The sequence below is a fragment of the Hydrogenophaga sp. genome (assembly GCF_030373245.1).
GTDB lineage: Bacteria > Pseudomonadota > Gammaproteobacteria > Burkholderiales > Burkholderiaceae_C > Hydrogenophaga.
The window spans coordinates 899,200-954,965 of record NZ_JAUCZF010000001.1 but is presented as its reverse complement, the minus strand read 5'-3'; the positions used below and the strand labels follow the sequence as shown (position 1 = coordinate 954,965).

General features: G+C 65.1%; 52 protein-coding genes (1 of these 52 running past the window's edge). 23 read left to right on the top strand and 29 right to left on the bottom strand.

The genetic code is table 11. The annotated features are described in order from the left end of the window. Positions 1-115 precede the first annotated feature (115 nt). Together QUV25_RS04535 and QUV25_RS04530 are read right to left on the bottom strand one after the other, a co-directional pair. Entirely contained in the window at positions 116-1,252 is a 1,137-nt protein-coding gene (locus QUV25_RS04535; RefSeq protein ID WP_300861637.1) for a PilT/PilU family type 4a pilus ATPase, read from the bottom strand. Between the two features lie 150 nt (positions 1,253-1,402). Next, positions 1,403-2,446, bottom strand: a complete 1,044-nt coding sequence (locus tag QUV25_RS04530) for a type IV pilus twitching motility protein PilT (RefSeq protein ID WP_300861635.1) — start codon at positions 2,444-2,446, stop codon at positions 1,403-1,405. A 39-nt stretch (positions 2,447-2,485) separates the two neighbouring features. Between QUV25_RS04530 and QUV25_RS04525 the strand changes: the two genes are divergently transcribed. Continuing rightward, positions 2,486-3,193 carry a YggS family pyridoxal phosphate-dependent enzyme gene (locus tag QUV25_RS04525; protein ID WP_300861633.1) on the top strand — a complete coding sequence of 236 codons (708 nt, stop codon included), beginning with the start codon at positions 2,486-2,488 and terminating at the stop codon, positions 3,191-3,193. Between the two features lie 4 nt (positions 3,194-3,197). On the opposite strand, the gene QUV25_RS04520 is transcribed toward QUV25_RS04525, so the two are convergent. Both QUV25_RS04520 and QUV25_RS04515 read right to left on the bottom strand, forming a co-directional pair. Then, the gene (locus QUV25_RS04520) at positions 3,198-3,758 is read right to left on the bottom strand and encodes a DUF3617 domain-containing protein (protein WP_300861631.1); all 561 of its coding nucleotides are present in this window, start codon (positions 3,756-3,758) and stop codon (positions 3,198-3,200) included. A gap of 101 nt (positions 3,759-3,859) precedes the next feature. After that, positions 3,860-4,333 carry an Lrp/AsnC ligand binding domain-containing protein gene (locus QUV25_RS04515; protein ID WP_300861629.1) on the bottom strand — a complete coding sequence of 158 codons (474 nt, stop codon included), beginning with the start codon at positions 4,331-4,333 and terminating at the stop codon, positions 3,860-3,862. Positions 4,334-4,435: 102 nt separating this feature from the next. Here QUV25_RS04515 and QUV25_RS04510 point away from each other — a divergent pair, with 102 nt between their 5' ends. Beyond that, positions 4,436-7,405, top strand: coding sequence for an L-glutamate gamma-semialdehyde dehydrogenase (locus tag QUV25_RS04510; protein WP_300861627.1), 2,970 nt, complete (start codon positions 4,436-4,438; stop codon positions 7,403-7,405). A 126-nt stretch (positions 7,406-7,531) separates the two neighbouring features. On the opposite strand, the gene QUV25_RS04505 is transcribed toward QUV25_RS04510, so the two are convergent. Continuing rightward, a complete protein-coding gene (locus QUV25_RS04505; protein WP_300861625.1) occupies positions 7,532-10,516 on the bottom strand; it encodes an EAL domain-containing protein in 2,985 nt (994 codons plus the stop codon). Positions 10,517-10,830: 314 nt separating this feature from the next. Between QUV25_RS04505 and QUV25_RS04500 the strand changes: the two genes are divergently transcribed. Next, a complete protein-coding gene (locus tag QUV25_RS04500) occupies positions 10,831-11,079 on the top strand; it encodes an RNA-binding protein (protein WP_300861623.1) in 249 nt (82 codons plus the stop codon). Between the two features lie 85 nt (positions 11,080-11,164). Next, a complete protein-coding gene (locus QUV25_RS04495) occupies positions 11,165-13,006 on the top strand; it encodes a carboxyl transferase domain-containing protein (RefSeq protein WP_366945637.1) in 1,842 nt (613 codons plus the stop codon). A gap of 42 nt (positions 13,007-13,048) precedes the next feature. On the opposite strand, the gene QUV25_RS04490 is transcribed toward QUV25_RS04495, so the two are convergent. Genes QUV25_RS04490 through QUV25_RS04480 form a run of 3 tightly spaced genes read right to left on the bottom strand, consistent with a single transcriptional unit; the run spans position 13,049 to position 18,927 of the window. Further along, positions 13,049-13,534 carry a response regulator gene (locus tag QUV25_RS04490; protein WP_300861619.1) on the bottom strand — a complete coding sequence of 162 codons (486 nt, stop codon included), beginning with the start codon at positions 13,532-13,534 and terminating at the stop codon, positions 13,049-13,051. After that, positions 13,534-17,373, bottom strand: a complete 3,840-nt coding sequence (locus tag QUV25_RS04485) for a PAS domain S-box protein (RefSeq protein WP_300861617.1) — start codon at positions 17,371-17,373, stop codon at positions 13,534-13,536. The genes QUV25_RS04490 and QUV25_RS04485 overlap by 1 nt, the downstream gene beginning before the upstream one ends. Positions 17,374-17,424: 51 nt before the next feature. Continuing rightward, the gene (locus QUV25_RS04480) at positions 17,425-18,927 is read right to left on the bottom strand and encodes an FAD-linked oxidase C-terminal domain-containing protein (protein WP_300861616.1); all 1,503 of its coding nucleotides are present in this window, start codon (positions 18,925-18,927) and stop codon (positions 17,425-17,427) included. A gap of 221 nt (positions 18,928-19,148) precedes the next feature. Between QUV25_RS04480 and QUV25_RS04475 the strand changes: the two genes are divergently transcribed. Next, positions 19,149-19,571: an Hsp20/alpha crystallin family protein gene (locus tag QUV25_RS04475; protein WP_300861615.1), complete on the top strand. Its 423-nt coding sequence runs from the start codon at positions 19,149-19,151 to the stop codon at positions 19,569-19,571. Positions 19,572-19,637: 66 nt separating this feature from the next. On the opposite strand, the gene QUV25_RS04470 is transcribed toward QUV25_RS04475, so the two are convergent. Both QUV25_RS04470 and purU read right to left on the bottom strand, forming a co-directional pair. Further along, complete coding sequence (locus QUV25_RS04470) at positions 19,638-20,507, bottom strand: LysR substrate-binding domain-containing protein (protein WP_300861613.1); 870 nt, start codon at positions 20,505-20,507, stop codon at positions 19,638-19,640. A gap of 127 nt (positions 20,508-20,634) precedes the next feature. Then, the gene (purU, locus tag QUV25_RS04465; RefSeq protein ID WP_300861612.1) at positions 20,635-21,483 is read right to left on the bottom strand and encodes a formyltetrahydrofolate deformylase; all 849 of its coding nucleotides are present in this window, start codon (positions 21,481-21,483) and stop codon (positions 20,635-20,637) included. 107 nt (positions 21,484-21,590) lie between these two features. Between purU and QUV25_RS04460 the strand changes: the two genes are divergently transcribed. Continuing rightward, the gene (locus tag QUV25_RS04460; protein WP_300861611.1) at positions 21,591-22,931 is read left to right on the top strand and encodes an aminotransferase class III-fold pyridoxal phosphate-dependent enzyme; all 1,341 of its coding nucleotides are present in this window, start codon (positions 21,591-21,593) and stop codon (positions 22,929-22,931) included. A 24-nt stretch (positions 22,932-22,955) separates the two neighbouring features. Here the strand turns inward: QUV25_RS04460 and QUV25_RS04455 are convergent, their stop codons facing one another. Beyond that, on the bottom strand, positions 22,956-23,741 hold the full coding sequence (locus tag QUV25_RS04455) for a ChaN family lipoprotein (protein ID WP_300861609.1): 786 nt from the start codon (positions 23,739-23,741) through the stop codon (positions 22,956-22,958). Positions 23,742-23,826: 85 nt separating this feature from the next. Here QUV25_RS04455 and QUV25_RS04450 point away from each other — a divergent pair, with 85 nt between their 5' ends. Further along, positions 23,827-24,930: an AbrB family transcriptional regulator gene (locus QUV25_RS04450; RefSeq protein ID WP_300862034.1), complete on the top strand. Its 1,104-nt coding sequence runs from the start codon at positions 23,827-23,829 to the stop codon at positions 24,928-24,930. Positions 24,931-25,069: 139 nt separating this feature from the next. On the opposite strand, the gene QUV25_RS04445 is transcribed toward QUV25_RS04450, so the two are convergent. From QUV25_RS04445 to QUV25_RS04435, 3 genes are all read right to left on the bottom strand, one after another. Further along, on the bottom strand, positions 25,070-25,354 hold the full coding sequence (locus QUV25_RS04445) for a DUF3567 domain-containing protein (RefSeq protein WP_300861608.1): 285 nt from the start codon (positions 25,352-25,354) through the stop codon (positions 25,070-25,072). 160 nt (positions 25,355-25,514) lie between these two features. Beyond that, positions 25,515-26,618, bottom strand: coding sequence for a DUF3108 domain-containing protein (locus QUV25_RS04440; RefSeq protein ID WP_300861606.1), 1,104 nt, complete (start codon positions 26,616-26,618; stop codon positions 25,515-25,517). 164 nt (positions 26,619-26,782) lie between these two features. Beyond that, positions 26,783-27,673, bottom strand: a complete 891-nt coding sequence (locus QUV25_RS04435) for an IclR family transcriptional regulator (RefSeq protein ID WP_300861604.1) — start codon at positions 27,671-27,673, stop codon at positions 26,783-26,785. 241 nt (positions 27,674-27,914) lie between these two features. On the opposite strand from QUV25_RS04435, the gene QUV25_RS04430 reads away from it, so the two are divergent. Then, positions 27,915-28,928, top strand: a complete 1,014-nt coding sequence (locus QUV25_RS04430; protein ID WP_300861603.1) for a fumarylacetoacetate hydrolase family protein — start codon at positions 27,915-27,917, stop codon at positions 28,926-28,928. Positions 28,929-28,941: 13 nt separating this feature from the next. On the opposite strand, the gene QUV25_RS04425 is transcribed toward QUV25_RS04430, so the two are convergent. The 4 genes from QUV25_RS04425 to QUV25_RS04410 all read right to left on the bottom strand — a co-directional run bounded on the left by QUV25_RS04425 (position 28,942) and on the right by QUV25_RS04410 (position 31,689). After that, positions 28,942-30,099, bottom strand: a complete 1,158-nt coding sequence (locus QUV25_RS04425; RefSeq protein WP_300861601.1) for an ABC transporter substrate-binding protein — start codon at positions 30,097-30,099, stop codon at positions 28,942-28,944. A 234-nt stretch (positions 30,100-30,333) separates the two neighbouring features. After that, positions 30,334-30,777 carry a VOC family protein gene (locus tag QUV25_RS04420; protein WP_300861600.1) on the bottom strand — a complete coding sequence of 148 codons (444 nt, stop codon included), beginning with the start codon at positions 30,775-30,777 and terminating at the stop codon, positions 30,334-30,336. A 48-nt stretch (positions 30,778-30,825) separates the two neighbouring features. After that, a complete protein-coding gene (locus tag QUV25_RS04415) occupies positions 30,826-31,275 on the bottom strand; it encodes a hypothetical protein (protein WP_300861598.1) in 450 nt (149 codons plus the stop codon). A gap of 27 nt (positions 31,276-31,302) precedes the next feature. Next, a complete protein-coding gene (locus QUV25_RS04410; protein ID WP_300861597.1) occupies positions 31,303-31,689 on the bottom strand; it encodes a TraR/DksA family transcriptional regulator in 387 nt (128 codons plus the stop codon). Between the two features lie 135 nt (positions 31,690-31,824). Here QUV25_RS04410 and QUV25_RS04405 point away from each other — a divergent pair, with 135 nt between their 5' ends. The 3 genes from QUV25_RS04405 to QUV25_RS04395 are packed head-to-tail and all read left to right on the top strand — an operon-like array spanning position 31,825 to position 35,208. Next, positions 31,825-32,664 carry an enoyl-CoA hydratase/isomerase family protein gene (locus tag QUV25_RS04405; protein ID WP_300861595.1) on the top strand — a complete coding sequence of 280 codons (840 nt, stop codon included), beginning with the start codon at positions 31,825-31,827 and terminating at the stop codon, positions 32,662-32,664. A 48-nt stretch (positions 32,665-32,712) separates the two neighbouring features. Continuing rightward, a complete protein-coding gene (locus tag QUV25_RS04400) occupies positions 32,713-33,852 on the top strand; it encodes a PhaM family polyhydroxyalkanoate granule multifunctional regulatory protein (protein WP_300861594.1) in 1,140 nt (379 codons plus the stop codon). A 42-nt stretch (positions 33,853-33,894) separates the two neighbouring features. Beyond that, positions 33,895-35,208: an FIST N-terminal domain-containing protein gene (locus QUV25_RS04395; RefSeq protein ID WP_300861592.1), complete on the top strand. Its 1,314-nt coding sequence runs from the start codon at positions 33,895-33,897 to the stop codon at positions 35,206-35,208. Between the two features lie 24 nt (positions 35,209-35,232). On the opposite strand, the gene QUV25_RS04390 is transcribed toward QUV25_RS04395, so the two are convergent. Both QUV25_RS04390 and QUV25_RS04385 read right to left on the bottom strand, forming a co-directional pair. Further along, positions 35,233-35,982, bottom strand: a complete 750-nt coding sequence (locus QUV25_RS04390) for a ProQ/FinO family protein (protein ID WP_300861590.1) — start codon at positions 35,980-35,982, stop codon at positions 35,233-35,235. A gap of 178 nt (positions 35,983-36,160) precedes the next feature. Next, positions 36,161-36,892 carry a helix-turn-helix transcriptional regulator gene (locus tag QUV25_RS04385; RefSeq protein ID WP_300861588.1) on the bottom strand — a complete coding sequence of 244 codons (732 nt, stop codon included), beginning with the start codon at positions 36,890-36,892 and terminating at the stop codon, positions 36,161-36,163. Positions 36,893-37,068: 176 nt separating this feature from the next. Here QUV25_RS04385 and QUV25_RS04380 point away from each other — a divergent pair, with 176 nt between their 5' ends. Continuing rightward, positions 37,069-39,033: an MFS transporter gene (locus tag QUV25_RS04380; RefSeq protein ID WP_300861587.1), complete on the top strand. Its 1,965-nt coding sequence runs from the start codon at positions 37,069-37,071 to the stop codon at positions 39,031-39,033. Between the two features lie 18 nt (positions 39,034-39,051). Here QUV25_RS04380 and QUV25_RS04375 read toward each other — a convergent pair whose 3' ends face one another. Further along, entirely contained in the window at positions 39,052-40,113 is a 1,062-nt protein-coding gene (locus tag QUV25_RS04375) for an NAD(P)-dependent alcohol dehydrogenase (RefSeq protein ID WP_300861586.1), read from the bottom strand. A 180-nt stretch (positions 40,114-40,293) separates the two neighbouring features. On the opposite strand from QUV25_RS04375, the gene QUV25_RS04370 reads away from it, so the two are divergent. From QUV25_RS04370 to QUV25_RS04345, 6 genes are all read left to right on the top strand, one after another. Continuing rightward, complete coding sequence (locus QUV25_RS04370; protein ID WP_300861584.1) at positions 40,294-41,592, top strand: FAD-binding oxidoreductase; 1,299 nt, start codon at positions 40,294-40,296, stop codon at positions 41,590-41,592. A gap of 284 nt (positions 41,593-41,876) precedes the next feature. Continuing rightward, a complete protein-coding gene (locus QUV25_RS04365) occupies positions 41,877-42,653 on the top strand; it encodes an alpha/beta hydrolase (RefSeq protein WP_300861583.1) in 777 nt (258 codons plus the stop codon). 344 nt (positions 42,654-42,997) lie between these two features. Continuing rightward, positions 42,998-43,519, top strand: a complete 522-nt coding sequence (locus QUV25_RS04360; protein WP_300862031.1) for a YiaA/YiaB family inner membrane protein — start codon at positions 42,998-43,000, stop codon at positions 43,517-43,519. A 32-nt stretch (positions 43,520-43,551) separates the two neighbouring features. Beyond that, on the top strand, positions 43,552-44,007 hold the full coding sequence (locus tag QUV25_RS04355) for a hypothetical protein (protein WP_300861581.1): 456 nt from the start codon (positions 43,552-43,554) through the stop codon (positions 44,005-44,007). A 131-nt stretch (positions 44,008-44,138) separates the two neighbouring features. After that, positions 44,139-44,942 carry a DUF2145 domain-containing protein gene (locus QUV25_RS04350; protein ID WP_300861580.1) on the top strand — a complete coding sequence of 268 codons (804 nt, stop codon included), beginning with the start codon at positions 44,139-44,141 and terminating at the stop codon, positions 44,940-44,942. 36 nt (positions 44,943-44,978) lie between these two features. Next, the gene (locus QUV25_RS04345; protein ID WP_300861578.1) at positions 44,979-46,067 is read left to right on the top strand and encodes a serine endopeptidase; all 1,089 of its coding nucleotides are present in this window, start codon (positions 44,979-44,981) and stop codon (positions 46,065-46,067) included. Between the two features lie 6 nt (positions 46,068-46,073). Here QUV25_RS04345 and QUV25_RS04340 read toward each other — a convergent pair whose 3' ends face one another. Continuing rightward, on the bottom strand, positions 46,074-47,261 hold the full coding sequence (locus tag QUV25_RS04340) for an MFS transporter (RefSeq protein ID WP_300861576.1): 1,188 nt from the start codon (positions 47,259-47,261) through the stop codon (positions 46,074-46,076). A gap of 187 nt (positions 47,262-47,448) precedes the next feature. On the opposite strand from QUV25_RS04340, the gene QUV25_RS04335 reads away from it, so the two are divergent. Next, positions 47,449-47,922: a hypothetical protein gene (locus tag QUV25_RS04335; RefSeq protein WP_300861575.1), complete on the top strand. Its 474-nt coding sequence runs from the start codon at positions 47,449-47,451 to the stop codon at positions 47,920-47,922. Between the two features lie 92 nt (positions 47,923-48,014). Here QUV25_RS04335 and QUV25_RS04330 read toward each other — a convergent pair whose 3' ends face one another. The 4 genes from QUV25_RS04330 to QUV25_RS04315 form a co-directional block, all read right to left on the bottom strand. After that, a complete protein-coding gene (locus QUV25_RS04330; RefSeq protein ID WP_300861573.1) occupies positions 48,015-48,812 on the bottom strand; it encodes a distant relative of cell wall-associated hydrolase in 798 nt (265 codons plus the stop codon). Between the two features lie 23 nt (positions 48,813-48,835). Further along, the gene (tgt, locus tag QUV25_RS04325) at positions 48,836-50,002 is read right to left on the bottom strand and encodes a tRNA guanosine(34) transglycosylase Tgt (protein ID WP_300861572.1); all 1,167 of its coding nucleotides are present in this window, start codon (positions 50,000-50,002) and stop codon (positions 48,836-48,838) included. Positions 50,003-50,035: 33 nt separating this feature from the next. Then, positions 50,036-50,437 (bottom strand): c-type cytochrome, encoded by a 402-nt coding sequence (locus QUV25_RS04320; protein WP_300861570.1) that lies wholly within the window; start codon positions 50,435-50,437, stop codon positions 50,036-50,038. Positions 50,438-50,534: 97 nt separating this feature from the next. Further along, positions 50,535-50,699, bottom strand: a complete 165-nt coding sequence (locus QUV25_RS04315) for a hypothetical protein (protein WP_300861569.1) — start codon at positions 50,697-50,699, stop codon at positions 50,535-50,537. A gap of 322 nt (positions 50,700-51,021) precedes the next feature. Between QUV25_RS04315 and QUV25_RS04310 the strand changes: the two genes are divergently transcribed. Genes QUV25_RS04310 through QUV25_RS04300 form a run of 3 tightly spaced genes read left to right on the top strand, consistent with a single transcriptional unit; the run spans position 51,022 to position 53,146 of the window. Continuing rightward, the gene (locus QUV25_RS04310; RefSeq protein ID WP_300861567.1) at positions 51,022-52,344 is read left to right on the top strand and encodes an aromatic ring-hydroxylating dioxygenase subunit alpha; all 1,323 of its coding nucleotides are present in this window, start codon (positions 51,022-51,024) and stop codon (positions 52,342-52,344) included. Next, positions 52,341-52,832 carry an aromatic-ring-hydroxylating dioxygenase subunit beta gene (locus QUV25_RS04305; protein WP_300861565.1) on the top strand — a complete coding sequence of 164 codons (492 nt, stop codon included), beginning with the start codon at positions 52,341-52,343 and terminating at the stop codon, positions 52,830-52,832. Before QUV25_RS04310 ends, QUV25_RS04305 begins: the two co-directional genes overlap by 4 nt. A gap of 2 nt (positions 52,833-52,834) precedes the next feature. Beyond that, positions 52,835-53,146: a non-heme iron oxygenase ferredoxin subunit gene (locus tag QUV25_RS04300; protein ID WP_300861563.1), complete on the top strand. Its 312-nt coding sequence runs from the start codon at positions 52,835-52,837 to the stop codon at positions 53,144-53,146. A 13-nt stretch (positions 53,147-53,159) separates the two neighbouring features. Here QUV25_RS04300 and QUV25_RS04295 read toward each other — a convergent pair whose 3' ends face one another. Beyond that, positions 53,160-53,540, bottom strand: a complete 381-nt coding sequence (locus QUV25_RS04295) for a PaaI family thioesterase (protein WP_300862029.1) — start codon at positions 53,538-53,540, stop codon at positions 53,160-53,162. A gap of 116 nt (positions 53,541-53,656) precedes the next feature. Here QUV25_RS04295 and QUV25_RS04290 point away from each other — a divergent pair, with 116 nt between their 5' ends. Then, positions 53,657-54,073: a MerR family DNA-binding transcriptional regulator gene (locus QUV25_RS04290; RefSeq protein ID WP_300861561.1), complete on the top strand. Its 417-nt coding sequence runs from the start codon at positions 53,657-53,659 to the stop codon at positions 54,071-54,073. Here QUV25_RS04290 and queA read toward each other — a convergent pair. Continuing rightward, positions 54,070-55,257 carry a tRNA preQ1(34) S-adenosylmethionine ribosyltransferase-isomerase QueA gene (queA, locus tag QUV25_RS04285; RefSeq protein WP_300861560.1) on the bottom strand — a complete coding sequence of 396 codons (1,188 nt, stop codon included), beginning with the start codon at positions 55,255-55,257 and terminating at the stop codon, positions 54,070-54,072. The genes QUV25_RS04290 and queA overlap by 4 nt on opposite strands. Positions 55,258-55,327: 70 nt before the next feature. After that, positions 55,328-55,766, bottom strand: the 3' portion of a protein-coding gene (locus QUV25_RS04280) for a flavin reductase family protein (protein WP_300861556.1). 182 nt of this gene lie beyond the right edge of the window; the window shows 439 of its 621 coding nt (coding positions 183-621); its start codon lies off the right edge, out of view; it ends in the stop codon at positions 55,328-55,330.

Sequence of the window (55,766 nt, the reverse complement as noted above, 5' to 3'; positions counted from 1 at the left end):
CGGGAGAGCGGGTTCGCTTTCCGGCGTGCGCGGCACCAGCCCTAAATGCCGCGGAACAGGCCTTGCAAGTCCGCAGGTTGCCCCCTTGGGGGTGACGAGTGAAGCTCCTCGGGGGCTACACGATCGTGAGGTGCTCGGTGCCCGCGGCCAGGTCCTGCGTCTTGGCGCGCTGGCTGTTGAGTTTGATCTGCAGGCGCAGATCGTTGAGCGAATCGGCATTGCGCAGCGCATCCTCGAGCGAAATGATGTGCTCCTCAAAGGCGTTGAACAGCGCCTGATCGAAGGTCTGCATGCCGATGTTGGTGCTCTTCTTCATGATTTCCTTGATCTCGGCCACATCGCCCTTGAAGATCAGATCGGAAATCAGCGGCGAGTTGAGCATGATCTCCACCGCCGCGAAGCGCCCTTTGTTGTCCTGCTTGGGGATCAGGCGTTGCGAGACCAGCGCACGCAGGTTGAGCGAGAGGTCCATCAGCAGCTGAGCCCTGCGTTCCTCTGGGAAGAAGTTGATGATGCGGTCCAGCGCCTGGTTGGCGCTGTTGGCGTGCAGTGTGGCCAGACACAGGTGACCGGTTTCAGAGAACTGGATCGCGTGCTCCATGGTCTCGCGGTCACGGATCTCGCCCATCAGGATCACGTCGGGCGCCTGTCGCAGCGTGTTCTTCAGGGCAGCGGCCCAGCTGTCGGTGTCCAGGCCCACTTCGCGCTGCGTGATCACGCAGTTTTTGTGCGGGTGCACAAACTCCACCGGGTCCTCGATTGTGATGATGTGGCCAAAGGTGTGCTCATTGCGCCAGTCGACCATGGCGGCCAATGAAGTGGACTTTCCCGAGCCGGTGGCGCCGACCAGGATGCACAGACCGCGCTTGGACAGGACCACGTCTTTGAGCACCTGAGGCAGACCCAGCTTGTCGATCGTGGGCAGCACGGCGGGAATGGTCCGCAGCACCATGCCGACCTTGCCTTGCTGGATGAAGGCGCTGACGCGAAAGCGGCCGATGTTGGGCGGGGAGATCGCGAAGTTGCACTCTTTGGTGCGCTCGAACTCGGCGGCCTGCTTGTCGCTCATGATGGAGCGCGCGAGCGACAGGGTGTGGATTCCGTTGAGCGGTTGCGGCGACACCTTGGTCACCTTGCCGTCGACCTTGATGGCGGGCGGGAAATCGGAGGTGAGGAACAGGTCACTGCCCGATCGGCTGATCATCAGCTTGAGCAGATCGTTGATGAACTTGGATGCCTGGTCGCGTTCCATGAAATCTCACTTTCTCAAATCAGTCGAATCATCCAGCAGCAGCTTCCCTTCTCAGAACACCGCATAACCGGCTTTGCCGGGCTGCAGGTGTTGCCCCTTTAGAGGGTGACAGGCCTGCGAGGCAGGCCTGTCGCGGGGGGGTGGGCACTCCTAGCCTGGGAAGTTCTCAGGAATCTTCGCCTTGCTGCGCGCCTCGGCCGGGCTGATCACATTGCGCTTGACCAGGTCGCTCAGGTTCTGGTCCAGGGTCTGCATGCCCACGCTGTTGCCGGTCTGGATGGCGGAATACATCTGCGCCACCTTGGCCTCGCGGATCAGGTTCCGGATCGCGCTGGTGCCGAGCATGATCTCGTGCGCCGCCACGCGACCGCTGCCATCCTTGTTCTTGCACAGCGTCTGCGAAATGACAGCCACCAGCGATTCCGACAACATGGCGCGAACCATGTCTTTTTCCTCAGCTGGGAACACGTCGATGATGCGGTCGATGGTCTTGGCCGCGCTGGAGGTGTGCAACGTACCAAATACCAGGTGACCCGTTTCGGCCGCCGTCATCGCCAGACGGATGGTTTCCAGATCGCGCATCTCGCCCACCAGGATCGCGTCAGGGTCTTCGCGCAACGCCGAGCGCAGGGCGTTGGCAAAACTCAGTGTGTGCGGACCCACCTCACGCTGGTTGACCAGGCATTTCTTGGACTCGTGCACGAACTCCACCGGGTCCTCCACGGTGAGGATGTGGCCGTATTCGGTCTCGTTGAGGTGGTTGACCATGCCGGCCAGCGTGGTCGACTTGCCCGAACCGGTCGGGCCGGTCACCAGAACCAGGCCGCGTGGACGCAAGGCAAGGTCACCGAAGATCTTGGGTGCGTTGAGTTGCTCCAGTGTGAGGATCTTGCTGGGAATGGTCCGGAACACCGCGCCGGCACCCCGGTTGTGGTTGAAGGCGTTGACGCGAAAGCGCGACAGGCCTTCGATCTCGAACGAGAAGTCGCACTCCAGAAATTCCTCGTACTGTTTGCGCTGGCTGTCGTTCATGATGTCGTACACCATGCCGTGGACCTGCTTGTGGTCCAGCGGTTCGACGTTGATGCGCCTCACGTCGCCATGCACCCGTATCATGGGTGGTAGCCCGGCGGAAAGGTGAAGATCCGAGGCCTTGTTCTTGGCGCTGAAGGCCAGCAATTGGGTGATGTCCATCCCGGGTCCCGTGGGCTGTTGTTGGTACGACGAGCGATTATGACGACCATTGAAGCCAATCTCCTAACCGTTCGCCAGCGGATTGACCACGCCTGTAAGGTCGCTGGCCGCGATGTGACGCAGGTCACGCTGCTGGCCGTTTCCAAAACCTTCGGTTCCGAAGCGGTGCGGGCTGCGGTGTCAGCGGGCCAGCCTGCGTTTGGGGAGAACTATGTGCAGGAGGGCGTGGAGAAGATCCTGGCGCTGCGAGAGCTCGCACCGGATGCGGCCTTGAGCTGGCATTGCATTGGCCCGTTGCAGAGCAACAAGACGCGGCTGGTGGCCGAACATTTCGACTGGGTACAATCGGTGGATCGGCTCAAGATCGCCCAGCGGCTGAGCGAGCAGCGCCCAGCGAATCTGCCACCTCTGCAGGTGTGCCTGCAGGTCAATGTGGATGGCGGGGCGAACAAGTCTGGGGTGGAACCCGCCGAATTGCCCGCGCTGGCTGAGGCGGTGGCGCAATTGCCTCGCCTGCGCCTGCGTGGCCTGATGTGCATTCCCGAGCCAGCCGAAGGGCTGGCGGCGCAGCGCGTGGCCTTCGATCGGGCACGTGAGCTGTTCGATGCGCTCAACCAATCGGGCTTGGCCCTTGACACCCTGTCGATGGGCATGAGCGATGACCTTGATGCGGCCATCGCCTCGGGCTCGACCCTGGTGCGGGTGGGCCGGGCAATCTTCGGCAGCCGTCCACCGGCTTCCAGCTGAAGCCTTACTTCTTCGACGGCATCGGCAAGGGCTTGATCTGGCCACAGTCGGCGCTCAGCCAGCGCCCCGAGCCTTTGATGGTGGTGCTCACCGGCTTGCCGTTCTGCGTGGATCGCACCAGCATGTTCATGTCGTAGGCCTTGTCGCTGCGCCACGTGTAGGTGCCTTCCCCGGAGGACGCCGGGTTGCTGCAGGTAAAGCTCATCGTCAGGGTGCTGCCCGTGCGATGGGTAACCCGGGTGGTGCAGTCACCTTCGGCCTGCACGGGCATCTCCTGCTTCGCGGCCATCTCGGGCGTGATGCAGACCTTCACCGTCATTGCGCCGCCCGGTCCAGCGCTCATGCCGACCCCCTGGCGCGCCATCATGTCCTCCATCATCTTGCGCTGCGCGGGCGACATGGCTGCCATCTGCTGCTGCATCTGCGCCATCGCCTGATCCACCTGCGGGTTGCCGCCCACCTTGCTCTGGATTTCCCAAAGCCCGGGCTGGGTGGACTGGGCCACAGCGGCCTGGGCTGCAAGCAGCATCATCGACGAACAGAGCAGATGGACGGTGGGGCGCATGGTGACGGGTCTCCTTGGCAGATCTGAAGACATTGTGCGGTCGCGCTGGAGAGCTGCCAACCCCTGTGCGGGGCATGTGCCCGGTGACCAGAGGCGCAGCCTCAGAGGGGCAAGCGCGTGCTGCACTTCACCTCGTCGATCACCGCATAGGTGCGGGTCTCGCGCACACCAGGCAATTGCCACAGCACGCTGCCGGCAAACTCACGGTACGCAACCATGTCGGCCATTCGGGTCTTGAGCAGGTAATCGAAGCCGCCAGCCACCATGTGGCATTCGAGGATTTCGTCGCGCACCTGCACCGCCGCTTTGAACTCCTCGAACATGTTGGTCGTGGTGCGGTCCAGGTAAACCTCCACAAACACGGTCATCCCGCGCCCCAGCTTGAGTGGGTTGAGTCGCGCTTCGTAGCCCAGGATGTAGCCCTCGCGCTGCAGCCGCTGGGTGCGCGCCAGAACGGCGGTGGGCGACAGGCCCACGGTGTCGGCGAGCTTGAGGTTGGACAGGCGGCCATCCATCTGCAAGGCCTGCAGGATACGAATGTCAATCCGGTCGATGTCATGGGTTGAGTGGGTCATATGCAGTGAATTGTGCGGCCAAATGTTCAAATTCAGCGAAAAATTCCGCCTAAGACGCCGCATCATGCGGCATCTGCACACCTCGCCGTTTTGGAGTTCACCATGTCCCTGCGCCAGACCGATCGTCTGCCTCACCCCTACCGTCCGGAGCCGGGCGTGGTCCAGCAGCGCCTTGCCGCGCTCGAAGGCGCGCTGGACTGGGCGGCCGCGGCCGGGGTGGCCTCACCCTGGGTGCGCGCCGTGCGCGAAAACCCGCCGCCGTTCTGGGCCATGGAAAGCCTGCTTAAGGAGTACCCGATCTCCAGCGCCGAAGGCCTGGCGCTGATGCGCCTGGCCGAAGCTTTGCTGCGTGTGCCTGATGCCGAAACCGCCATCGCGCTCACCGCTGACCAGCTGGGGCGTGCCGACTTTGAAGGTGTCGCCGATTCGGCGCTGGCGCGCCTGTCGTCTTCGGCGATTGCCATGTCCAAGAAGTTTTTGCCCGAATCCAGTGGTGAGTCCGGACTGATGACCAAGCTCGGCGCACGCACCGTGGTGGCGGCGACCCTGCGCGCGGTGCAGTTGCTGGGCCGGCAGTTTGTGCTGGGCCAGACGATTGAGGAGGGTATGAAGGAAGCGACGTCGGCGCGCAAGCGGCAGAGCCGGCTGAGTTTCAGCTTTGACATGCTGGGCGAAGGCGCTCGTACCGACGCCGACGCGCGCCGCTACCTCGCGAGCTACCAGAGCGCCATCGCCGCTATCGCGCGCACGGCCGATCCCAAGCGCTCACCGATGCAGAACGACGGCATCTCCATCAAGCTCAGCGCCCTGCATCCGCGCTATGAGGACCTGCAACACGCTCGCGTGATGGAAGAGCTGGTGCCGCGGGTCTGGAGTCTGTGCTCGGCCGCCGCCGCGGCCAACCTCAACCTCACGATCGACGCCGAAGAGGTGGACCGGCTGGAGCTTTCGCTCGACGTCTTCGAGGAAATCGCCCAGCTGGTGGCCCAACATTGCCCGCAGTGGATTGGCCTGGGCCTGGCGCTGCAGTCGTACCAGACCCGCGCCGTCGAGCTCATCGAGCACGTGGCCGAGCTGGCGCATCGCTATCAGCTGAGGTTCATGTGTCGCTTGGTCAAGGGCGCTTATTGGGACGCTGAAATCAAGCGGGCGCAGGAATTGGGCCTGGAGGGCTATCCGGTGTTCACGCACAAGCACCATACCGATGTGAGTTACCTCGCCTGCGCTCAGGCGCTGCTGGCGGCGCCTGATGCCATTTTTCCGCAGTTCGCCACGCACAACGCGGGCACGATTGCCGCCATTCTTCAGCTGTCCAGCGCGAAAAATGCGCCATTCGAGTTGCAGCGTCTGCATGGCATGGGCGAAGGTATCTTTCGCGAGGTACTCAAGAACCCGGGGGTGAGCTGCCGCGTGTATGCCCCGGTGGGCGCGCACCGCGATCTGCTTGCCTACCTGGTGCGCCGCCTGCTGGAGAACGGCGCAAACTCCTCGTTTGTGAACCAGCTGGCCGACGAATCGGTTGGCATGGACGAACTGCTGGTCTCGCCGTTGCGACTCGACACGCGCCAGGTGCTGCCGATGCCAGCCCAGCTGTTCGGCGCCGCGCGGCCCAACAGCATCGGCCTTGACCTGGCCGTGGTGGCGCACCGCGCGCCGCTGATCGCCGCGTTGGCCGGCGCGGGCGTGCCAACCGTACCCGAGGCCAGCGCCCAGGCTGTGCAAGCGGCTTGCGCGCGATCACAAATGGCGTTTGAGGCCTGGAACCACCGGGCGGTGGGTGAGCGAGCCCAGATCCTGCAAAAAGCCGCCGACGCCTTGCAGTCGCAGTTGCCGTACTTCTGTGCACTGCTGGTGAAAGAGGCGCACAAGACCTGGGGTGACGCGGTGTCCGAGGTGCGCGAGGCGGTCGACTTTCTGCGCTACTACGCGCTGGAGGCGCAGCGCCTACAGACACCCTCGGAGCTGCCTGGCCCCACTGGCGAGAGCAACACGCTGCGGCTCGAAGGGCGCGGCACCTGGGTCTGCATCAGCCCCTGGAATTTTCCGCTCGCGATTTTCTTGGGCCAGGTGAGTGCGGCCCTCGCCACGGGCAACACTGTGCTGGCCAAGCCCGCCGAGCAGACGCCAGGGGTAGCCTGGGCAGCGGTGCAGCTGCTGCACCAGTGCGGCGTACCGGCCGATGCGCTGCAGTTGTTGCATGGCTCAGGGGAAACCGTGGGCGCGGCCCTGGTGGCCCAGCCAGACATTGCCGGGGTGGTGTTCACCGGCTCGACCCAGGTGGCCAAGATCATCCAGCGTGCGCTGGCGGCCAAAGACGGCGCCATTGTCCCCCTGATTGCAGAGACTGGCGGCATCAATGCCATGCTGGTCGACAGCACTGCCTTGCCCGAACAGGTGGTCGACGCGGTGATGCAGAGCGCCTTCCGCAGCGCGGGCCAGCGCTGCTCGGCATTGCGTTTGCTGTGCGTGCACGAAGGCATTGCCGATGGCGTGATCGAGATGATCGAGGGCGCGGCCCAGGAGTTGCAAGCCGGCACGACGAGCGAATTTGCCACCGACCTCGGGCCGGTGATCGACGCCGAAGCATTCGCTGGAGTCAACGGGCATGTGCAGCGCCTGCACAGAGAAGCCAAGGCATTGTTGCCGCCGGCAAAAACCAACGATCTGCCCAACCTGATCCCGCCGCAGATGTTCGAGGTAGCGTCGATTTCCTCGGTGAAGCAGGAAATCTTTGGTCCAGTGCTGCAGGTCGTGCGCTGGGGCGGCGACCCGATGGCGGTGATGCAGCAGATCAACTCACTGGGCTACGGTCTGACACTCGGTATCCAGACCCGCATCGACAGCCGCGCACGGCAACTGGCAGCGGCCGCGCGCGTAGGGAACGTCTACGTGAATCGCAACATGATCGGCGCGGTGGTCGGCGTGCAGCCGTTTGGAGGCGAAGGTTTGTCCGGCACCGGCCCCAAAGCGGGCGGCCCACACTACCTGATGCGCTTTTGCTCCGAGCAGACCGTCAGCATCAACACCACCGCGGCCGGCGGCAACGTGGCGCTGTTCACGTCATTGGGTTGATGCGGGTCGGCGCGCCGCGAAAAGCAACCCGGCGCGCGTGACCCAAACGCAGAACGCCGCCGATCCGGCTTCGCCGGTCGACCAGCGTTGCCCCTTGAGGGGCGGAGCGAAGCGACGGGGGTGGGCCTACACCAACACCATCATGCCCGACGAAGGATTGCGCAGGTGCGCATCCAGCGTCTTGATGGGCAACGGCGGGGCGAACAAGTAACCCTGGAACTGGTCGCAACCCTGATAGGCAAGAAATTCCCGTTGCTCCATGGTTTCCACACCTTCGGCCACCACCTGCAGGCTCAGGCTCTGGGCCAGCGCGATGATGGCGCGTGAGATCGCCGCATCGTTGGGGTCGGTCAGCACGTCGGCCACAAAACCCTTGTCGATCTTGAGCTGGTCAAGCGGCAGGCGCTTGAGTACGGACAGCGACGAATAGCCGACGCCGAAGTCGTCCAGCGACAGGGTCACGCCAAGCGCCTTGAGCATGCCCATCTTCTCGATCGTCACCTCCATGCGATCGGCCAGCAGGCTTTCGGTGAGTTCGAGCTTGAGCCGATGCGGCGATACCCCGGTGTCACGGATGGCGGCCATCACCATGTCAACAAAGTCGGGGTGACGGAACTGGTGCACGCTTACGTTCACCGCCACGCTCAAGCCTGCAGTCTGGGGCCAGTCGGCCCAAGCCGCGAGCTGGGCACACGCGGTCTCCAGCACCCATTGGCCCAGCGGCAAGATCATTCCGGAGTCCTCGGCCACCGGAATGAACTCGGCTGGCAAGACCAGGCCTTGGGTGGGGTGCTGCCAGCGCACCAGCGCCTCCACGCCGATGATCACGCCCCGGCGGTCCACCTGGGGCTGGTAGTACAAGACAAACTGTTGCTCGCGCAAGGCCACGCGCAGATCAGAGCTGATGGCGGCGTCGGCGCCCATGCGCGACTGCAGCACGGGATCGAAGAAGCACACGTTGTTGCGTCCCAGTGATTTGGCCTGGTACATGGCGAGATCGGCCTGCTTGAGCAACTCGCCCACATCGTCGCGCTGGCCAATGAAGGCGGTCACGCCGATGCTGGGGGTGGCGTAGTGCTGGTGACCTGCGATCTGGAACGGCTCGCGCAGCATGGACAGCACCTTGTCTGCCAGGGTCTGCGCCTTGCGGGCCGCCGCTTCGGCGTCGGTGCTCAGGTCATCGACCATCACCACGAACTCGTCTCCACCGAGACGCGCCACCGTGTCGGTCTTGCGCACGCTTTGGGTCAGTCGGATGGCCACCAGTTTGAGCAGCTGGTCCCCGACGTGGTGGCCCAGCGTGTCGTTGATGATCTTGAAGTTGTCCAGGTCGATGAACATCAGCGCCCCGTGCTGCCCGGATCGGGCACTCTGAAACAGCGCTTTTTGAAGCCGCTCCATGAGCAGCTGGCGGTTGGGTAGATCGGTCAGTGGGTCGTAGAGCGCGAGGTGCCGGATCATGTCTTCGGCGGTCTTGCGCTGGGTGATGTCGCGGCCCACCGCCACCCAGTGCGTCACGGCCTGTGCGTCGGCTTGTACCGTCACCACTTCCAGCTCGACCCAGAACGAGGTCTGGTTCTTGCGCCGCACCTCGAGCTCGGCGCGCGCCTTTCGGGTTCGCTGCAGTGCCGCAGCCATCTCGCGCAACTTGCCAACGGCCGGGTCAAGCCCGAGCAGCAGCCTCGGCGTCTGCCCCATGACCTCGTCGCGTGCGTACCCAGTTTGCTCCTCGAAGGCGTTGTTGGCAAAAACGATGCGAGCCTCCTGATCGGTGGTGGCGCCGGTCTCGACGATGACCACGATGTCGTTGAGCTGAGCCACGCTGGTCTCCAGCAGCATGAGCTGCTCCTGCGAGCGGCGGCGATCGGTCACGTCGCGGAAATAGACGGCGAGACCCTCGGCAAACGGATAGGCCCGCACCTCCAGCCATTTGCCCAGCTGCGGGAAATGCTCTTCCAGCTCCACCCGCCGGTTGGTGGTCAGGGCACGCGTGAGCTGCTCGCGCAGCCGCTCAGCCTGCGGCCCCGCAAAGTCCTGCCAGACCGGTTGACCCAGCAAATCGGCGGTGGATTTTTGCAGCAGCCGCTCGCTTTCCTGATTCAAGTAAGTGAAACAGCATTGCCGGTCCAGAGTCACAAAGGCCTCCGTGATGCTGGCCAGCGTGGTGGTGAGTCGCATCGCCAGGCGCAGCGTCTCCTCCTGCGCCTGCTTCTGGGCCGAAATGTCCTGTACCGCGCCCTGGATGCGCACGACCTGTCCCCGGGCATCGGGCACCGCCTCGCCGACCGTGCGCACCCACTTGAATCCATGGGTCGGCAGCACGACCTGGATCTCTTCATCAAAGCCTTCGCCCAGGACGGCGCAACGCTCCAGCCGCTGACGGATGCCGCTGCGCCACTCGGGTGCGTAGCGCGACACCATGAGATCCAGATCGCAAGCGGTGTCGAGTTCGTGCAGCCCCAGGATGTTGGCGCACTCGGCCGAATAGTGCATGTGGTGGGTGACCACGTCGATGGACCAGCTGCCCACGCCCGCGGTGCGTTCCGTCAAGCTCAGGCGGCTCAGTGTCTCGGCAGCAGCGGTGTCGGCAAGGTGATGCCCCGGTGTGGTGCCCGTCGTCTGAATGGCGACGCTGCGCAGCAGACGGCGTTGATCGTTGATCAGGTCGGTCAGGATGTGCACCGCGGTTGTAGCCGTTTCGGGGACAGCAGCGGGGTCGGGCGCGATCCAGATCAGGGCCGCTGGCGCCAGATCGGCTGCATCAGCCAGTCCCATGGCGTGCACGTTGCCCGCATGGTCGCTTGGCGCGAACCCATGATGCCTATCGGCGGAGATCATCTGCACTTCACCAGATTTGGGTGCTGCATCTTCTGCCCAGTGGCGTGCCAGGGCCTGGGCCATAGTGCTCGCCTCTTCGTTCGACAGGCCACTCCAGCCCAGCGGCGTCCATGTGGTGCCGCGTTGCTCCATCACCAGCGCGCCGGGCGAGGCGGTCAGCTGGGCGGCCAAGGCTGCTGCACGACCCAGGGGATTGGCGTCATGTCCTGGCGCAGAAATTGCACCAGACAACGCCGTCTCGGCAGGCAATGAGGCGTCGGGTGACGGGTGCATGGGGGTGACTTCCAGTCAAGGGTTCAAGTCAGCATAACCAGTGGCCTTCCGGATCGGGCCTATTGCGGAGGTTCAGGTGTGACATTCCCCTCATCAGAGGGATGTGCGTCGCCAATTCGGACGCAATTTGTAACAAATATGTGTTTTTGTGTTGCATCTGTCCTACCATTGTAAGAAGGACAACACAATCTCCTTCCACAATCAAGCCAAGCCGGGTCAGACCGACGCATGGCGACACTCTCGGGAGTAGCAAAGAAGTGAGCGCATTGGCGGAATTGAGGCGACATGGCGATGTCGCCAGCCTGAAGTCTGCGTTGCACCAACTGTGCAGCGAGTTCGGTCGCATCACGCGGCTGGACATTCTCACGGCCATGCACGAAGGCACCAAACAGGCGATCTGCTTTTTGCGCATGGAGCGTCCAGAGCAGGAGCAGCAGCTGATGAAGACGCTGGGCGTGGGCCGTTTTGGCGGCGAGGTGGTGTTCGTGCTCAACCTCAACGCACCAGTGACCACCGAAGACACAGGTCCATCATCCCAATGGGCCGACTCCGACCTGTACTGATGCCCTGAAGCGAGCGGCACGCCCGCTGTCGCCCGCTTGACCCCAGCGCTTGCCGGCGCCGCCCCAGAATGGGGCCATGAAATCCTTGTTGTCGCCCATGCAAGCCCAGGTGGTGCAGTGGCTGGTGGCGCCCGGCGAATGGGTGCTCGAAGGCACGCCGCTGCTGCTCCTCGAAGCCATGAAGATGGAGCACGAAGTGCCAGCGCCCTTCAGTGGCCGTTTGCTTTCGCAGCGGGTTGAGGCCGGTGCGCTGGTGCAGGTGGGTGAGCCGTTGGCTGACCTGGAAAATGATGCCACCAGCCAACCGCCCGCTGCTCACAACCCCCTGTCCACGGGATCGGCAACATCCCCTTCGGGCCAAGTCCGTGCTGATCTGGCGCGCGTGCGCGCACGACACGCCTACACCCTGGATGAGGCCAGGCCCGAGGCGGTGGTCCAGCGTCATGCCCGCGGCCAGCGCATGGCCCGCGAGAATATCGCCGACCTGTGTGACGACGGCAGTTTCCTGGAGTACGGCGCGCTCGCGGTCGCGGCGCAGCGCAGCCGGCGCAGTGAGCAAGACCTGATCGAAAACACCCCGGCGGACGGCCTGGTGGCTGGCATCGGCTCCATCAATCGGAGTTGGTTTCCAGTGGCGCCCGGGGAGCGGGATCGGTCCCGAGCCGTGGTGATGGCTTACGACGCCACCGTGCTCGCAGGCACACAGGGTGCGCGCAACCATGCCAAGACCGACCGCCTGCTGGGTATTGCGCTGGCGCAGCAGCTGCCGGTGGTGCTGTTCGCCGAAGGCGGTGGCGGCCGACCCGGTGACACCGACATGCCGGTGGTTGCCGGTCTGCACATCGGCACCTTCGCCGCCTACGCGCGCCTGTCGGGGCGGGTTCCGCTGGTGGGCATCGTGAGCGGGCGCTGTTTTGCCGGCAACGCCGCTCTGCTCGGATGCAGCGATGTGGTGATCGCGACCCGCAACAGCCAGATCGGCATGGGCGGCCCCGCCATGGTGGAGGGTGGTGGTCTGGGCGTCTTCAAGCCAGAAGAGATTGGCCCCAGCGACAGCCAGCATGCCAGCGGCGTGATCGACGTGCTGGTCGATAACGAAGCGCAGGCAGTCGCGTTCGCACGCCGCTATCTGGCGATGTTTCAGGGCGCCTTGCGCGACTGGCTCGCGCCCGATGCCTTGTTCTTGCGCGATGTGGTGCCGGAAAACCGGCTCAGAGCCTATGACAGCCTGACCGCCGTGCGAGGCTTGGTGGATCAGGACAGTCTGTTGCTGCTGCGCCCCGGATTTGGTCTGGGTGTGCACACGGCACTGGGGCGCATCGAGGGCCGCCCGATCGGTCTGCTGGCCAACAACCCGCAGCACCTGGGTGGTGCGATCGACGCCGACGCGGCCGACAAGGCGGCGCGCTTCATGCAGCTGTGTGATGCGCATGGTTTGCCGCTCGTGAGCCTGGTGGACACGCCGGGCTTCATGGTCGGCCCCGACATCGAGGCAAAAGCCCAGGTGCGCCATGCGAGCCGGCTGTTTGTGGTGGCGGCTCACCTTCGCGTACCGATGTTTGCGGTGGTGCTTCGCAAGGGCTACGGTTTGGGCGCCATGGGGATGACCGCGGGCGGCTTTCACGCGCCCGCGTTCACGGTGGCCTGGCCCACCGCCGAGTTCGGCGCCATGGGACTGGAAGGCGCAGTGCGGCTTGGTTTTCGAAAGGAGCTGTCGGCCGTGCCCGAAGGCGCGGAGCGCGATGCCCTGTTTCAGCGGCTGGTCGCTGAGCAATACACCCGCGGTGCGGCCATCCCGATGGCCGAGGGGCTGGAGATTGATGCGGTGATCGATCCTGCCGAAACGCGCCAGTGGCTGGCCCGGGGGCTGGCTTCATGTAATCCGCTTGCGGCCGTTCGCGGGGACCGGTTCATCGATCCCTGGTGATCTGGCTCGCGCCGAGAACGAGCTGGAGGTGGGTCTTTGTGCTCAGTTCAGCTCGCCGAAGCCCGACACTCTGGTGGCTGCGCTGGGCGATTGCGGAGCGGTCTGGTTGATGTTCAGCCAGAACTCGCACACATGCTTCATCGCACTCAAAAACTGCGAGAACTCGGTTGGCTTGGCAATGTAGGCATTGGTACCCGCTTCGTAGGCGCGAAGCAGATCGCTGGGCTCTGTGGACGAGGTCAGTACCACCACCGGAATGTTGTGCAGCTGGTCTGAGCCTTTGATCTCCTTGAGCACGCCGATGCCATCCAGCAGAGGCATCTTGAGATCGAGCAGGATCAGGGTGGGATTGCCCCCGGCGCGGTTGGCAAAACCATCGCGGCGGTAGAGATAGTCCAGAGCCTGCATGCCATCGGACACATGGGTCACGCGGCCATCCAGACCGTGGCGAGCGAGCGCCAGACGGGTGAGCTCAGCGTCGTCGGGGTTGTCCTCAACCAGGAGAATGGTGTCTGCGTTCTTGTTCATCAGGTGAGCGCTCCATACCCCGATTCACGCACAAAATCGGAGGATTGGAAACTTTCAAAAGGTAGCGAAAAGTAGAAAACACTGCCCTCACCCGGTTGGCTTTCCGCCCAGATGCTGCCGCCGTGCCGTTCGACGATCCGACGCGCAAGCGCCAGACCAATCCCGGTTCCTTCAAACTCGGTTGCACGGTGCAGGCGCTGGAACACGCCAAACAACTTATGTGAGTATTTTGTATCAAAACCGACGCCGTTGTCACGCACGAAGAAGGTGTAGCCCACAGCAGGATCCACGCTCCAGCCGACCTCGATGCGAGCGCGCTCGCGCGGCCGGCTGTACTTGTAGGCATTGCCCAGCAGGTTGGCCCAGATCTCGCGCAGCAGCAGCGCATCGCCCTGAACGACTGGCAGATCGGATGCCACCACCCAGTCCACCACCCGGCCTTCGGTGTCGTGCGCCAGCTGCGCCACCACTGTGCCCACGAGCAGGTTGAAGTCCACCGGCGTGATGTTGACTGCCGCCCGACCGAGTCGCGAAAACGCCAGCAGGCCATCGATCAACTGGCTCATGTGCCGTGCCGAATTGCTGATGGTGCCTAGGTAGCGCGAGGTGACCTCGTCGCTGGCTTCACCCAAATGCTCCTGGAGCAGGCTGACGAAGCTGGAAATGTGGCGCAAAGGCGAGCGCAGATCGTGCGAGACCGAGTAAGAAAAAGATTCCAAATCTTTGTTGGCGGCCAGGAGCTGTTCGGTGCGCTCCGCAACCCTGTTTTCCAGCTCCTCGTTGATGTTTCGCATGAGGTCGTCCAGCCGCTTGGCGTCGCTCATGTCGCGGTTGATCTTGGCAAAACCGCGCAACTCACCGTCGTCATCGCGCAACGCAATCAGCAGGGAATGGGCCCAGTAGCTGGACCCGTCCTTGCGCTGATGCCATTTGTTGACTTCGTGCTGGCCGCGTGAAGCGGCCAGGCGCAGCAGCTTCTCGGCCTGATCGCGACCATCACCGGGGTGCTCGATCTCAAGCATTGCACCGTAGTGTCGCCCCAGCATTTCCGAGGGCGAAAAGCCGTCCATGCGCTGCGCGCTGTCGGTCCAGTCGGTAATGCGACCCTCGGCATCGAGGAAAAAAATCGAGTATTCGCGCAGGTTGTCGACCATGAGCCTGAAGCGTTGCTCGCTTTCGAGCAACTCGGCCGAGCGCTCCTGGATCCGCGCCTCAAGCTCGGTGTTGAGCTGGCTTACCCGTTCCTCAATGCGCTTGCGTTCGGTGATGTCAATGATCTGCACAAACACACCCTTGACCTCGCCCTCGTGCATATCCGGCAGATAGCTCGCACTGATGTACATGGCCTCGCCATTCACCGTTTTGCGCCAGGCTTCAAACTGCTGAACCTCACCCTGCAGAGCAGACTGCATCCGGGAGGCGATGTCTTGCCAAACCTCGGCGGGCACACAGTTGCGCAGATGCTGACCCACGATCTTGGCTGGGTTTATGCCGTAGATCCGCTGGTGCTCGGCATTGGCGAACCGGAACCTGAGCTCGGTGTCGAGGTAGGCGATCACGCCGGGCACATGGTCGGTGATGGCCTGGATGAAGCGCTGGTTGGTGCGAAGCGCCATTTCAGCCAACACCCGCTCGGTGATGTCCACCACCGTGGTGTTGCTGTGCAGATACCTGCCATCCGCGTCGCGCACCGCGGTCGAGGAGACCAGCGCGGGGAAGACGCTGCCGTCCCGGCGGCGCATCTCGTACTCGGCTGGCTCGACCACGCCATGGCTTATCAGTCGCTCCAGGCGGGCTTTCAGCATCTCTTCGTTCTTCGGCACCATGAGGTCTTGGTAAGTCAGTTTGCCGACCACTTCGTCCCGCGTGTAGCCCAGCCAGGCCAGTTCCGTGTCGTTGATGGCCACGTATACGCCACTGAGGTCAACGGAGTGGTAACCGCATGGTGCCTGGTTGTAGAGCAACTGAGCCTGCGCCAATGCCGATTCCAGTGCCTGGTTGGCCCGTGATACCTGGTCTTCCGAGGCTTTGCGACTGCTGATGTCCAGCATCTGAATGAAGATGCCTTGTACCGCGCCGTCCTGCCAATACGGGGTGTACTCGATGCTGGCATAAAACGACGGCCCGCCGGGGAACGCGCGCGCTCCTTCGAAGCGCTGCACTTCGCCGGCCAGTGCCGCCTTGAGGTGGGGCTGGGCACTGGCGTAGTTCTCCGGCCGGGCGATCTGGCTCAGGTGCAGACCGATCAGGCTTTGCGGGTCCTGGTTGAGCCAGCGCCCGTAGCTGGCGTTGGCGAAACGGCAGATCAGGCCGCTGTCAAAAAACGCCAGCTGCACGGGCACACTGTTGGTGATGGTCTGCAGGAAGCTGCGTTGCTCGGACAGCGCCGCTTCGGCGCGCTGGCGAGCGGTGATGTCCACCAGCGTGGCGTTGGTGTGGAGGAGGCGACCCTGCGCATCGAACGCGGCGGTGCTGCTGAGCAGTGCTACAAGGGTGCCGCCGTCACGCCGGCGCATGTGAACCTCAATCTGGTCGACTGCTTTGCCCTGCTTGAGTTGACTCAGACGCTGTTTCATCATTTCGACCTGGTCGGGCACGACCAAATCACGGAAACGCAATCGCCCGATGACCTCGTCGCGCTGGTAGCCTAGCCAGTCAAGTTCGGTCTGGTTGATGCGCACTAACAGGCCGTTCGCGTCCACCGAGTGGTAGCCGCAGGGCGCCTGGTTGTACAGGGCCTGAGCGTCTTCGAGCGTCTCTTGAATGCGCTGATTCGCCAGCGCCAACTCATGTGTTCGCTGCTCCACACGGGCTTCCAGGCCTTCGTTGAGCGACCGAATCTGTTCCTGTTGCTGGTGCCCCTCGCTGATGTCGCGTGACACCACCAGCAACATCACCGTCTGGCCGTCTGCCTTGCGGATCGGGGAGATGGCAGTGTCCCACCACTTGGGTGTGCCTTTGAAGGTCGGACCGAAGGCGACAAAGCGGGCCGTTTCGCCACAAGCCGCTTTCATGAGCGCCGCGCGCGCCTCCAGAGCGCCATCGTCGGGCCACCAGGTCGTCCAGTCGCTGTGACGCACGGTCTCGAAATCGTCAACTTCTACCAGCTGGCAACCCTTTGCCGTCATCTGCAGCACGCGCCCTTGCAGGTCGAGCACCTTGGTGCAATCCGGGCTGTTGGCGATGATCTGGCGGTTGAGCTCTTCTTTGAGCTTGGCGTCGGCCTCGAGTGCCCGCAATTCGCTGATGTCCTGCACGAATCCGATCTGACCGCTGAGCCGACCCACCGGGTCATGGATGGGCGTGTTCCGCACCAGCAAATGGGCCACCGACCCGTCGGCGCGCTGCAGACGGAACTCCAGGCTTTGTGACTCGTCAAGCAACACCGAGTCCGCCCAGCGCTGCTGAACCATCGCCTGGTCGTCGGGATGCACCGCCTTCAGCCAGCCGAAGTTCGCAAATTCGGATCGTGGCAAGCCCATGATGCGCTGCAGCTCGTTGTCCACATGCGTGAGCAGGCCTGCTGAATCGGTGTGAAACACACCGATCGGAAACACCTTACCCAGGGCGGCCAGCAGGCCGTCGTATTGCAATTTGGCGGTCTCGTGCTCGGCAGCACTCTTGACGAAATCGAACTCGATCGGCAGTCCGCCGAAACCTGCTTCCGCTTCGGCGTCCTGTGATCGTGTGAGCTGTCTGGCCAGCGCGCGGCGCAGATGCTCGTTCTCGGCGCGCAGGTCTTCCAGCTCCTTGCTCAAGGAAGGCTCGCGAGCGAAATCATCCACCTCGGGCGGGTGAACAGCACGCAAGCTGGCGCGAAGCGGGTGAGAAGCACTCATCGTGCCCCACTGTACCGCAGCCTCCCGAGAGATCCGCGTGAAATATGACCCTCAAAAGCGGGGCAGTTCCGGGTGTGCCAAACGGCCGCCGCGCACCAGCATCTTGCCGTACTCAGCACAACGTTGCAGGGTCGGGATCACCTTGCCCGGGTTCAGTAGCTCTTTGGTATCAAAGGCCCGCTTCACGCCAAACATCAGCGCGTTTTCCGAGGCTGAAAACTGCACGCACATGCTGTTGAGCTTTTCCACGCCTACGCCGTGCTCGCCGGTGACGGTACCCCCCATGGCCACGCTGGTCTCCAGGATGTCCGCACCAAACAGCTCACAGCGGTGCAGCTGGTCGGGGTCGTTGGCGTCGAACAGGATGAGCGGGTGCAGATTGCCGTCGCCGGCGTGGAACACGTTGGCGCAGCGCAGCTGGTACTTTTTTTCCATCTCGCTGATGGCGATCAGAATGTCGGCCAGTCGCTTGCGCGGAATGGTCGAGTCCATGCACATGTAGTCGGGACTGATGCGGCCCGATGCCGGGAATGCGTTCTTGCGCCCGCTCCAGAAGCGAAGGCGCTCGGCCTCGTCCTTGCTCACCGCGATCGCGGTGGCGCCGCAGCGTCGCAGCACTTCACTCATGCGGCCGATTTCTTCTTCGACTTCCTCTGGTGTACCGTCACTTTCGCAGAGCAGGATGGCAGCGGCATTCAGGTCGTAGCCGGCGTGAACGAAGTCCTCCACCGCGGCCGTCATGGGTTTGTCCATCATTTCCAGGCCGGCCGGGATGATGCCGGCGGCGATGACCGAAGCCACTGCATCGCCGGCTTTTTGAATGTCGTCGAAGCTGGCCATGATGCAGCGCGCGAGTTGCGGCTTGGGCACCAGCTTGACTGTGACCTCGGTTGTCACGGCCAGCATGCCTTCGCTGCCGATGATCAGCGACAGCAGGTCCAGGCCGGGGGTGTCGAGCGCCCCGCCGCCGAAGGTAACGGGCTCGCCCTCAATGGTGAAGCCGCGCACCTGCAGCACGTTGTGCACCGTCAGCCCGTATTTCAGGCAGTGCACACCACCGGAGTTCTCGGCTACGTTGCCGCCGATGGTGCAGGCGATCTGGCTGCTCGGGTCGGGCGCGTAGTACAGGCCGTGGGGCGCGGCAGCCTCGGAGATGGCCAGGTTGCGCACGCCGCCCTGCACCACCGCCGTGCGCGAACGCGGGTCGATCGACACGATGTGGTTGAACTTGGCCAGCGACAAGGTCACGCCCATGGCGTGAGGCATCGCTCCACCGGAGAGACCCGTGCCGGCGCCGCGGGCGACCACCGGAACCGACATCGCGTGACAGGTGCGCAGCACGGCCGCCACCTGGGCCTCCGTTTCCGGCAAGGCCACTACCAGCGGGCGCTCGCGGTAGGCGGTCAGTCCGTCGCATTCGTAAGGTACGGTGTCCTCCGATTGCCACAGCAGGGCGTGTGCTGGCAGCTCGGCTTGCAGGGCAGAGACCACCTCGGCCTGCCGCGTGACGCGGCTGAGCTGGGTGGTCTGGAGGGCGGAGGTGGGTGCGTTCATGGCGGGCGTCCGGACGGTCGGCAGAATCGATCTGGGCAAGGCATCAGACCGGCAAAACAGTGTAGGTCAATGGGCCCGGCGCTGCATGAAGAAACTTGCAGCAAGCTTTGAGCGCACCGACTTGCCACGACAAAGACCTCTTGAAATTCAGGGCCATCACCTCCAGTTTCTGAACAGGGCGCCACGCACGCCCGCTTTCACGTCATCCAAGGAGTATTGCCATGAACAGTCTGATTGCCCGTTCCGGTCTGTTTGACGACTTTTTCAAGGACGTCACCCCCGGTTTTTACGTCAAGCCCTTGCACGGCGACCCGCTGCCTGCGCAGATCAAGGTCGACGTGAAAGAAACGCCCACGGCCTTCAACGTGCTGGCGGAAGTGCCTGGGGTGCCGAAAGAAGACATCCAGGTGACCGTCGAAGGCAATGTGGTCACCGTGCGCGCCGAGATCAAGCAGGAGGATCGGCAGAGTGAAGGCGAAAAGTTGCTGCGCAGCGAGCGCTACTACGGCGCAGTCTCGCGCAGTTTCCAGATGCCGGTCGACATCGACGACGCCGCGGCCAAAGCCAAGTGCGAAAACGGCGTGTTGCAGCTCACGCTGCCCAAGAAGGCAGTCGTGGCTGGCCAGCGCCTGACCATCGAGTGAGCGTCGATATCCGTCGCCGCGGCTGGGTGCTGGCACCCGCGCCGCGGCGCAGCGGAGGATACGACCTCAGCCCAGGCTCTTCTTGAGCCAGTCCGAGAATGCGGTGCATTCCCAGCGCTCCATGGTGCCGGTGCGCCAGCACAGGTAGTGGGCATGAGGGCTGGGCACGTGGCGGTTGTACAGCGGCACCAGGCGTCCGCTCTCCAGCCAGGGCGCGGCCAGCTTCAGGCGCACCAGCGCCACACCCATGTCACACGCGGCGCCGTCGCTGAGCAGGCCCATGTCGTTGAACTGCGAGCCGTCGACGGGTTCGGGCCAGTCCAGATCGTGCGCGGCAAACCAGGTTCGCCAGGGCTCCAGCGGGCTGCGAAGCAGCGGCACGCCTTCGAGGTCTTCGGGCCCTTCGAAGGGCCCGTGCTCGCGCGCGAAACCGGGTGAGGCCATGGGTGTCACCTCGTCCTTCATCAGGCACAGGTGCTCCACATCGGCATAGCGCCCGGTGCCGAACCGGATCATGAGATCGGCGTCTTCGGCCACGACATCGAGCAGCGGAATGCTCACCTGCAGTGTGAGATCGATCTCGGGATAGGCCTCGTTGAACTGCTTCAGGCGGGGCAACAGAATGGTGCGGGCGAAGGTCGGCGGAGCCGCCACGCGCAGTTTTCGGCGCCCTGGTGCGGCATCGCTGCTGGGAAACCTTTGCAGTGTGGCCAAGCCTTCGCGCACATGAGCCAGATACTCGCTGCCATCGGTGGTGAGCGAAAAATCCGCCCGGCCGAACAATTTGGTGCCGAGGATCTGCTCCAGCTGTTTGATCCGGTGGCTGACAGCACTCGGCGTCACACACAGCTCTTCGCTGGTCTGCGTGACGCTGCGCAACCGCGCCAGCGCTTCAAAGGTCAGCAGGCACTGAATGGGAGGGATGCGGAGCGTCACATGGAGTCCTCAGTGGTAAAGAACGAGGCGATGTGTGACAGACACGCCGCACATGACCGTCCCGAAGCAAACGTGCGCCAGCCGTGGTGGACAAAAGCCTGCAGGGCCGCATCGGGTGGTGTTCTGGTCATTTGAATACAACTGTCTTGTGACCGTTGAGCAGCACGCGGTGTTCGCTGTGCCACTTCACAGCGCGTGCCAGCACCTGGCTCTCGGTGTCCCGACCCAGGGCGGTCAGGTCCTCCACGGCATCGGTGTGGTCCACGCGGGCCACGTCCTGCTCGATGATCGGGCCCTCGTCGAGGTCGGTCGTCACGTAGTGCGCGGTGGCACCGATCAGCTTGACACCACGATCATGCGCCTGGTGGTAGGGCTTGGCGCCCTTGAAACTGGGCAGGAAGCTGTGGTGGATGTTGATCGCCTTGCCCGCAAGCTCGCGGCACAGGCCATCGCTCAGGATCTGCATGTAGCGCGCCAGCACCACCAGCTCGGCGCCCTCGCTGCGAATCACTTCGAGCTGCCGTGCCTCGGCCTGCGCCTTGCTGGTTGCGGTGATCGGGATGTGGTGAAACGGCACGTTGTAGCCCGCCGCGAGCTGGTAGAAGTCGCGGTGGTTGCTGACGATGGCGCGGATGTCGAGCCGCAGCAGGCCGCTCTTCCAGCGGAACATCAGATCGTTCAGGCAGTGGCCGTCCTTGCTGACGAAGATCACGGTGGGCATCGACTGGGCCAGCGGGTGCAGGCTCCACTGCATGGCCAGGGGCTCGGCAAACAGCTGCAGGTGGAGGCGCAGATCTTCCGGTGTCAGCTGACTGCAGGTGAACTGCACTCGCAGAAAAAACAGGCCAGTGCCATGGTCGTTGAATTGGGCGGCTTCTTCGATGTTGCCACCGCGCTCCAGCAGAAAGCCCGAGACGGCGTGCACGATGCCCGGGCGATCCGGGCAACTCAAGGTAAGGACATAGCTGTTTTTCATGGCCTGAGCATTGTCGCAGGTGGGCTGGCGCGAGGCGGGCGCAGTGGCTCCTGCCCAAGATCCGACGAAGTGCCAAAATCGAGGGTCAGCCCTCCAGGAGACGCCGCATGGCCTACAACGACCTTCGCATGGACAACCAGTGGTTGCCCTTCACGCCCAACCGCAGCTTCAAAGACGACCCGCGCATCTTTGTCGCCGCCGACGGCATGCACTTCACCACCCACGACGGGCGCCAGGTGATCGATGGCATCTCCAGCCTGTGGTGCGTGGGCGCGGGCCACAACCGCAAGCCGATCAACGAAGCGATCAAGAAGCAGCTCGACACACTCGACTATGCGACCGCCTTCAATGTGAGCAACGACCAGGCGTTTCGCGCGGCCGAAAAGATTGCCGCCATGGCGCCGGGCGACCTGAACAAGGTGCTGTTCTGCAACTCTGGCTCGGAGGCGGCCGACACCTCGCTCAAGGTGGCGCTGGCCTACCACCGTGCGCGCGGCGAGGGGCACCGCAACATGTTCATCGGCCGTGAGCGTGGTTATCACGGCGTGGGTTTTGGCGGCATGAGCGTGGGCGGCATTCCAGCTAACCGCAAGGTCTACGGCACGGCGCTGCTGCCCCGGGTCGATCACCTGCGTTTCATCCACGACCCCGTGAACCACGCCTACATCCACAACGCCGAGCCGCTGTGGACCGAAGACCTGCTGCTCGAACTGGAAAACCGCATCCTGCCGCTGCACGACCCGAGCAACGTGGCGGCGGTGATCGTCGAGCCGGTGGCAGGCAGCGCGGGCTGGTACATCCCGCCTCAGGGCTATTTGAAGCGCCTGCGCGAGATTTGCGACAAGCACGGCATCCTGCTGATCTTCGACGAAGTCATCACCGGTTTCGGTCGCCTGGGCCAGCCGTTTGCGTCAGATTTCTACGGCGTGCAACCCGACATGCTCAATTTCGCCAAGGCAGTCACCAACGGTGTGGTTCCGCTGGGCGGCGTGATCTGCACCGACCGCATCTACGACGCCATGATGGGCGCCCATGGCAGCGCGCCGGGTCATGCCATCGAGTTTTTTCACGGTTACACCTATTCCGGCCACCCGGTGGCCTGTGCCGCTGCGCTGGCCACGCTGGATCTTTTCGAACAGGAACAGCTCTTCACCCGCGCGGGCGACATGGGCCGGGTGCTGGGTGACGCCATGCACAGCGCACTCAAAGGCCTGCCCAACGTAATCGGTATCCGAAGCCTGGGCCTGGCGGCGGCGGTTGAGCTCGCGCCGGTGCCGGGCATGCCCGGCAAGCGGGTGTTTGACATTTTCATGGACTGTTACCACCGCGGTGTTCTCGTGCGCAACGCGGGCGAGAACCTGGTGTTTGCCCCGCCCTTCATCGTAGAGGCCTCGCACATCGATCAAATGGTCGGCGTGTTGGCCGACTCGATCAAGAAGCACGCCTAAGACCTGGCGCATGGCCAGCCGGCTTCAGCGCTTCATCTGCTGCTTGAACTCGGCACAGTAATCGCGCGGTGCGCGCGGCGGGCTGCGCCAGATCCGGTCAGCCGCGTTGGGCGCTGCTGCATCGCCATCGGCCACGGCCATCAGCACGCGGGTTTCCAGGCCGCTGCTCAAGTGCACCGGCACGCCCAGGTCGCGGCGCATGTGCTGGTTGCCGGCGATCAGCACCGCCACGCGGCGCGGGTGCGCGGCATTGGACAGGGTGCGGGCCATCGTCAGATCGCGCGCGATCTGCACGCGGGTCATGGGTGTGATCTGGGACTCGGGCAGCAAACCGCAGTGGCCTTCCCGGATGTTGTCGCGTTGCTGGCGCAGGGCCGGCTCGCCCAGGCGCTGGTCCAGCGAATCGTCCTGCATCGCGCTGCGCACCTGCGACGCCGGCAGGTTGCCCCCCAGCACCGGCACGCCGCCGCGCACCGCGACCATGATGCTCGGCCCATAGGCCGACCAGGCCCATTGCTGCGGATTCTGCTGCCACCGCAGGCGCGCCTGCACCGCGCTTTCGCTGGCCGCCGGGGAGAGGCCTTGTGTGGTCTGGCCGGCGTCTGCCATCTCCAGCACCAGGGCGCCCAGCCGGCCGGTCTCCGCCAGCTGGCGCACCAGCTCGGCCTGCAAAGCCTGGTGCTCGGGCGCGTCGTGCTGCTCGCCCACCAGCAGGAGCGTGGCGGGCAAGAGCTGCTGCAATGCCTGGCGCGCCTCTTCAGTCACGGATCTGGGCGTGGCCGGCACCGCGCAGCCGGCCAGTGCTGCCATGCAAAGGGTCATGCTGGCGACAGAGCGCCCGACAGCGGTTCGACAGTTCATCGCAAGATACTAGGTGTTATTCAGCGCTCGCGTGATGGCGCTGCGCATACCTGACGGGTTCACTTCTTTGCCTACTGCGGATGCCTGGCGCCGGATCGCGCTGACCCTGCTGCTCGCGCTGGCTGCTGCCGGCCTGTGTGTCTGGCTGGGCACGCCCGTGCCCTGGATGATCGGCCCCTTGGTCGTTACCTCGCTCCTGTCGCTGGCCGGCGTACCCGTGGCGAGCTGGGTGCCGCTCCGAAACACCGGCCAGTGGGTGATCGGAGCGGCGCTGGGACTGTATTTCACGCCCGAGGTGGGGCGGCTGGTGGCAGGCCTGTGGTGGGCGATTGCGTTGGCCATTGCCTGGGCCTTGCTGCTGGGTGTGGGCTTTGGCGCCTGGTTGCAGCGCGTGCACGCGGGGCGCATTGCAGGCCTGGCGCCCGCCCAGGTGGGCAGCACCATGTTTTTCGCTGGCGCCATCGGTGCTGCGTCCGAGATGACGCTGATTTCGGAGCGCCACGGCGCGCGCACCGATCTGGTGGCGGCTGCCCACAGCCTGCGCCTGCTGCTCGTCACCTTGACGATCCCGTTTGCCTTGCAGGCCTGGGGCGTGCACGGGCTGGACCTGAGCCTGGCGGGTGTGCAGACGGTGCGACCGCTGGGCCTGGCGGCGCTCGCCGCGGCGACACTGGCGGGTGTGGCCGTCATGCTTCGGCTGGATCGGGCGAATCCCTGGTTCATCGGGTCATTGGTGGTGGCCATGGTGCTGACTCTCTCGGGCCAGACCTGGTCGGCCCTGCCCGACTGGCTCACCGCTGCGGCGCAGCTCGTCATTGGTGTGAGCCTGGGCGTGCGCTTCACGCCCGCTTTCCTGCACACCGCCCCGCGCTGGCTGATCTCGGTGGCGCTGGCCACCGGATTCATGATGGCGGTGAGCGCAGTATTTGGCTGGGGCATGGCCCGCCTGACCGGTCTGCACCTGGCCACGCTGGTGCTGGGCACGGCGCCCGGCGGCATCGCCGAGATGGCGATCACCGCCAAGGTGCTGCAGCTCGGTGTACCGGTGGTGACCGCGTTTCAGGTCTGTCGCCTGGTCGCGGTGCTGGTGCTGGTGGAGCCACTCTACCGCTGGCGAATCCGTGCAACGAAAAACTGAGGCGCCCACAAAAAAGCCTGGCGGGCGCCAGGCTTTCTTTCAGAGGGGAAGTGGTCCGGAACGCCGCGAATCCGGCTCCGCCGGGTCGCCAGCGTTGCCTCTGGGGGGAGTGAGGCCGAAGGCGGCGCGAAGGGAGCCTTCAGTGCATCACCACTGGCATCTGAGCCAGCGAAGCATAACCTTCAAGCGTGTCTTCCACTTCTTCCTGAGAAGGCGTGTTTTGTTGCCAGGCGGTGATTTGCAGCTGGAACATCTCGGCCCATGAGCCGTCGAGGTACACCTCTTTGCCCGAGCGTTTATCGACAATCTCGAAGCCGTGGCGCGGGATTTGCGGCCCTTGTGCCACCGGCGCTTCGCCTTCAACTTGCGCGTTGGCGAGGATGTGGACAACGGCAAAGGCATCCGAGTCGTAGAGCATGTGCATGACTGAACTGTCCTTGAATGGCAGAAACCTGTGTTCCTGATGAACGTTATATCGGCAAAAGTGAACTGCTCTGCAGTCCAAGCTGCCTTTTAGATGGGCATCAGGGCAGAAGATTCAAGATGCGTGCCATTTTTGGCACGTTTCTTTGCTTTGGCGAGCCTCAGGGCAACGCGCTGAGGCGTTGATCGACCACGTCGCCGTTTTCCTGCGTGATTCGGATGCGCACCGGCAGATGACCCAGGCTTGGCGCCAGCCAGATGTCGACCCGGCTGTCGTAAGCCTGGCGCGGTTCGCGCACCAGGTGGCGCGCAATCAGCTCGCCGGCTGGCAGCTTCAGCGATTCCAGGCCTTGCACCTCGAAACGCCACACCTCGGACCCCCCGGTTCCAGCCACTGGCACTGCCACGCTCTGCCCCAGGGCATAGGCCTCTGGACGGGCGTTGAGCAGACCGGCGAGCTGGAAAAAGACACTCAAACGGTCTTGCGCTCCGGGCAGCAATTCGGCGTCGGGTGCGTTGTTGCTGAAGCGCACGCGCCCCTGTGCCCGATCAAAATGGGCGGCACGTTCGCTGCGGCTCTTGTCAGCGAACCGCTCGGGCTGCAGGCCGCTGGCCACCAGGGCGCCCTGGCTGGTCTGTACCCGGCTGCCGAGCAGGAAGACGCGAATTTCCATGCGGGCGGTGTAGGCTGCAGGGCTGGCCGACCAGTCAAGTTGGCCCTTGGCGGAATACTCGATGCCCTTCGCTTTGCCGGTGACGGCGTAGTCGAGCCGGGCACTGGCCGGGGGCTGGGCAGGCGGCAGCCGGTTGTCCGCTGGGGCGGGCCGTGACGGGCCAGCCGCCGCCAGCTGAATGCTCTCTTCCAGACCGGTGGAGGCCGGATTGTCGGGCGCGGGCAAGTCGATCGGCCGCCCATCGGCCTCAAACGGGCTGGCGACGTCGCTGAGTGCCGCGACCGTGGCGGATGGCTGTGCCAGCGGTTCGAGGTAGGCGCTTGGTGTTCTGCTTTGGATGGCAGCGGCGGTCTCGATCTGCGCTGTTTCCGGGTTCTCCAGGGTCTTGGGCTCAGGTTCTGGCTGGGCAGCCACAGGTTGCGGAACGGCTGCCCTGGGCTCAGAAACGACTGGTGTGGGCAAAGGAGGCGGCGGCGTCTCGACCACGGGAGCCAGCGTTTCAGAGGGCGGCGCCAGCCAGCGCACCGTGCTCAGGCCCGACGGACGCTGCGGGCTGGCTTGGGCCTCCGCTGGCAAGACCATCGTCTGCATGACGATCTCGTGGGCAGGCTCTGACCTGGCTGAACGGGGTGATTCGGATTGGAAGCTGGGCATGCCGCCGGCGAGAAGGAGCAGATGCGCACCCAGCACCACCCCGCTCAGGACAGTGAGTGCCAGCCAGCTGCGGCCGGTGTGATCGGTTGTGGATCGGGGTGTCACGTCGGGATCGGCTGGCCCAGATCGGCACTGAGCTGTCTGGCGCAGTGCAGCAAGGCGAGAGCGGGCGGGCTGCCCCAGGCGGTGTCCAGGGTGGCCACCGAGCCCAGTACCACAAGGCCCAGGGCCAGGTGGCCTTGGGCGTCGAACACCGGTGCGCAAAAACCGCCGACGCCCGGCAGCAGGCTGTGCACCACGCGTGCCAGCCCGTGTTGGCGGGTATCGTCCAGCAGGGCCTGCACGGCCTGCACGGTTTGCGGCAGGTCGGAGGTGGTCAGGTCGTGACGCGGCATTTTCTTCAGCTGCGCGAGTTCGTCGCGCACCATGGCGTTGAGGCGTTGAGCGTCTCGTCCCTCCTTACCCATGAACGCGGCGAAGCAGCGGCCGGTGGCTGAACTCAGCAGCGGCATCACGTCGCCCAGGCGCAGGGTCACCGGCACGGTCTGGGGCGCTTCGGCCCAGTGCACCATGGTGGGACCCTGGTTGCCCCACACCGCAATCGCCACCGTGTGGCCAGTCTGCGCCAGCAGCGCGGGCACACGTTCCCGGGCCAGTTTCACCGCGTCCACCCGGGCGAGGCCAGCCAGGCCGATGCGCAGCGCGGCTGGCCCCAGGTCGTAGCGCGTGCTCACCGGGTCCTGCATCACCAGGCCCATGCGCTGGAAGCTCACCAGATAGCGGTGGGCCTTGGCCGCACTCATGTGGGCAGCGGCGGCCAGGTCGCGCAGCATCAGGGCGCCTGGCGCGCTGGCCAGCGCATCGAGCAGCTCAAAACCGACCTCGACCGACTGGATGCCCGCGCGGTGGTGGTCTGCCGTGTTGCCTGACGAGGCGCTGGCAGATGTGCGTCGGGTCGTGGCGGGGGAGCGGGTTGGGGATGCTGCAGGCATGGGCGTGAACGTTTGGAGCGCGGTTGCGTGCGGTGGGTTCCTGGCTTGACCGCAGTGCCCGGGTTCGGGCACCATGGCCTAGAATACGATATTTACGGATAGAGGAATCGATTTCACTATTCGTAATGATGAAGTGCCATCACTTTCGGGAATGTTCACTGGCGGTGCCGTGCATCCCAGGGGCGATGGCCGCCACCGATCCATTGATCTGCCCAGGGCGCAAAGCCCGGAGGAAACGCCTATGAAACTCGCTACATACAAAGACGGATCTCGCGATGGCCAGCTGGTGGTGGTGTCGAGAGACCTGTCGACCGCGCATTATGCGACGGGCATTGCGCACCGCTTGCAGCAGGTGCTGGACGACTGGAACTTTCTGGCCCCGCAGCTGGAGGACCTTTACCTCACCCTCAACCAGGGCAAGGCGCGTCACGCCTTTCCGTTCGATCCCGCCATGTGCATGGCGCCGCTGCCTCGCGCCTACCAGTGGGCCGACGGTTCGGCCTACATCAACCATGTAGAGCTGGTGCGCGCGGCCCGCAACAGCCAAGTGCCAGAGACGTTCTACACCGACCCGCTGATGTACCAGGGCGGCAGCGACGACTTTATCGGCCCGCGTGACGACGTGATCGTGCCCAGCGAAGACTTCGGCATCGACTTCGAGGCCGAGATCGCGGTGGTCACCGGCGACGTCGCCATGGGCTGCACGCCCGAGCAGGCGATCGACGGCATTCGCCTGCTGATGCTGGTCAACGATGTGTCGCTGCGCAACCTGATCCCCGCCGAACTGGCCAAAGGCTTCGGCTTTTTCCAGAGCAAGCCAGCCAGCGCTTTCGGCCCGGTGGCCGTCACGCCCGACGAACTGGGGGACGCCTGGCAGGGCGGGCGGGTGCATTTGCCGGTGGCCAGCACCTGGAACGGTCGTCAGGTCGGTCTGTGCGACGCAGGCCCCGAAATGACTTTCCACTTCGGCCAGCTGATCGCCCACATCGGCAAGACGCGCAACGTGCGCGCCGGCTCCATCGTCGGCAGCGGTACGGTGAGCAACCGCGGCATCGAGGTCAACGGCAAGAAGGAGTGGCCCAAAGGCTACAGCTGCATCGCTGAGAAGCGCTGCATCGAGACCATCGTCGACGGCCAGCCCAGCACCGAATTCATGAAGTTCGGTGACACCATTCGCATCGAGGTCAAAGGCAAAGACGGCCAGAGCGTCTTCGGTGCCATTGACCAGAAGATCGCATCGCTGAACCCGGCCTGAACCCCCGTCGGTCTCAGCTGCGGATCTTGCCGTCGGCCGTGATCATCGACAGCTCTGCGTAGCTAGACGCCACGTGGTTGTTCGGGCTGAAGGACACGTTGAAGCCCCCCATGGACCAGCCGCGGATGCTCTCCAGCCCGGCAATCAGGGTGTCGCGGGTGAGCCGCCCACTGGCGCGGCGCGCACCCTCTGCCATCAGCTTGGCTGCCATGAAGCCTTCCATGCTGGAGAAGTTCGGCTGCACCTTGTTGCCTCCCTCGCTGATGGCGGCAAGAAACTCGCGCGTGATGGGACGCGAGGCACTGTAGGGCGTGGGCACGACCTGACTGATCGCCACGCCAGCTCCGTCGGGACCCAGCGTGTCAGCCAGCGCCTGCGTGCCGACGAAGGACACGTTGTAAAACGTGCCGCCAAAACCCGCCTTGCGAGCCGCGCGGATATAGGCCGCACACGATGCGTAAGCGCTGATCTGCACCACCGCATCTGGCTTGGCGGCGTTGATGATGTCCACCGCCTTGGCCACATCAACCGTGTTGCGCTCGACCGTGGCAGTCGCCACCGGCTTGAGCGAGCGCGCCGCCAGCGCCAGTGTCACGCCGTCAAGACCTGCCTTGCCATAAGCGTCGTTCTGGTGGAACACCGCGATCTTGTTCAAGCCCAAGTTGGTCAGCTGGCGCACGATCAACGCGGTTTCGTCGTTGTACGACGCCCGCATGTGGAAGGCGATGCGGTTGAATGGGTTGCGCAGGCCCATGGCGCCGGTGAAGGGCGCGAAAAAAATCGTTTCGGCCTTGGTCGCCAGCGGCAGCGCAGCCACGCTGGTGGGTGTGCCGATGTAGCCGAACAGGGCGAACACATCGTCGGCCAGCAGCTTGCGGGTGTTTTCGGCGCAACGGTCTGGCTCGTAACCATCGTCGAGCTGGCGAATCTCGATGCTGGTGCCGCCCAGGCCCCCCTTGCCATTGAGCTGGTCGAAATACAGCTTGGCTCCGGCATGGAACTGGATGCCGAGCTGGGCGGCCGGGCCGGAGAAGGCGGCCGACTGGCCCAGCACCAGCCGGTTGCCCGACTGCGCGCGCAAGCTGGGCGCACCCAGTACCGCTGCGCCGGCGAGCAGTGCTGTGAAGCGTCGACGGGAAACCGGAATCGGGTGAGTTGAAACTGCGGGCATAGGTCGATCAAATGGGCTGCAAACGCCCCTGGCCTGTGCGCAGGCAGGATGCCTGGCAGGCCGGGAATGAGATTGCGATGCTATCGCCGCGACCGCCGATGTGCCCGCTGTCTGACCGCTGAAAGGCGCCGTTTGTCGAACCGCTGATTCCCTGATGCAGCTGGTGGATAGTCAATTAATACCTGAGTACTAGTTAATTGTGTGCCGCTCGTCCTCGGGCCGTGGCCTCCGCACTCAGGATGCAAAGATGGCTTCGGCCGAGGCAAAGCCCTTGATCTCGATCGGGTTGCCAAACGGATCGCAGAAGAACATGGTCCATTGCTCGCCCGGTTGCCCTTGGAAACGCCCGTGTGGCGGCAGCACGAACTCGATGCCCGCCGACTTCAGGCGTTCAGCGACGGCCTGCCAGGCGGGCAGCAGCAGCACCAGCCCGAAGTGGGGCATGGGAACCAGGTGCTCGCCCACACGACCGGTGCGCGTCGTCTTGAAGGGCTCCCCCAGATGCAGCGAGATCTGATGGCTGAAAAAGTCGAAGTCGACCCAGGTGTCGGTGCTTCGGCCCTCGGTGCAGCCCAGCACACCACCATAAAAGCGCCTCGCCTCATCCAGATCGGTGACGTGGAAGGCGAGGTGAAACAGGCTGCGCGCCGGCAGTTCGGTGGGAGGGGTCGCGTTCATGCGCGCAGGATATCAAACGCGCCGGTTGCCACGGCGATTGGCCTGGCTTCACCGCTGGGACGGATCGGCAGCGCGTTGGTCGTACTTCTGGAAGTACTTTCGCGCCATGGCCACCAGCTGAGGATCGCTCGGATGGTCGCAGGTCACTACGTCCACGATGGCCTTATCCACCGCTTTGTCGTGCCGTTGGCAGTGCGTGCGGAATTCGGATTTGGCTTCCGCGGGCCCAGTGACCAGTACCTCATGCACCCCGACCAGAGCTTGCGCGACAGAATGGTAGAAAGTCTCGTCGGCGTTGTCGTGGCCGCCGCTCCCGGAGTGGTGGCCGCTGGCCGACGGTCCGCGACCGTGTTTCATCCCATGCGATCCGGCATGACCGCCCGTGGCGACGTGATGGCTGCGCGATTTGATGCGCTGCGATTCCACATGTTCACGATCGAACATCAGCACATGGGCTTCTCGGCGGTCGATCCAGACAATGGCGTGGTACGTGGTCATATGAGGCCTTTCAGTCGTTGCAATTCTTCAATAGGTGGCGGTGTGTGAGCCGCCTTGCGCCTTTTCCCGTTTTTCCTGGCAGGCCACGCAGCGCATCGCAGTGGGGTTGGCGTGCAGGCGCGCGGTGCCGATCTCGACCCCGCAATCCAGACACAGGCCAAAGCTGCCATCGGCCACGCGCTTGAGCGCTTCGTCGATGGCCACCAGCTCGGCCGATTCGCGCTCCTCCAGCGCAATGCTCAGGTCACGTTCCGCATCGGCCTTGGCCCAGTCGTCGCTCTGTTGTTCACGCGCCTGGGCCGCCGCTTCCGCGCGGCTCACCGCGCCGCCGCGTTGTCCGCGCAGTTGCGCCAGCACGTCGGTGCGCATCTGAAGCAATTGCTGGGCAAAGGTGTCTGAAATGGGCTGGCTCATGCAAATCTCCTGGTGAATCAAATTCATTTTCATGTTGCGCCTGAAGGTCCGCAGGCGTGTTGACGCACATCAATCGCATCGCCCCGTCGGCCAGGCGGCAGAATGCTTGGCAACGACTCACTCCTGGAGACCTTGATGAATGCCGTTGACTACAGCCGTTACCAGACGCTGCACATCACCCGCCGCGGCCCACCCGTGAACGGCGTGCCCAGCGTGCTCGACATCCAGATGCGCGCCGACGGGCCCGGCGGCAACGGCAAGCTGCCCACCGCGGGCCATGAGGGCCACTGGGAGCTGAGCGAAATCTGGCGCGATGTCGGACGCGACGACTCGGTGCGCTGCGCCGTGCTGCGCGGCAGCGGCCTGGGCTTCTCGGGTGGCGGCGACCTCGCCCTGGTGCAGGACATGGCGACCGACTTCGAGGTGCGCACGCGAGTCTGGATGGAAGCGCGCGACCTGGTCTACAACGTCATCAACTGCGACAAGCCCATCGTCAGCGCCATGCACGGCCCGGCGGTGGGCGCGGGGCTGGTGGCGGGGCTGCTGGCCGACATTTCGATCGCGGCGAAGAGCGCCAAGATCGTGGATGGCCACACTCGCCTGGGCGTGGCGGCCGGTGACCACGCCGCCATCGTCTGGCCGCTGCTGTGTGGTCTGGCCAAGGCCAAGTACTACCTGATGCTGTGCGACCCCATCAGTGGCGAAGAGGCCGAGCGCATCGGGCTGGTTTCGCTCGCGGTCGACGAGGCCCAGCTGATCGACAAGGCCTATGAAGTGGCCGACCGCCTGGCCAGCGGCAGCCAGACCGCGATCCGCTGGACCAAGTACGCACTCAACAACTGGTTGCGTCAGGCCGGCCCGGCTTTTGACACCTCGCTGGCGCTGGAATTCATGGGTTTTGCCGGTCCCGATGTGCACGAAGGTGTGGCATCCTTGCGCGAGAGGCGTGCCCCGCGCTACGGCGTGGACGGCTGATTCCGGCGCGCCGGCAGATCCATCACAAGACCCACCAGGAGACTCCCCATGAGCGACACACCCGGAAGCGGTTTCGGCAAGTTCGTGCCCGGCTTTGAATTCCTGCAGAACCTGGCCGGCCAGGCCGCCAGCGGCGTGGCACAGGGCCTGGGCAACAGCCTGCCGCAGCTGCCCAACCTGGGTCACTGGGTGGCGCCCACATTCAACGTGGAAGACCTGGAGAAACGCATCGAAGAGCTCAAGGCGGTGCACTTCTGGCTCGACCAGAACGCCAAGGCCCTGGGCGCCACCATCCAGGCGTTGGAGGTTCAGAAAATGACGCTGGCCACGCTGCAGGGCATGAACTTCAGCCTCGGCGACGTGGCCAATGCGCTCAAGATCAAGGCCGCCGACACCGTGGCCGGCCTCACCGGTGGTGCGGTGTCCGCCCCCACCAGCTTCGCCGGTCTCGAAGTACCCGAGCGCACCTACGGCAGCTCGCCGGTGGTGGGTTCGCCGCAAATGCCTCAGCCCAGTCCGCCGCCCGCTGCGCCCGCTCGCAAGCGACCGGCCCGCAAGGCCCAGGCGAACAACAAGGTTCCGCTCACGCCGGTCGGCGGCGTGGTCGACCCCATGCAGTGGTGGGGCGCGCTGTCGCAGCAGTTCCAGCACATCGCCACCAACGCCATGAAAGACGTGGCCAAACAGACCGCGCTGGACGGCACCAAGAACGCCGCCAGCGGTCTCACCAGCCAGGCGGTGAAGACCGCCAGCGGCGTGGCGGGTGCGGTCACGCGCGGCATCACCGGCACCGTGAGCCGCAACGTGGGGGCGGCCGCTGGCCTGGGCCAGGCCGCTGCCCGCGCCGTCACCAGCCGGCGTGCCGCTGCCAGCCCGCCAGCGCCAGCCAAAAAAGCGATGGCCATGAAGAAAAAGGCAGGCGCCAAGGCCGCGCCTGCCCAGGAGTCTCCTGCGGCCGCGCGCCGTGCGCGCTCTGCGTCAGCACAGCCGCTGGGCAAGGGCGAATGGCCAATGCCAACCGCGTTTTTTCAGGTGCCGGGCTTCACGTTGGGCGGTGCGGCCGACGACAAGCCTGCGCGCGTCAGCGCCAAGAAAGAGCCCGCCACCCAGGTACGCAAACCGACCGTGAAAAAAGCCGCTGCGCGCAAATCCTCCCGAAAGACCGCGAGCGCACGCCCCAAGCGCTGACGCCGGCACGAACCTTCCGGACCCGCCGCGGTCCCACCCCGCATGAAACTGTTTTCTCACGCCCACGCCACCCACCCGCAGTGGCGCATGGCCGCTGCCATGGTGCTGGCCCAGCTGCGCGCTCAGATGGCGCTGCCCGATCACGCCGCGTCGCCCCCGCTCGCCCTGCTCTACATCACCGACCACTACGCCGAGGAGGCCCAGGCCATCCTTGAACACCTGAGCGCCGAGCTGCCCGAGGTGACCGACTGGGCGGGCACGGTGGGCGTCGGCATTGCGGCCAACAACGTCGAGTACTTCGACGAGCCGGCCATGGCTGTCATGCTGTGCGACCTGGCGCCCGATCAGTACCGCGTGTTCAGCGGTGTGGCGCCGCTCTCGGCCAGCGGACGCGAGGATGGCAGTGACGGATTCGAGGCTCACACCGCGCTGGTCCATGCCGATGGCGGCACGCCTGAAGTGGCCGAGCTGATCACCGAAATCGCCGAGCGCACCTCCACCGGCTATGTATTTGGTGGCCTGGCCAGCAGTCGCAGCGCGGTGGCACAGTTTGCCGTTGGCAGCATCGGCACGCTGCGCGGGCAGGGTGCGGCTACCGGGGTCTTTCGTGGCGGGCTCAGCGGCGTGGCGTTTGCGCCCTCGGTTGACGTGATTTCGCGCGTCACCCAGGGTGCGCAACCGGTGGATCGCGAGCGCCGCATCACCGAGGCCGACGGCAACCAGGTGTTCCGGCTGGATGGCGAGCCTGCGCTCGGCGTGCTGCTTGAGCGTTTTGGGCTTTCCCTCGATCGCTTGCCTGAAACCGTGGCGCGGCTGCGCACTCTGCTGGTTGGGCTGCGTGAACCTGAAGAGCCGAGCCACCGTCCGGGTCCGCGCCCGGCACTGCGGGTCAAGGGCCAGTTCGGCGCCGATGTGCTGGTGCGCCACATCATCGGTCTGGACCCGACGCGCGGCAGCATCGCGGTGGCCGAGCGGGTGCCCGAAGGCGGCTATCTGGCGTTCTGCGAGCGCAGCGCGCAGGCTGCCCGGGCCGATCTGATGCGAGTGTGTGCCGAGGTGCGCGAGGAGCTGGAGCCCGAAGAGGCCGTCATGACCCTGGCCACCGCCGTGTCGGCCGGTGAATCGGATGCCTCGCCACTCGGTGCGCGGCGCATGGTGGGCGCGGTTTATGTCAGCTGTGCGGGGCGCGGTGGCCCGCACTTCGGTGCCCCCAGCGCCGAAATGCAGATCGTGCGCCACGCGCTGGGTGATGTTCCCCTGGTGGGCTTTTTCGCCGGGGGCGAGATCGCCCACCACCGCCTCTACGGCTACACCGGTGTGCTCACGGTGTTCACTGCGGCAGCCGAAGCGACCTGAGCGTTCCCCGCCACTGCAACGGGCTCAGGCCTGTGGCTTGATTCGCGCACGTGCGCGTTCCAGCGTGCGATTGGCGTCGAGCACGTGCAGGCCATACATGTCGGCGAACTCGTTGAGCGTTTTGCCGCTGGCATCAAAGGCACGCAGCAGCGCCGTGTCGCGCGCGCTCTGTGCCACCGAGGCGTCGAGCGCGTCGCGGGTGATCTGGTTCACCTCCTCGTCGCGGCCGTTTACCCTTTCGGCATAGGCCTCGCGCGAGAGGCCGCTGGCTTCAAACGCCTGCGCGATGCGCTGGCGCAGCTTGGGCCGCAGGTCTTCGCGGCTGCGCGCGCCGCGGCGACGAAAGACCTCGATCACCGCATGGTGCACCTGCTCCGGTGTGAGCTCTTCCACCGGCTGGCCGGCAAGGTCGTGGCGGGGCTGGCCCGAGGCCACCACCGTGAGGTAGCGCGATGAACGCGCGTGTTGCGCCAGCGCTGCCTTGAGCTCATCGCGTGTGAGCACTTCAGGGTGGGCGGCGAGCAGATCTTCGAAGATGCCGCGCTTGAGCGGACGCAAGGTCTCGCCGAACAGCGCGGGGTACAGGGTGGCGAGCTGGTCGAGCAGCGGGTGGTGGCGCGCAGGCGCCGCGCTGGCTGTGCGCTGGGCTTGGCTGCCTGGATTGCGACGCGGAGGGCGCTGGTGGCCAGATGGCTGAGCCGCTGCGGCTTCGGCAGTGGGCAACGCTGCCTTGGGCGCGTCGTGGTCAGGTGTGTCGTTGGCGATGGCGTTCATGTGGCGCAAAAAAGAAGAGCCCGTGTCCCAGGCAAGCCCAACATCATGCCAGCCCGCGAAGCGCAAGGCCCGCCCGAGTGAAGTGCGTTCCTCCCAGGGCCCCGCGGAACCGGCACTGCCGGGCCGCCAGTGCCGCCCCCCCTTGAGGGGTGACGCGAAGCGGCGCGGAGGTTGACCCTCACCGACGAAGTCGGCTGAAGGCTTCAAATTCCCAGCTGCGCATGCCCAGTACCAGCGTGTAGCCCTCCCGGTCTTTGTCGGCGAGCTTCTGGTCGGTCTGATGCTGCTGTGCAAAGTCTTGCGCCACGCGCTGCAACCGCTCCATGAACATCGGCGCCAGCGTGCGGCTCACCGAGCCGTGCACCAGCAGCAGGCCTTCGCCCTTGGCGTCGAAGCCGCCAGCGAAGTAGTCGAGCAGGGCGTGGTCGCGGAAGTAGTTCATGACCGCGCCGTGCGGGCGCCAGCGGAAGGTCTTGGCGAGTTTCAAGCGATAGCGGTTGAGCGCGCGCAGCTCGATGATGCCGATGCGGTCGAGCTGCACCAGGTACTTCACGCACTCGGCTTCGCTCAGGCGGTACTGCGCGGTGATCTGCTCCAGCGTCCATTGGCTGAGCACGCAGATCGCGACCAGCAGCAGCTTCTTGTCGGCCACCACAGCGCGCTCCTGCTCGGCCGTCATTTCGGTGAGCAGGGGCTGCGCGTCGGCCACGCGGCGCGCGAGTTCGGCGAAATCGAGCTTGAGCGCGCGGCAGATCGCGTCCACCCGCGAGAGCGACATGTCGCCCTTGGCGAGCATGCGCTTGACGCTGGACTCAGCCATGTCCAGCGCGAGCGCGAGGTCGGCGTAGGTCATCTGTGCGGCCTTGAGTTCTTTCTTGATGGCGGCGACGAGGTCGGTGGTGGTGCTCATGGCGGTGGGGTGAAAAGGTATTGAAAAACGCTACCCGTTGACTGCTGAAACAAGACTGTATCGGGAAGCCATGCCTGGCGGGTGTAACTGGCCGACACTGCGGCGGCGCGCCCATGCCCCAGAATGCGCAGGCGGGCCGCGTGCCACCTCCCTTCAGAGCAGGAAAGAGAACCCCCATGACCACAGCAACCCACCCGCCCAGCGCAGACGCTGCCAGCCCGCCAGCGGGTGGGGCAGCCCACGAAGGCGGCCAGTTCGCGCTGATGAAGCAGCGCCGGTTTGCGCCGTTTTTCTGGACCCAGTTTCTCGGTGCGGCGAACGACAACCTGTTCAAGTTCGCCTTCACCGTGCTGGTGACCTACCAGCTGCAGGTGCAGTGGCTGCCGGCCGACCTGGCTGGGCTGGTGATCGGTGCGCTGTTCATCCTGCCGTTTCTGCTGTTCTCGGCCACCAGCGGCCAGCTGGCCGACAAGCTGGACCGGCGCGACATGATCGTCTGGCTCAAGCGCGCCGAGATCGGCATCATGGCGCTGGCGGCCTGGGCGTTTTTTGTGCAGAACATCCCACTGCTGCTGGTCAGCATCTTCCTCATGGGCTTGCAGTCCACTGTGTTTGGACCGGTGAAGTTCGCCTACCTGCCGCAGCACCTGAGCGAGCGCGAACTCACCGGCGGCAACGGCATGGTGGAAATGGGCACCTTCGTGGCCATTCTGCTGGGCAACGTGGCGGGTGGCCTGATCATTGCCGTACCCGAGATCGGCGCGCACCACGTGGGCTTCACCTGCGTGGCCCTGGCCATCATCGGGCGCCTGGCAGCCCACTACATTCCGGCCTCGCCGGCGATGGACCCGGGGCTGCAGATCAACTGGAACCCGGTCACAGAAACCTGGGCCAACCTCAAGCTGGCGCATCAGACGCCGGTGGTGTTCCGCTCGGTGCTGGGCATCAGCTGGATGTGGTTTTTCGGCGCGGTGTTCCTCAGCCTGTTTCCCGCCTTTGCCAAAGACGTGCTGCACGGCGACGAGCAGGTGGCTTCGTTGCTGCTGGTGGTGTTCTCCATCGGTATCGGCACCGGTTCGCTGCTGTGCGAGGTGCTGAGCCGCCGCCATGTGGAGATTGGCCTGGTGCCGGTGGGCGCCATCGGTATGACGGTGTTTTCGGTCGACCTTTACTTTTCCACGCGCGGCCTGCCGCCTGCCAGTGGCCTGGGCCTGAGCGCTTTCCTGGCCGATGCGGCGCACTGGCGCGTGCTGGCCGACCTGGCCTTGCTCAGCCTGTTCGCCGGTCTGTACAGCGTGCCGATGTACGCACTGATCCAGATGCGCAGCCAGCCCACGCACCGCGCCCGCATCATCGCCGCCAACAACATCTTGAACGCGCTGTTCATGATTGCGAGCGCGGTGATTGCCGGCGCCTTGCTGCAGGCCGGTTTCACCATCCCGCAGATGTTCCTGTTCGTGGGCCTGGCCAATGCGGTGGTGGCGTTCTACATCTTCATGCTGGTGCCCGAGTACCTGCTGCGCTTCGTGGCCTGGGTGGCCTCGCGCCTGGTTTACCGCTTCCGCGTGACGAACGACGAGCACATTCCCACCCAAGGCGCGGCGGTGCTGGTGTGCAACCACGTGAGCTTCGTCGACGCGGTGCTGCTCATGGCCGCCAGCCCGCGCCCGATTCGCTTCGTGATGGACCACCGCATTTTCAAGGTGCCGGTGCTGGGCTGGCTGTTCAAGCTGGCCAAGGCCATCCCGATTGCGCCACAGAAAGAAAACCCGGCCGCCTACGAAGCCGCGTTTGCCACCGCCGCCCAGGTGCTGCGCGAGGGCGACCTGCTCGCCATCTTCCCTGAAGGCGGCATCACCCGCGACGGTAGCTTGCAGCCCTTCAAGGGCGGCATCATGAAGATCCTGGAGCGCGCACAGGCCGATGGTGTGCAGGTGCCCGTGATCCCCATGGCGCTCACCAACCTGTGGGGCTCGTTCTTCAGCCGGGTGGAGGTGCGCAACGGTGAGCAGACCGCCATGGTGCGGCCGTTTCGCCGCGGTGTCTTCAACCGCGTGGGCCTGAACGCCGGCGCGCCGCTGACCGCCAGCACGGTCACGCCCGAAGCCCTGCGCGAACGGGTGGCGGCGCTGATGGCCTGACCGATCGCGGTCGACCGCTCAGGCCATGGCTTTCAGCGACGCCATGTCGATCACGAAGCGGTACTTCACATCGCTCCTGAGCATGCGCTCGTAGGATTCGTTGATCTGCTGGATCGGGATCATCTCGACGTCGGCCGTGATGCCGTGCTGCCCGCAGAAGTCGAGCATGGCCTGCGTTTCGGCGATGCCGCCGATCAGCGAGCCGGCTACGGCCTTGCGCTTGAGCACCATCGGACTGGTGTTGAGCGTCGGTTCGATCGGGCCCAGATAACCCACCAGCACCAGTGTGCCGCCGGTGGCCAGCGTGGGCACGTAGGGGTTGAGGTCGTGCGCGTAGGGCACGGTGTCGATGATGAGCTCGAAGCGGCTGGCCACCGCAGCCATCTGGTCCGCGTCGCCCGACAGCACGATGTGGTCGGCACCCAGCCGGCGCGCGTCGGTCTCTTTGCCGGGTGAGCGGGTGAAGAGCGTGACCTCGGCACCCATCGCCTTGGCCAGCTGAATCGCCATGTGCCCCAGGCCGCCCAGGCCCACCACCGCCACGCGAGTGCCCGGCCCCACGTTCCAGTGGCGCAACGGCGAGTAGGTGGTGATACCGGCGCACAGCAGAGGCGCGGCACCTGCCGGGTCCAGGTTTCCCGGGATCTTCAGCACAAAGCCTTGCGCCACCACGACGCGCTCGGAGTAGCCGCCGTAGGTGGGCGTGCCGTCTTGCCGGTCGACGCCGTTGTAGGTGAAGGTCGATCCGTTTTCGCAGTATTGCTCCCAGCCCTTTCCGCATGCGCCGCACCGCTGGCAGGAATCGACCATGCAGCCCACGCCCACCAGGTCGCCCGGCGCAAAGCGCGTCACGTCCGCGCCCACCGCGCTCACCCGGCCAATGATCTCGTGGCCCGGCACCATGGGGTAGTTGGCGCGGCCCCAGTCATCGCGCGAATGGTGGATGTCGGTGTGGCAGACGCCGCAGAAAAGGATGTCGATCACCACGTCGTCGGCACGCGGGCTGCGGCGCACGAAATGGAAGAGGCTCAGGGGTTCGGTGGCGGTGCGGGTGCCGAAAGCGCGGGTGGGGTACGTCATGGGCCTTATGGTCGCCGATTTCCAACGCCGCGCCCGTCGCTGGTGTGTCTGTGGCCAGTGGCTGCCCGTTCGCGCGTTCCAGTGGCCCCGGCCGCAGCCCGTGCCGGCCACCATACTGGGCCGATGCCGCGCCTGAGCCATCCTGTGTCAGGGCCGCAGCGCACGCCTCTCGGAGAATCTATGGCCGACACCAACCCCGCCAGCCCATCCCACGCCCCGTCCTACTACGCCCACTCGGCCAACGCCTCGCCCGAGCGTCCCGCGCTGAACGAGAGCCTGGAGGCCGACGTCTGCATCGTCGGCGCTGGCTACACCGGCCTGTCGGCCGGCATCGCGCTGGCCGAGGCCGGCATGAGCGTGGTGGTGCTGGAGCGCGCGCGGGTGGGCTGGGGCGCCTCCGGGCGAAACGGCGGGCAGATCGTGCACAGCTTCTCGCGCGACATCGACGTGATCGAACGCAGCTACGGGCCATCAGTGGCCGAACCGCTGGCGCGCATGATGTTCGAGGGCGCGCAAGTGATCCGCGAGCGGGTGACCAAGTACAGCATCGACTGCGATTTGAAAGATGGCGGCATCTTCGCCGCCATCAGCCCAGGCAAGACCCGTGGGTTGATCGAGCAGAAAAAGCTCTGGGAGCGCTGGGGCCACCCCGGGTTGAGCCTGGTCGACACACCGTCCGATGTGCGCCGCCTCGTCAACACCGATCGCTACAGCGCCTTGCTCATCGACCCCACCGGCGGCCACTTCCACCCGCTCAACCTGGCGCTGGGCGAAGCCGCCGCGCTCGAGCGCCTGGGCGGCCGCGTTTTTGAGCACTGCGAGGTGGTGAAGATCGAGCGCGGCGAGCCCGCCGTGGTGCGCACCGCGCAGGGTCAGGTGAAGGCTCGCTGCGTCATCGTGGCCTGCAATGCCTACATCGGGGGCCTGGAGCCCGCCCTGGCCAGCAAATCCATGCCCTGCGGCACGCAGATGATCGCCACCGAACCGCTGGGCGCGCTGGCCGACGAACTCATTCCGTCCGACCACTGCGTGGAAGACAACAACTTCCTGCTCGACTACTTCCGCCTTTCGGCCGACAAGCGCCTCATCTACGGCGGCGGTGTGGTCTACGGCGCGCGCGACCCGAAAGAGGTGAAGTCGCTGATCCGGCCGCAGATGGTCAAGACCTTTCCGCAGCTGAAAGACGTGGGCATCGAGTTTGGCTGGACCGGCAACTTCCTGCTCACGCTCTCGCGCATGCCGCAGGTGGGCACGCTCTCAAGCAACATCTATTACTCGCAAGGCTGCTCCGGCCACGGCATCACCTTCACCCACCTGATCGGCCGCGTGCTGGCCGAAGCCATCAAGGGCGACGCCACCCGCTTCGGCGCCTTTGCCCGCCTGCCTCACCATCCCTTCCCCGGCGGACGCCTGTTGCGCGTGCCATTCACCGCCATCGGCGCGCTTTGGTACCAGATGCGGGACCGGCTGGGGGTTTGAACGGGGTGGCTTGAGCGGCGCCATGGCACCGATTGCTGGTTCTGCGGTGCGGGTCTCGCAGGCGCTGCCTGAGCTCGGGGGTTGAGTTTGGCGCTCGGTGTGTGGGGTGACGATGCATGGTGTCGACCCTGAACTGACTTTCTCGTACTTGCCGCAAAGCAGTCTGTCAGTCCTCCTAGGACATGGATGCGGCAGGCCTGCCTTTTGCCGTCTAATGCAATGCAAGGCCTGATGAGATCAGGCTGCTTGCTTTATCACCAAGGTTTATCACCAAGGAATTCGTCGTGCCTACAGTTGATAACCGCGGTATCCGAATTCACTATGAAGTTCACGGGAGCGGACACCCTGTTGTTCTCATCCACGGAGGCACCGTAAGCTTCAAGCACAACTACGCGGATTTCGGCTGGATCGAATCCCTGAGTGGCATTGGGTTGCAAGTGATTGGCCTTGATCTTCGCGGACACGGCAAGAGTGGCAAGCCGCATGAGGTTGAGTCTTACGGCTCTTCAAATCTAGCCAGCGATGTCATCGCCGTTCTTGATCGACTTTCACTGAAGCGTGCCTCACTTGTTGCCTACTCAATTGGAACTGCGGTAGCCCTCCACTTGTTGCAATCCGCTCCCGAGCGATTTGATAGAGCCGCGCTCATCGCCACTGGCGATGGACTGGTTGGGTATCCCCCCTACACATTCGCCAACATTCTTCCAACCTTGCTGGAGGTGCTTGGCAGAACCGAGTATCCAAAGGACCTTCCAAAACACTTGTCAACGTACTGGAACTTTGTTGCTGCAACAAATGGCGATTGGCAAGCCCTGCGGGCGCTCGCACAGGCAAGCTATGCGCCCTTAGCAATGACGGACGCCGCGGCTATTACGATCCCGACACTTGTGGTGAGTGGTCAGGCCGACCTTGTACTTGGCCAGGGCCCAAAGCTGGCGCAGGCCCTTGGACAAGGGAGGTACGTCGAGGTGCCTGGCGCCGACCACTTCTCACTCGCCGTAGATACTGGCGTCCAAACTGCTGTGGCTCACTTCATGCGGCATACCGCCGCTGAGCGTTGACGCCTCGCGATCGACAGGGCCGGCACTGCCCCGCAGTTCCACTCGTTGACTAGTTTGCGTTGAGCGACTGCCTTTCCCTGGGGTCACTGACCGATCTTGGCCAACAGCCGAATGTCAGGCTTCACCCTCACCGTCCACGACGAACCGAAGCGCTGGGGCCCCTCTCCAGCTTGCTGGGTCTTCCCCGCGGTCAGCTAACGATCCGCGTGTGCAGAGGACTGCCAATGGGTTCACTATTTCGATACCAGAAGTGCTGAAATGAGATTCGAGGTCAGATATCTGGCCCTTTTTCGGGTGGTGGCGAACACCATCGCGCCATGTTCAACAACCCACCGAGGTTTCACATGGCGTCCAGCAGCAGCAACAGCAACCGTTCTCCTCTCATCGTGATGCGCGACACCCGCGCCTGGCAGGTTCAGGTCTGGGCGTCGTTTGGCATCGCGGTGTTTCTCTGTGCCACAGGCCTGGCCTACCTGCCCGGCGAGGCGCTGGACCGGGCCTTCATGGTGATGGGCTACGTGTTCTGTCTGTCCACCGTGTTTGTGTTGTCGAAGGCGGTGCGCGACAGCGCCAAGGCCGCGCTCGGCGGCGAGGCGGAAACACCGATGTGGCGGCTGGTGGTGTGGGGTGGTTTTGCGGTGGCCATGGGGCTGACCGGCTGGGGCCTGCTGCGCATGGAGGTAAACGACACCTACCGCGCCTACCTCGGCGTGAGCTGGCTCTACCTGGTGACCTCAGCCTTCACCCTGGCCAAGACACTGCGCGACCGCCACGAGGCCGACCTGAGTGAGGCGCAGGTGCGCGGCGAGTTGCTGGGCCGCCAGCAGGCTTTGCGAGAGCGCGGTGCTGCCAGCGTGAGCGAATGAAACACCTCAACCCAGCTTGTACGGAGTCCAACATGATTACCCTGAAATCCATGGTGTGTGTCGCTGCACTGGCGGTGACATTGGCCGCCGCGCCGGCCCGGGCCCAGAGCGAGGCGTCGCTGGCCCTGTCGGCCCTGCCGGTGGCGTCGGTGGTGGCCGGCGCTTCGATGGGGGCGGCGGCGGTGAGTGTGGTGCCGGTGGCCCTGTCGGTGGCGGGCGCCACGCTGGTGGTGAAGGCGGTGGAAGTCACCGCGCGCGGCACGGTCTACCTGCTGGAGCGCGCGTCCGATGGCGCGCAGGCCAGTGTGGAGGTGGTGGGTCGTGCGGCGTCTGGCCTGGTGGCGGATGCGGTGATTGGTGTCGGCACGGTGGTGACGGTGAGCGTGATCGGCACCGGGGTGTTGCTCTCGACCGCGGCCGAGTTGCTGGCTTTCATCCCGAACGAGCTGGGTCGGGCACTGCTCTACAACCAGCGCGTCACCAATTAACTCCCGCAGCGCCTTCGGCGCTTCCCCCTTGGATGGGGCAACACCAGTGGCCCGGCCAAGCCGGTTCCACGGTGTTTCTGGAATGGCGCCACTTGCGGCCCACCACCTTGATCTTTTCCCAAGGAACACCCATGAAGTCATCAAACACCTGGCTCGCGCCGCTGGTGCTGACCGCCGCCCTGTTTGCCGCCCCCGCCCACGCCGGGCGCGCCTGCGATCAGCAGCCGCTGAGCGTGCAGACCATCATCCAGGGCATGGCCCTGGCCCAGCGCACCAGCGATGCGCTGGACGCCGAGTTCGCCCGCAGCAGTGCGCGCGTGGTGGTGCTGGGCCGCGCCGGCCAGGACCTGCGCCAGTACCAGCTGCGCTATTCCCACCTGGGCTGGGCCTACAAGACCGCCGAAGGCCCATGGCGCGTGCTGCACAAGCTCAACACCTGCGGCGCGGCCACCGGCGCGCTCTACCGCCAGGGGCTGGGCGAGTTTTTCCTGGACGACTTGTGGCGCTACGAGGCGGTATGGGCCGTGCCCGTGCCCGCGTTGCAGGCGCCGCTGTATGCCGTGTTGACCGATGCGCAGCGCAGCACCCGCCTGAACACCCGCGCCTACAGCCTGGTGAGCTACCCCTGGAGCACGCGCTACCAGCAAAGCAACCAGTGGGCGCTGGAGACGCTGGCCAGCGCCGCCGAGCCAGGCATCACCAGCCGCGAGCAGGCGCAGGCCTGGCTGAAGTTCAAGGACTACCAGCCCAGCGTGCTGCGCATCGGTGCGCTCACGCGGCTGGGCGCACGCGCCAGCAGCGCCAACGTGGCGTTTGACGACCACCCGAACGAAAAGCGTTTTGCCGACCGCATCGAAACCGTCACGGTGGACTCGGTGCTGGCCTGGCTGGCACGCACGGGCCTCACGGCGGCGCCACAAACCCTGTTGCCCTGAGCGGCACAATCGCAACCATTCCTGGAGGGAGTTCTCATGAGCAAAGCCTTGCGTCTGTCAGAAAAGTGGTTTCGCCGCGGCCTGTGGCTGGTGGCGTTCGTGTTTGCCTGGTTTCTGGTGGGCCTGGGCAGCACCATCGTGGGCGACCTGCCCCAGGTGGAGCAACAGCGCACGCTGGAAGATTTCATGGACCCGCAACGCACCCAGACGTTGCGTCAGGCCATTCAGGTCGCTGAACGCACCGAGCGCGACGCACAGGACGCACTCGACCAGGCCGCGCTGCGCCAGCAAACCGCCCAGGCCAGCCACCGCGCCGCGCGCGACACCTTCAGCAACTGGCTGGCCACGCGCAACGCCACCCAGCGGCCCGACCAGGACACGGAGCTGATCGAGCGCACCCAGCAGCTCGACGCGCTGCGCCAGGCCGAGCGCGACGCGCTGGCCGCGGTGGAGACGCAGCAACAGCGCTCGCTCGACGCCCGCCAGGCGCAAAGCCGCGCGCAGTCCGAGCTCGACACACTGCAAGACGGCGCACGAGATGCGTTCGAGAGCAAACTGCGCGCGCAGGAACTGCGCGTGTTCGGCTACCGCCTGCTGCTCACGTTGCCGCTGCTGGCGGCGGCCGGCTGGCTGTTTGCGAAGAAGCGCAAGAGCACCTACTGGCCGTTTGTGTGGGGCTTCATCTTCTTTGCGCTGTTTGCCTTCTTCGTCGAGCTGGTGCCCTACCTGCCGAGCTACGGCGGCTACGTGCGCTACCTGGTGGGCATCGTCCTCACGGTGGTGGGCGGGCGATACGCCATCCAGGCCTTGCAGCGTTACCTGGACCGGCAGAAGCAGGCCGAGGCACTGCCCGACCACCATCGGCGCCAGGAGCTGGACTACGACCTGGCGCAGACGCGTCTGGCCAAGAACGTCTGCCCAGGTTGTGAGCGGCCGGTGGATCTGAAAGACGGCAAGACCGATTTCTGCCCCCATTGCGGCCTGTGTCTGTTTGACCGCTGCGGTCATTGCAGCACGCGCAAGAACGCGTTCACCCGCTTCTGTTTTTCTTGCGGCACCTCTTCAGCCAGCCCCAGCGCGCCAGATCCAGCGCCAGCCAGCGGGCCGCGGACGGCGCTGCCATGAGTTGACTCAGGCCGCCGGTGCGCGGAATTCTTCGCGCAGCAGCGGCCACAAAGCCCACAGGCCGAGTGCCGGGCCCAGCGCCAGCCACGGCAGCAAGGCGCCCAGCGTCACGGTCTCGCTCAGCGAAAGAAACAGCAGGATGCTGACGATGGAGATCGCGAAGCCGGTGCTGTTGGTGAGCGTGAGCACGCTGCCCACCGCTTGCGGCGGGGCGTTGCGCGCGGTCAGGGTGGAGAACTGCGGCGAGTCGCCTGCTACCGTGATGCCCCAGAGCACAAGCCAGCCGTAGAACAGCGCGTCGCCTGCGCCCATCATCCACGGCGTGGCCAGGCAGCAACCTCCGCTGATCGCCAGCTGGGTCCCGGCCACACGCGCGCTGCCCCAGCGCTGCGCCACCCAGCCACCCACCGCGCAACCGATGGCGCCCGCGCCCAGCACGGCGAACGCGGCCCAGGACAGCGCGGGCCCTTGCAGCCGCGTGACGAGGATCAGCGGCACCATCACCCACACCGTGTACAGCTCCCACATGTGACCAAAATACCCCAGCACCGAACTGCGCACGCGGCGGTCGGTCCACACCGCGCCCAGCGCGCGCCATTGCAGCGTGGTCACGCGGGCTTGGGCGTGCGGCGGATCGCCCGTGCCGAAGAACAGCAGCAGGCCGCCTGCCGCCGCCAGCGCCGCCACGCCGAGCATGAGGGTGGGCCAGGGCAGCGCGTCGCCCAGTGCACGCAGTGCGTGGGCGCTGGCCGAGCCCAGCACCAGCGCCCCGATGAGCAGACCGAGTGCGCCGCCCAGTCCGCGGGTGTACCACTGCGCGGCGATCTTCATGCCCACCGGGTAGATGCCCGCGAGGAAAAAGCCGGTGGCAAAGCGCCAGATCAGCAAGGCCTCGTAGTCCCGCACCATCGCCCAGGCGCCCACGGTGCAGGCCGCGCCGGCGAGCGCGCAGATGAGGAACACCGCGCGCGCCGAGAAGCGGTCGGCAATAGCCAGCAGGGCAAACACCAGCGTGCCGACAATGAAGCCGAACTGCAGGGCCGACGTGAGCGTGCCCACCGCCGCCGTGGCCCAGCCCAGCTCGCGCTGCAGGTCGGGCATGACGGCGTTCACGGCGAACCAGAGCGAAGTGCCGGCGAACTGGGCGGTGACCAGCACGGGCAGGATGTGGCGGGGAACGGCGGCTTGCGTCATCGCCGCACTGTAAAGGGACGGACGCTCCTCGCCTTGTCGCCGGGCAGACCTGCTGGCAGGCCACAGCGGTGGCCGCCGGCGATACCGACGGGCCAGCTTTACGGTTCTTCGCACCCGCTTCGATACTTCTTCACCAATGGCCGACACGATGGCGCCACCAGCATGTGCTGGGGCCATGAGGATGTGTATGGGTACCTTGTCTGTTTCCCCCGCCGCGCGCCGCGGTTTTCTGGCGCTTGGCCTGGCCACCACGGTGGCCACGCTCGCCGGCTGCTATGTGCTGCCGATCGACCCGCGCACCGGGCAGCCAGTTGCGCCTGCCGGCGCGCCGGTGGTGGTGGCGCCCGCCCCCGTGCTGCCGCTCACCTTCCCGGCCCGGCTCTACCCAGCCAACCCGCAGGCCAGCGGCTACGGCGTGATCAACGCGACCGTGACCAACGACCTGCAAGGCCGTGGAAGTTTCAACGCGAACATCAACGGCGAGAGCTTTGTGGGCGAAGCCACGCGCAAGGCAGGCTCTTCACGCGAAGGCCTGGCCAGCGGCGCGGGCAACCGCGGCAGCTACCTGAGCTGCCAGTACACGATGAACTCGGCCACGCTGGGCACGGGCACCTGCCGTCTGAACAACGGCGCGGTCTTCACGATGCACGTTGGGAATTGAGCCCCCACGCTCCGCCGCTGCGCGGGTCGCTGCCCCCCCAGTGGGCTGATCCGCCTTTGGGCGGCCCGGCGGCGGATCGTTGATCTTTCCGGTCAGTGGTTGGCGCTTGCGGCCACCTCCACATCGGTGGCCACCGGCCCGGACTTGAGGTGGCCGACGTACTGCAGGGCCTGCTCGGTGCGCACCGAGGGCACGTCGCCTTCGCGCATGTGCAGCAGGTCGGCCGGGCTCACCAGCAGCGGGTCGGCGCTGGTGAGCGGCAGCTTGGCCTGCTGGTAGGCCTCCAGCACGAACTGCGAGCAGAAGAAGCGGTCGTTGCGTGCGGCGCCGAGCTGCACGGCGGCCAGGCCGCGGATGCAGAAGTCGCGCACCAGGCTGGGCACCAGCGGCAGTTCGCAGTACTGGCGCTGCAGTGTGAACGGGGCCTGCAGCACGATGCCGACCACGTTGTACTTCTTGCCGTCGTGCTGCTGCGCGAAGCGGCGCATGTTCTCGGCGTGCTCGGGGCGCAGGCCGGGGTGGCGGAAGGCGACGATGGTCGATTCGTCGGCCATGAAATCGGCCGTGCTGCGGATGCGTGTGCCCGATCCGACGGCTTCGGCGATCCGGCCGTCTCCCAGGTAGAGCGCGGCGTGACTCACTGGGGCCACGGTCATGGCGCGGATACCCACGGACACGATGCCGTTGGTGTTGGAGAGGATGATGTCGCCCGCTTTGAGGTCTGCCGGGGCGATGCGCTGGCCACCGTTGGCCGGGGTGAGCAGCAGGCGGTTTTGCAGCTGCACCGGCGACTGGCCTTGGGTGATCGCCATCGGGTTCACGTGGCTGGCGCAACCGGCGAGGCCGGCGAGCAGGCTCAGCAGCATCAAGGTGCGGGCGATCAGTGGCATGGGACGCTCCTGCGTTGGGAAGGTCAAACGCCGCGCGCGCGGTCGGCCTTGAACTGCTGGCGAAAGGCCTCGAAGCGCCCCGCGTCCAGCGCTTCGCGCACCTCGCGCATGAGGTTCAGGTAGTAATGCAGGTTGTGGATGGTGGCCAGCATGGGGCCGAGCATCTCGCCGCAGCGGTCCAGGTGGTGCAGGTAGGCACGGCTGAAACCTTCGCGTCCGCCCGTGTCCCAGCTCACGCCGCTCTTGCCGGCGCAGGCATGGCAGGTGCAGGTGGTGTCCAGCGGCTGGTGGTCGGTCTTGTGGCGCGCGTTGCGGATCTTCAGGTCGCCAAAGCGTGTGAACAGCGTGCCGTTGCGCGCGTTGCGCGTGGGCATGACGCAGTCGAACATGTCCACGCCGTCGGCCACGCCCTGCACCAGGTCCTCGGGCGTGCCCACGCCCATCAGGTAACGCGGCTTGTGGGCCGGTAGGCGGTGCGGCGTGTGCGCCATGATCTGCAGCATCTGTTCTTTGGGCTCGCCCACGCTCACGCCGCCGATGGCGTAGCCGGGGAAGTCCATCTCCACCAGCGCTTCCAGCGACTCCTGGCGCAGGTGCTCGAACATGCCGCCCTGCACGATCCCGAACAGCGCATTGGGGTTTTCCAGCCGCGCGAATTCGTCTTTGGAGCGCACCGCCCAGCGGCGGCTCATCTCCATGCTCTTGCGGGCTTCGGCCTCCGTGGTCAGGTGGCCGTTGGTCTCGTAGGGCGTGCACTCGTCGAGCTGCATGACGATGTCGCTGTTGAGCCCGGTCTGGATCTGCATGCTGACCTCGGGCGACATGAAGAGCTTGTCGCCGTTGACGGGAGAAGCGAAGTGCACGCCTTCTTCAGTGATCTTGCGCATCGCGCCCAGGCTCCAAACCTGGAAGCCCCCCGAATCCGTGAGGATGGGTTTGTGCCACTGCTCGAAGGCGTGCAGGCCGCCGAAGCTGGCCATGACCTCGCGGCCGGGCCGCATCCAGAGGTGGAAGGTGTTGCCCAGGATGATCTGGGCGCCCATGTCGTGCAGGCTTTGCGGCATCACGCCCTTGACAGTGCCGTAGGTGCCCACGGGCATGAAGATGGGCGTTTCCACCACGCCGTGGTTGAGCGTGAGGCGGCCGCGGCGGGCGTGGCCGTCGATCTTGAGAACTTCGAACTGGAGCATGGGCGCGATTGTCGCCCAGCCCTTGCCGGGTTTTCAGTTCGGCAGGTCCAGCGCCAGGATCCAAGTCACCAGCCGCGCCGCTTCGACCTCGGAGATGGACGAGCGGTGTGAGGGCATGAACTCGCCGCTGACTTGGCCGCTCCAGTGACTTTCGTAGGCGGTGGAGCGGCTGGCTTCGGGGCTTGAGCCGGTCATGATCTTGGTCGTGAGTGTTTGTTGCGCGCCCTTGACGCTCTTGTAGCGGCGCGCCAGATCGCGCCACGCCGGACCCACCGGCAGGGCACCCAGAGCACCCGAGGGCTGGCCGTCGATGGCGTGACAGGCCAGACAGCCGTGATCCTGAGCGATCGTGAGCACCGTGACCGCGTCATCGGCGAATGCGATACCTGGCGCCCAGGCCAATGTCAGCAGGCAGGCGCTGAGAAGCAATTTCATGGGTGGGACCTGGCGATGCACAGGCTGATCAGCCTAGCAGCCCATCGCCCGGGCGGCTTGATTCACGTCAAGCACCCCGGGCTACCGGCAACCGAAATCAGTTGTTCGGGATGGCGGGCGGCGTGCTGACGCTGTTTTCGCTGGACGCACTGTAAAGCGCATCGGGCGCGCGGTCGGAGCTGTGCCAGCCCCAAGCCATCAACAGGGCCAGGCTCAAGGACAGCAACAAAGCCAGACCAAGCCGCACAAACACTTCAATCAATTCAATACCTCTTACATGGAGAAAAATCCCCATCCATTGTCTTGTCCACGCCCTGCTGGGTCGATCAAAGTGAGGCTGAAGGTGTTACAAAATCCTGCAAATGCGGGCCAATCACATGGCAGTGTGGTGTTTTGTGCAACGCTGCGGGCAGTGAATCACGGCATCTTCTCGGCCTGTCTGGGCGGACATGGCTCGACGCTTGCCTTGGAGTAGAGCGACTGGTATTTGCGGAACTGATATCGCGTATTGCCGCAAGTCGATTGTGGGATGGGTGGGGGCAAGCCATGATGGGCGTCTGGCACGCTCAACAAGGAGACCCGTGATGACTTCCGCCACTGCCTGCCCGTCCGAACCCTTGCTCTGGGAATCCGGCGGCACCAGCCGCATCCCGTTTGCGGTCTACACCGACGCCCAGCGCCATCAGCGTGAGCTGGAGAGGTTCTTCTACCGGGGCCACTGGTGTTATGTGGGGCTGGAGGCCGAGATTCCGAACCCGGGCGATTTCAAGCGCACGGTGGTGGGCGAGCGCTCGGTGATCATGACGCGCGCCGCCGACGGCGCCATTCATGTGCTGGAGAACGTTTGCGCGCACCGCGGCATGCGCTTTTGCCGCAAGCGCCAGGGCAACCAGACCGAGTTCGTCTGCCCTTACCATCAGTGGAGCTACGCGCCCAATGGCGACTTGCAAGGCGTGCCCTTTCGCCGTGGCGTGCGCCAGGGTGGCAAAGTCAACGGAGGCATGCCCGCGGACTTCGACCCCAAGGACCACGCGCTCACCAAACTCAAGGTAGCGTCGCGCGGCGGCGTGGTGTTCGCTTCGTTCGACCACGCCGTGGAGTCGCTCGAAGACTTCATGGGGCCGACCATCCTGGCCTACTTCGACCGGCTGTTCAACGGCCGCGATCTCACCCTGTTGGGCTACAACCGCCAGCGCATCCCGGGCAACTGGAAGCTGATGCAGGAGAACATCAAGGACCCGTACCACCCCGGTCTGTTGCACACCTGGTTTGTCACCTTCGGTCTCTGGCGCGCCGACAACCAGAGCGAGCTGCGCATGGATCGCCACCACCGTCACGCCGCCATGATCTCCACACGCGGCAGCATGGGCGAGGCCAGCGGCGGCGCGGCGCAGGTCACGCAGGTGTCCAGCTTCAAGGACAAGATGCAGCTGGAGGACCCGCGCTTTCTGGACATCGTGCCAGAGCCGTGGTGGCAGATGGGCGAAAAGATGCCGACGGCGGTGATGACCACGCTGTTCCCCAGTGTGGTCCTTCAGCAGCAGGTCAACAGCGTGTCCACCCGCCACATCCAGCCCGACGGCCACGGCGCGTTTGACTTTGTCTGGACCCATTTCGGCTTCGCCGATGACACGCCCGAGATGACCGAGCGAAGACTGCGTCAGTCCAACCTGTTCGGTCCGGCCGGTTTCGTGAGCGCTGACGATGGCGAGGTCATCGAGTTTTCGCAGCAGGCGTTCGAGAGCAAGCCGCAACACCGTGCACTCGCCGAACTTGGTGGCCGCGAGGTGGGCGACACCGACCACATGGTCACCGAAACGCTGATCCGCGGCATGTACCGCTACTGGCGTGAGGTGATGGAAGCGCCCGAGCCAGTCTCAGATAGCCCATCGGAGACGAAGTCATGAGTGGGCTTCCCGCGCTGGATTTCGGCACCTTTCAGCAACTGCAACAGCTTTATGCCGACTACGCGCTGGCGGTCGACAGCGGCGACTGGGACCTGTGGCCAACCTTCTTCACCGAGCGCTGCGTCTACAAGCTGCAGCCGCGCGAAAACTTCGAGCGCGGCTTTCCACTGGCCACGCTGGCGTTCGACAGCAAGGCCATGCTGCGAGACCGTGTTTACGGCATCAAGGAAACGCTGTTCCACGACCCGTACTACCAGCGTCATGTGGTGGGTGCGCCGGTGCTGCGCCGCATCGACGATGCCGGCGACCTGCACTGCGAAGCCAACTACGCCGTGTTCCGCACCAAGCTCGACGGACCCAGCACGGTGTACAACGTGGGCCGTTACATCGACACCGTGGTGCACACACCCGCCGGCCTGAAGTTTGCGCAGCGGCTGTGCATTTACGACAGTGAGATGATTCCCAACGCCATCATTTACCCCATCTGAACATGAGCAACTGGACCGACGTGGCCGCCGAGGCCGATCTGTTTGAAGGCGCCGGCATCGCCGTTGAGCCCGAGGGGCAAGACATCGTGCTGTTCTCGGTCGACGGCGAAGTGTTCGCCACCGACAACCAGTGCACCCATGGCCTGGCCAAGCTGTGCGACGGTTTTGTGGAAGGCCACTTCGTCGAATGCCCGTTTCACCAGGGCGTGTTCGACGTGCGCACCGGCGCCTGCGCTGGCGGCCCGGTCACAGAGCCGGTCAGGAGCTGGCCGGTGAAGGTCGAAGGCGGACGGGTGTACCTCGACCTGGGTTGAGCGCGGCGCATGTTCAGGCCAGCGGCAGGTGATTGCGCGCAGTCGCCAGCAGGGTGGCGCAATGCACCTGCCGTCTTTCGTCAACCGCGTGCACCTCGGCCGAGCACACGCTCAGCTGTTGGCCATGACTCACCACGCGACCGATCGCCCGCAGGTGCGTGCCGCGCGCGGGGGCAAAAAGCTTGATGGTGCCATCCACGGTGGTGTTGAAGCCGCCGTCCGGCAGCAGCGTAGCCGCTGCGCCCACCGCGGCGAAGTCGGCGATGGCATACATGGCGGTTGCCTGCAGCTGGCCCTCCCGAAAACACAGCGAAGGCAGGATCGGCATTTCAAGCTCCACCTGACCGGGCGCCAGCTGGACAAATCGCAGCTGCAAGGTGCGGGCGATGGGCATGGCAAGAATCGCATCACGTATCTGGTTGAGATCGGTCACGGAAAGCTCCTGGCAGTGGTTGGTAGGCTGCTAGGCTAGCGAAGCTCGCATTGCGCGAGGTTCGCCAAACTGGAGCCATGAAGATCGCCGAACTTGCCCAACGCTCAGGCGTATCGATTCACCGCCTGCGGCGCTACGAATCGCAAGGTCTGCTGAAAGCTCGCCGCTCACCATCGGGACACCGGGAGTTCGAGAGCAGTGCAGTGCGTGAGGCGATCTTCATCGCCATGGGGCGCGACCTGGGATTCCCGCTGGATCGACTGGCCGAGGTGTTGCCGCTTTACCGAACGGGACGGCTGACCTACGACGACATGACGTCGTTCATGCGCGAGCGCATCGAGGAAGTGGATACGCAGATAGCGGCGCTGCGCGCACTGCGCCGCCGATTGGTCCAGCACATAGGTTGGCTGTTGCGACGCCAGAAAGCCGCGCTGCAGCGGACAACTTCCAGCAGTCCTTTCTTGGCCGCAGCACGATCGAAGCGACGGCGCTAGGCGCCTGAGGTTCTTTTCAGCAGCATCGAGTCGCCGTAGCTGAAGAAGCGGTAGCGCTGCCTGACGGCGTGCGCATACAGCGCCATCACCCGCTCGTGGCCGGCGAAGGCGCTAACCAGCATCATCAGCGTGCTCTTGGGGAGGTGGAAATTGGTCACCAGCAGATCCACCACCTTGAAGTCAAAGCCTGGGGTGATGAAAATATTGGTGTCGCCCGAGGTGTCGCCGCTGCGGGCCCAGCTCTCCAGCGTGCGCACCGTGGTCGTGCCGACTGCCACCACGCGACCACCGCGCGCGCGGCAGGCGGCGATGGCGCGCAGCGTTTCGGGCGGGATGGCGTAGCGCTCGTGGTGCATCACGTGTTCGCTGATGCGCTCGGTCTTCATGGGTGCGAAGGTGCCAGCGCCCACGTGCAGGGTGACGCTGGCGCGCTGCACGCCGCGCGCATCCAGGGCGGCGAGCACGGCTTCATCAAAATGCAGCGCGGCGGTCGGCGCGGCCACAGCGCCTGGCACGCGTGCAAACACGGTCTGGTAGCGGCGTTCGTCGTCGGCGTCGTCGGCGTGGGTGATGTAGGGCGGCAGCGGCACATGGCCGTGCTGGGCCATCAGGTCGTAGGGCGTTTCATCGGCTGGCGGGAGCAGGCGCAGGCGAAACAGCTGGCCATTGGCATCTGGCCAGCGGCCGAGAAACTGTGCATCAAATCCACCGCCTTGTAGACCGCCGGCCATATGCAGCCAGCCACCGGGCTGTGGCTTCTTGCTTACCCGCAGGTGACCCACCACTTCGTTGGCGCTGCCGTCCAGTGCTTCCTGAGGCAGCAGCACGCGCTCGATCAGCAGTTCCAGCTTGCCGCCAGGCGCTTGACCGGCGCCGGGCCGCCCCAAGCCGGTCGAGGTCCCCTGGGGGAGACGCTGCGGATGCAGCGTCAGGGGGGACGCTTTTCTGCCGAACAGGCGCGCCTTCACCACCTGCGTGTCGTTGAACACCAGCAGGTCGCCGGGGTTCAGCAGCGCGGATAGGTCACGAAAGACGCGGTCCACAAGCTCGTGGCCACTGGCATCGAGCAGGCGTGAGGCGCTGCGCTCGGGCGCAGGGTGCTGGGCAATGAGCTCAGGTGGGAGGGAAAAATCGAAGTCCGCAACGGTGAAGCTGCGCGCCCCGGCAGGCGGTGAATCGGTCATGTGCTTGAGGGCCGGACGGACCCGTTCCAAGGTGATTGAAGGCGCCGATTGTGGCAGACGCCGCAGAGGCTCAACGCGGTCGGAACATGCGAAACAACTGCTCCGGGCCGATGGTGAAGTAGTCGGCTGGCCCGCCGCCCCGCAGCACGTGACCGGCGTTGGCGGTGTCGTACACGCCGTCCTTGAGCAGACGCTGGGCGATGTGCACGCCCACCACCTCGCCCAGCACCAGCCAGCTGTCGATGGCCACGCCAGCGGCCGAGCTCAGCCGCACGATCTGCGACACGCGGCACTCGAAGGTGACCGGACTTTGCTGGACACGGGGCACGCCCACGATGCGCGATGGCTCGGGGGTGAGGCCAGCCAGCGCAAACTCGTCCACTTCGGGTCCTACCGCTGCGCAGGTCTGGTTCATGGCCTCGGCCAGCTCGCGCGTGACCAGGTTCCACACGAACTCGCCGGTGGATTCGGCGTTGCGCACCGAGTCCTTCTGGCCGATGCTGCAAAAG

Coding starts and splice junctions, on each gene's coding strand:
- QUV25_RS04350 (WP_300861580.1), top strand. CDS start 44,139: ATGAAGTCATCAAACACCTGGCTCGCGCCGCTGGTGCTGACCGCCGCC.
- QUV25_RS04340 (WP_300861576.1), bottom strand. CDS start 47,261: ATGACGCAAGCCGCCGTTCCCCGCCACATCCTGCCCGTGCTGGTCACC.
- QUV25_RS04310 (WP_300861567.1), top strand. CDS start 51,022: ATGACTTCCGCCACTGCCTGCCCGTCCGAACCCTTGCTCTGGGAATCC.
- QUV25_RS04515 (WP_300861629.1), bottom strand. CDS start 4,333: ATGACCCACTCAACCCATGACATCGACCGGATTGACATTCGTATCCTG.
- QUV25_RS04460 (WP_300861611.1), top strand. CDS start 21,591: ATGGCCTACAACGACCTTCGCATGGACAACCAGTGGTTGCCCTTCACG.
- QUV25_RS04415 (WP_300861598.1), bottom strand. CDS start 31,275: ATGACCACGTACCACGCCATTGTCTGGATCGACCGCCGAGAAGCCCAT.
- QUV25_RS04380 (WP_300861587.1), top strand. CDS start 37,069: ATGACCACAGCAACCCACCCGCCCAGCGCAGACGCTGCCAGCCCGCCA.
- QUV25_RS04485 (WP_300861617.1), bottom strand. CDS start 17,373: ATGAGTGCTTCTCACCCGCTTCGCGCCAGCTTGCGTGCTGTTCACCCG.
- QUV25_RS04535 (WP_300861637.1), bottom strand. CDS start 1,252: ATGGAACGCGACCAGGCATCCAAGTTCATCAACGATCTGCTCAAGCTG.
- purU (WP_300861612.1), bottom strand. CDS start 21,483: ATGAAAAACAGCTATGTCCTTACCTTGAGTTGCCCGGATCGCCCGGGC.
- QUV25_RS04300 (WP_300861563.1), top strand. CDS start 52,835: ATGAGCAACTGGACCGACGTGGCCGCCGAGGCCGATCTGTTTGAAGGC.
- QUV25_RS04360 (WP_300862031.1), top strand. CDS start 42,998: ATGGCGTCCAGCAGCAGCAACAGCAACCGTTCTCCTCTCATCGTGATG.
- tgt (WP_300861572.1), bottom strand. CDS start 50,002: ATGCTCCAGTTCGAAGTTCTCAAGATCGACGGCCACGCCCGCCGCGGC.
- QUV25_RS04420 (WP_300861600.1), bottom strand. CDS start 30,777: ATGAACGCGACCCCTCCCACCGAACTGCCGGCGCGCAGCCTGTTTCAC.
- QUV25_RS04425 (WP_300861601.1), bottom strand. CDS start 30,099: ATGCCCGCAGTTTCAACTCACCCGATTCCGGTTTCCCGTCGACGCTTC.
- QUV25_RS04405 (WP_300861595.1), top strand. CDS start 31,825: ATGAATGCCGTTGACTACAGCCGTTACCAGACGCTGCACATCACCCGC.
- QUV25_RS04355 (WP_300861581.1), top strand. CDS start 43,552: ATGATTACCCTGAAATCCATGGTGTGTGTCGCTGCACTGGCGGTGACA.
- QUV25_RS04395 (WP_300861592.1), top strand. CDS start 33,895: ATGAAACTGTTTTCTCACGCCCACGCCACCCACCCGCAGTGGCGCATG.
- QUV25_RS04440 (WP_300861606.1), bottom strand. CDS start 26,618: ATGCAGACGATGGTCTTGCCAGCGGAGGCCCAAGCCAGCCCGCAGCGT.
- QUV25_RS04475 (WP_300861615.1), top strand. CDS start 19,149: ATGAACAGTCTGATTGCCCGTTCCGGTCTGTTTGACGACTTTTTCAAG.
- QUV25_RS04375 (WP_300861586.1), bottom strand. CDS start 40,113: ATGACGTACCCCACCCGCGCTTTCGGCACCCGCACCGCCACCGAACCC.
- QUV25_RS04455 (WP_300861609.1), bottom strand. CDS start 23,741: ATGGCAGCACTGGCCGGCTGCGCGGTGCCGGCCACGCCCAGATCCGTG.
- QUV25_RS04390 (WP_300861590.1), bottom strand. CDS start 35,982: ATGAACGCCATCGCCAACGACACACCTGACCACGACGCGCCCAAGGCA.
- QUV25_RS04525 (WP_300861633.1), top strand. CDS start 2,486: ATGACGACCATTGAAGCCAATCTCCTAACCGTTCGCCAGCGGATTGAC.
- QUV25_RS04345 (WP_300861578.1), top strand. CDS start 44,979: ATGAGCAAAGCCTTGCGTCTGTCAGAAAAGTGGTTTCGCCGCGGCCTG.
- QUV25_RS04335 (WP_300861575.1), top strand. CDS start 47,449: ATGGGTACCTTGTCTGTTTCCCCCGCCGCGCGCCGCGGTTTTCTGGCG.
- QUV25_RS04450 (WP_300862034.1), top strand. CDS start 23,827: ATGGCGCTGCGCATACCTGACGGGTTCACTTCTTTGCCTACTGCGGAT.
- QUV25_RS04410 (WP_300861597.1), bottom strand. CDS start 31,689: ATGAGCCAGCCCATTTCAGACACCTTTGCCCAGCAATTGCTTCAGATG.
- QUV25_RS04435 (WP_300861604.1), bottom strand. CDS start 27,673: ATGCCTGCAGCATCCCCAACCCGCTCCCCCGCCACGACCCGACGCACA.
- QUV25_RS04305 (WP_300861565.1), top strand. CDS start 52,341: ATGAGTGGGCTTCCCGCGCTGGATTTCGGCACCTTTCAGCAACTGCAA.
- QUV25_RS04330 (WP_300861573.1), bottom strand. CDS start 48,812: ATGCCACTGATCGCCCGCACCTTGATGCTGCTGAGCCTGCTCGCCGGC.
- QUV25_RS04385 (WP_300861588.1), bottom strand. CDS start 36,892: ATGAGCACCACCACCGACCTCGTCGCCGCCATCAAGAAAGAACTCAAG.
- QUV25_RS04505 (WP_300861625.1), bottom strand. CDS start 10,516: ATGCACCCGTCACCCGACGCCTCATTGCCTGCCGAGACGGCGTTGTCT.
- QUV25_RS04510 (WP_300861627.1), top strand. CDS start 4,436: ATGTCCCTGCGCCAGACCGATCGTCTGCCTCACCCCTACCGTCCGGAG.
- QUV25_RS04400 (WP_300861594.1), top strand. CDS start 32,713: ATGAGCGACACACCCGGAAGCGGTTTCGGCAAGTTCGTGCCCGGCTTT.
- QUV25_RS04430 (WP_300861603.1), top strand. CDS start 27,915: ATGAAACTCGCTACATACAAAGACGGATCTCGCGATGGCCAGCTGGTG.
- QUV25_RS04320 (WP_300861570.1), bottom strand. CDS start 50,437: ATGAAATTGCTTCTCAGCGCCTGCCTGCTGACATTGGCCTGGGCGCCA.
- QUV25_RS04370 (WP_300861584.1), top strand. CDS start 40,294: ATGGCCGACACCAACCCCGCCAGCCCATCCCACGCCCCGTCCTACTAC.
- QUV25_RS04490 (WP_300861619.1), bottom strand. CDS start 13,534: ATGAACAAGAACGCAGACACCATTCTCCTGGTTGAGGACAACCCCGAC.
- QUV25_RS04445 (WP_300861608.1), bottom strand. CDS start 25,354: ATGCACATGCTCTACGACTCGGATGCCTTTGCCGTTGTCCACATCCTC.
- QUV25_RS04295 (WP_300862029.1), bottom strand. CDS start 53,540: ATGCCCATCGCCCGCACCTTGCAGCTGCGATTTGTCCAGCTGGCGCCC.
- QUV25_RS04290 (WP_300861561.1), top strand. CDS start 53,657: ATGAAGATCGCCGAACTTGCCCAACGCTCAGGCGTATCGATTCACCGC.
- QUV25_RS04520 (WP_300861631.1), bottom strand. CDS start 3,758: ATGCGCCCCACCGTCCATCTGCTCTGTTCGTCGATGATGCTGCTTGCA.
- queA (WP_300861560.1), bottom strand. CDS start 55,257: ATGACCGATTCACCGCCTGCCGGGGCGCGCAGCTTCACCGTTGCGGAC.
- QUV25_RS04530 (WP_300861635.1), bottom strand. CDS start 2,446: ATGGACATCACCCAATTGCTGGCCTTCAGCGCCAAGAACAAGGCCTCG.
- QUV25_RS04480 (WP_300861616.1), bottom strand. CDS start 18,927: ATGAACGCACCCACCTCCGCCCTCCAGACCACCCAGCTCAGCCGCGTC.